At 72.6% G+C, this 43,669-nt stretch carries 35 protein-coding genes and 1 pseudogene; 15 read left to right on the plus strand and 21 right to left on the minus strand.

Translation table 11 applies throughout. The annotated features are described in order from the left end of the window. Positions 1 to 7: 7 nt before the first annotated feature. Together cysC and J7E86_RS20020 are read right to left on the minus strand one after the other, a co-directional pair. Entirely contained in the window at positions 8 to 559 is a 552-nt protein-coding gene (gene cysC, locus J7E86_RS20015) for an adenylyl-sulfate kinase (RefSeq protein ID WP_215083086.1), read from the minus strand. Between the two features lie 14 nt (positions 560 to 573). Next, positions 574 to 1,308 carry a sulfotransferase family protein gene (locus J7E86_RS20020; RefSeq protein ID WP_215083087.1) on the minus strand — a complete coding sequence of 245 codons (735 nt, stop codon included), beginning with the start codon at positions 1,306 to 1,308 and terminating at the stop codon, positions 574 to 576. Positions 1,309 to 1,663: 355 nt separating this feature from the next. Between J7E86_RS20020 and J7E86_RS20025 the strand changes: the two genes are divergently transcribed. From J7E86_RS20025 to J7E86_RS20075, 11 genes are all read left to right on the plus strand, one after another. Further along, positions 1,664 to 1,828, plus strand: coding sequence for a lysine biosynthesis protein LysW (locus tag J7E86_RS20025; RefSeq protein WP_087929928.1), 165 nt, complete (start codon positions 1,664 to 1,666; stop codon positions 1,826 to 1,828). Next, the gene (lysX, locus tag J7E86_RS20030) at positions 1,825 to 2,712 is read left to right on the plus strand and encodes a lysine biosynthesis protein LysX (RefSeq protein ID WP_215083088.1); all 888 of its coding nucleotides are present in this window, start codon (positions 1,825 to 1,827) and stop codon (positions 2,710 to 2,712) included. Before J7E86_RS20025 ends, lysX begins: the two co-directional genes overlap by 4 nt. Continuing rightward, complete coding sequence (gene argC, locus J7E86_RS20035) at positions 2,700 to 3,737, plus strand: N-acetyl-gamma-glutamyl-phosphate reductase (RefSeq protein WP_215083089.1); 1,038 nt, start codon at positions 2,700 to 2,702, stop codon at positions 3,735 to 3,737. Before lysX ends, argC begins: the two co-directional genes overlap by 13 nt. Positions 3,738 to 3,809: 72 nt before the next feature. Further along, positions 3,810 to 4,682 carry a [LysW]-aminoadipate kinase gene (locus tag J7E86_RS20040; RefSeq protein ID WP_215083090.1) on the plus strand — a complete coding sequence of 291 codons (873 nt, stop codon included), beginning with the start codon at positions 3,810 to 3,812 and terminating at the stop codon, positions 4,680 to 4,682. Continuing rightward, positions 4,679 to 5,833, plus strand: a complete 1,155-nt coding sequence (locus J7E86_RS20045; RefSeq protein ID WP_215083091.1) for a M20/M25/M40 family metallo-hydrolase — start codon at positions 4,679 to 4,681, stop codon at positions 5,831 to 5,833. Before J7E86_RS20040 ends, J7E86_RS20045 begins: the two co-directional genes overlap by 4 nt. Next, the gene (locus tag J7E86_RS20050) at positions 5,833 to 6,681 is read left to right on the plus strand and encodes a transketolase (RefSeq protein WP_215083092.1); all 849 of its coding nucleotides are present in this window, start codon (positions 5,833 to 5,835) and stop codon (positions 6,679 to 6,681) included. The genes J7E86_RS20045 and J7E86_RS20050 overlap by 1 nt, the downstream gene beginning before the upstream one ends. After that, positions 6,678 to 7,664 (plus strand): transketolase family protein, encoded by a 987-nt coding sequence (locus J7E86_RS20055; RefSeq protein WP_215083093.1) that lies wholly within the window; start codon positions 6,678 to 6,680, stop codon positions 7,662 to 7,664. Before J7E86_RS20050 ends, J7E86_RS20055 begins: the two co-directional genes overlap by 4 nt. 79 nt (positions 7,665 to 7,743) lie before the next feature. Next, the gene (locus tag J7E86_RS20060; protein WP_215083094.1) at positions 7,744 to 12,144 is read left to right on the plus strand and encodes a non-ribosomal peptide synthetase; all 4,401 of its coding nucleotides are present in this window, start codon (positions 7,744 to 7,746) and stop codon (positions 12,142 to 12,144) included. After that, a complete protein-coding gene (locus J7E86_RS20065; protein WP_215083095.1) occupies positions 12,144 to 12,413 on the plus strand; it encodes an acyl carrier protein in 270 nt (89 codons plus the stop codon). The genes J7E86_RS20060 and J7E86_RS20065 overlap by 1 nt, the downstream gene beginning before the upstream one ends. 8 nt (positions 12,414 to 12,421) lie before the next feature. Continuing rightward, positions 12,422 to 13,198: a thioesterase II family protein gene (locus J7E86_RS20070; RefSeq protein WP_215083096.1), complete on the plus strand. Its 777-nt coding sequence runs from the start codon at positions 12,422 to 12,424 to the stop codon at positions 13,196 to 13,198. Beyond that, positions 13,192 to 13,809, plus strand: coding sequence for a LysE family translocator (locus J7E86_RS20075; protein WP_215083097.1), 618 nt, complete (start codon positions 13,192 to 13,194; stop codon positions 13,807 to 13,809). Before J7E86_RS20070 ends, J7E86_RS20075 begins: the two co-directional genes overlap by 7 nt. 65 nt (positions 13,810 to 13,874) lie before the next feature. Here the strand turns inward: J7E86_RS20075 and J7E86_RS20080 are convergent, their stop codons facing one another. From J7E86_RS20080 to J7E86_RS31650, 4 genes are all read right to left on the minus strand, one after another. After that, complete coding sequence (locus J7E86_RS20080) at positions 13,875 to 14,225, minus strand: VOC family protein (protein WP_215083098.1); 351 nt, start codon at positions 14,223 to 14,225, stop codon at positions 13,875 to 13,877. Positions 14,226 to 14,344: 119 nt separating this feature from the next. Next, positions 14,345 to 15,676 carry an MFS transporter gene (locus J7E86_RS20085; protein ID WP_215083099.1) on the minus strand — a complete coding sequence of 444 codons (1,332 nt, stop codon included), beginning with the start codon at positions 15,674 to 15,676 and terminating at the stop codon, positions 14,345 to 14,347. A 13-nt stretch (positions 15,677 to 15,689) separates the two neighbouring features. Continuing rightward, positions 15,690 to 22,937 carry a non-ribosomal peptide synthetase gene (locus J7E86_RS20090; protein ID WP_215083100.1) on the minus strand — a complete coding sequence of 2,416 codons (7,248 nt, stop codon included), beginning with the start codon at positions 22,935 to 22,937 and terminating at the stop codon, positions 15,690 to 15,692. Further along, positions 22,937 to 26,287, minus strand: a complete 3,351-nt coding sequence (locus J7E86_RS31650; RefSeq protein ID WP_215083101.1) for a non-ribosomal peptide synthetase — start codon at positions 26,285 to 26,287, stop codon at positions 22,937 to 22,939. The genes J7E86_RS20090 and J7E86_RS31650 overlap by 1 nt, the downstream gene beginning before the upstream one ends. 415 nt (positions 26,288 to 26,702) lie before the next feature. Between J7E86_RS31650 and J7E86_RS20100 the strand changes: the two genes are divergently transcribed. Further along, positions 26,703 to 27,674 carry a toll/interleukin-1 receptor domain-containing protein gene (locus tag J7E86_RS20100; protein WP_215083102.1) on the plus strand — a complete coding sequence of 324 codons (972 nt, stop codon included), beginning with the start codon at positions 26,703 to 26,705 and terminating at the stop codon, positions 27,672 to 27,674. Between the two features lie 15 nt (positions 27,675 to 27,689). Here J7E86_RS20100 and J7E86_RS20105 read toward each other — a convergent pair whose 3' ends face one another. The 14 genes from J7E86_RS20105 to J7E86_RS20170 form a co-directional block, all read right to left on the minus strand. Beyond that, entirely contained in the window at positions 27,690 to 27,977 is a 288-nt protein-coding gene (locus tag J7E86_RS20105; protein ID WP_215083103.1) for a dsRBD fold-containing protein, read from the minus strand. 191 nt (positions 27,978 to 28,168) lie between these two features. Next, the gene (locus J7E86_RS20110) at positions 28,169 to 29,413 is read right to left on the minus strand and encodes an acetyl-CoA carboxylase biotin carboxylase subunit family protein (protein ID WP_215083104.1); all 1,245 of its coding nucleotides are present in this window, start codon (positions 29,411 to 29,413) and stop codon (positions 28,169 to 28,171) included. After that, entirely contained in the window at positions 29,406 to 29,726 is a 321-nt protein-coding gene (locus J7E86_RS20115) for an acyl carrier protein (protein WP_215083105.1), read from the minus strand. The genes J7E86_RS20110 and J7E86_RS20115 overlap by 8 nt, the downstream gene beginning before the upstream one ends. After that, a complete protein-coding gene (locus J7E86_RS20120; protein ID WP_308312653.1) occupies positions 29,723 to 31,126 on the minus strand; it encodes a DegT/DnrJ/EryC1/StrS family aminotransferase in 1,404 nt (467 codons plus the stop codon). The genes J7E86_RS20115 and J7E86_RS20120 overlap by 4 nt, the downstream gene beginning before the upstream one ends. Then, the gene (locus J7E86_RS20125; RefSeq protein WP_215083106.1) at positions 31,123 to 32,148 is read right to left on the minus strand and encodes a BtrH N-terminal domain-containing protein; all 1,026 of its coding nucleotides are present in this window, start codon (positions 32,146 to 32,148) and stop codon (positions 31,123 to 31,125) included. Before J7E86_RS20125 ends, J7E86_RS20120 begins: the two co-directional genes overlap by 4 nt. After that, positions 32,145 to 32,753, minus strand: coding sequence for a hypothetical protein (locus tag J7E86_RS20130; RefSeq protein WP_215083107.1), 609 nt, complete (start codon positions 32,751 to 32,753; stop codon positions 32,145 to 32,147). Before J7E86_RS20130 ends, J7E86_RS20125 begins: the two co-directional genes overlap by 4 nt. After that, positions 32,753 to 33,700, minus strand: coding sequence for a GNAT family N-acetyltransferase (locus tag J7E86_RS20135; protein ID WP_215083108.1), 948 nt, complete (start codon positions 33,698 to 33,700; stop codon positions 32,753 to 32,755). The genes J7E86_RS20130 and J7E86_RS20135 overlap by 1 nt, the downstream gene beginning before the upstream one ends. Next, positions 33,693 to 35,039 (minus strand): M20/M25/M40 family metallo-hydrolase, encoded by a 1,347-nt coding sequence (locus J7E86_RS20140; protein WP_215083109.1) that lies wholly within the window; start codon positions 35,037 to 35,039, stop codon positions 33,693 to 33,695. Before J7E86_RS20140 ends, J7E86_RS20135 begins: the two co-directional genes overlap by 8 nt. Then, entirely contained in the window at positions 35,036 to 36,325 is a 1,290-nt protein-coding gene (locus J7E86_RS20145) for a cytochrome P450 (protein WP_215083110.1), read from the minus strand. Before J7E86_RS20145 ends, J7E86_RS20140 begins: the two co-directional genes overlap by 4 nt. After that, complete coding sequence (locus tag J7E86_RS20150; RefSeq protein WP_215083111.1) at positions 36,322 to 38,118, minus strand: non-ribosomal peptide synthetase; 1,797 nt, start codon at positions 38,116 to 38,118, stop codon at positions 36,322 to 36,324. Before J7E86_RS20150 ends, J7E86_RS20145 begins: the two co-directional genes overlap by 4 nt. Positions 38,119 to 38,168: 50 nt before the next feature. Next, positions 38,169 to 38,384, minus strand: coding sequence for an MbtH family NRPS accessory protein (locus J7E86_RS20155; RefSeq protein ID WP_215083112.1), 216 nt, complete (start codon positions 38,382 to 38,384; stop codon positions 38,169 to 38,171). 113 nt (positions 38,385 to 38,497) lie between these two features. Next, a complete protein-coding gene (locus J7E86_RS20160; protein WP_215083113.1) occupies positions 38,498 to 39,271 on the minus strand; it encodes a hypothetical protein in 774 nt (257 codons plus the stop codon). Between the two features lie 71 nt (positions 39,272 to 39,342). Further along, positions 39,343 to 40,014 (minus strand): response regulator transcription factor, encoded by a 672-nt coding sequence (locus J7E86_RS20165; RefSeq protein WP_308312654.1) that lies wholly within the window; start codon positions 40,012 to 40,014, stop codon positions 39,343 to 39,345. 418 nt (positions 40,015 to 40,432) lie between these two features. Further along, positions 40,433 to 40,645, minus strand: coding sequence for a hypothetical protein (locus J7E86_RS20170; protein ID WP_215083114.1), 213 nt, complete (start codon positions 40,643 to 40,645; stop codon positions 40,433 to 40,435). Positions 40,646 to 41,005: 360 nt separating this feature from the next. On the opposite strand from J7E86_RS20170, the gene J7E86_RS20175 reads away from it, so the two are divergent. Then, positions 41,006 to 42,328: a helix-turn-helix domain-containing protein gene (locus J7E86_RS20175; RefSeq protein ID WP_215083115.1), complete on the plus strand. Its 1,323-nt coding sequence runs from the start codon at positions 41,006 to 41,008 to the stop codon at positions 42,326 to 42,328. A 63-nt stretch (positions 42,329 to 42,391) separates the two neighbouring features. After that, a pseudogene (locus J7E86_RS20180) lies at positions 42,392 to 42,613 on the plus strand (Appr-1-p processing protein); the annotation flags it as partial. 26 nt (positions 42,614 to 42,639) lie between these two features. On the opposite strand, the gene J7E86_RS32095 reads toward J7E86_RS20180, so the two are convergent. Beyond that, positions 42,640 to 42,894 (minus strand): DUF6087 family protein, encoded by a 255-nt coding sequence (locus J7E86_RS32095; protein WP_374223830.1) that lies wholly within the window; start codon positions 42,892 to 42,894, stop codon positions 42,640 to 42,642. Between the two features lie 188 nt (positions 42,895 to 43,082). Here J7E86_RS32095 and J7E86_RS20185 point away from each other — a divergent pair, with 188 nt between their 5' ends. Beyond that, positions 43,083 to 43,571, plus strand: a complete 489-nt coding sequence (locus tag J7E86_RS20185; protein WP_215083116.1) for a GNAT family N-acetyltransferase — start codon at positions 43,083 to 43,085, stop codon at positions 43,569 to 43,571. Positions 43,572 to 43,669: the final 98 nt, after the last annotated feature.

Raw genomic sequence — 43,669 nt, forward strand, 5'->3', positions numbered from 1 at the left:
CGAACACTCACAGCAGCCCCCTCTCTCCCAGCAGCGCGTACAGGGCGTCCGCCGAGTCGTCGATGCTCAGTTCGTGCGCCGCGATCCGCGCGTCCGGGTCCACGGGCATCTCGTACGGGTCGTCGACCCCCGTCAGCCCGGAAATCTCCCCCGCCGCCTGCTTGGCGTACAGGCCCTTCACGTCCCGCACCGAGCACACCTCCACCGGCGTCGCCACATGCACCTCCACATAGCCGATGCCCTGCTTCCGGTGGCGCTCGCGCACCGCTTCCCGGGCGTCCGCGTAGGGGGCGATCACCGGGACCAGGACCTTCACACCATGCGCTGCCAGCAGCTGGGCCACGAAGCCGATCCGCTGCACGTTGGTGGACCGGTCCTCGCGGGAGAAGCCCAGACCGGCCGAGAGGAACTCGCGGATCTCGTCCCCGTCCAGCACCTCCACCCGGTGCCCCTCACCGCGCAACCGCTCCGCCAGCGCACGCGCGATCGTCGTCTTCCCGGCGCTCGGCAGGCCCGTCAGCCAGACGGTCGCCCCGCTCGCGCCGTCCGGCGTGCTCATCGCCGCTCCCGTGTTCACACGGCCAGCCGGTGGGCGCGGAGCTTCTCGTAGAACGGCAGGTGGTGCTCCAGGTAGCCGCCGAGGACGGGGTGCGTCGTGACGTCGACGTCGTGCGTGCGCCGCTCCGCGGTGAACCCGCTGCTCGTGCTCACGTCGGAGTGCCAGCGCTCGCTGGGCTGCCATTCCTTGCGGGACTCGGGCTGCCAGTTGAGGGCCTTCTCCAGGTAGGGGATGGAGACGGCGCGCGAGTACGCCTCCACGACGGCTTCCGGCTTCTCGATGAGGTCGTTTCCGTCGATGACCACCGGCACGCGGCCCGTCGCCTCCCAGGCCGCCTGGAAGAGCTCGTACTGGGCCTCGAAGCCGATCTGGTGACGCCGCACGTCCGGGTTGATGGCGTGGTACGAGGCGATGGTCTCGACGGGGTGCCGGATGATGAAGGTGTGCACGGCGTCCTCGGTGAGGAAGCGCCGGTCGTCGAGGACGCCGGCGTAGCGCTCGTCGGTGGTGTCCTTGAAGAACAGCGGTGACCGTGCGGCCATCCCCCGCATGGCGGCGAGGAGTTCCTCCTCGGTGCGGCGCTGCGCGCCGTCGACCTCCACCTGTCCGAATTCGGCGAGGTAGGAGAACGGCTCGTGCAGCACCTGGAAGTCGCCGCGCTCGCACATCATGCGGAAGAACGCGGTGGACCGGCTGCGCGGTGCGCTCCACAGCGCCAGGATCTTCGGTCGGGCTCCGAGGTCGCTCACAAGAATTTCCCTCCACGGATTCCACGGATTCCACGGGCTCCGCAGATCTAGCGGGCCGGCTCGCGGCCGGTGGGCCGCTGCGGGGGCCAGCAACGCACGGCCCGCCGAGCGGTGTAAAGGCCGGAGCGGCCCGGCGCGGCAAAGAGCGACGGGGTGTCGACGTGGCGTCGATCCGGTGGGGACGCGTGTCGACACACGTTGTGCTCGGCGCGGTGGGGGGTCAACGGAGTTCGGGAGCGCATTCATCACCGCGATGGACGCAGCCCTCGTGGTCGGGCGGATCTACTGTCCAGCGATCCAGTGGAGGCCGGAGCCCGGACGACAGGTCCGGGCGGTCTCGGAAGGGAACAGCCAAATGGTCATCTGCCCCGAGTGCGAGAGCTCCGTGGCTCTCGCCGAACCCCCCAAGGTCAACGAGATCATCGAGTGCGGGGACTGCTCCAGCGAGCTGGAGGTCCTCACGGTCGATCCCCTCCAGGTCGCTCTGGCCCCCGACGTCGAAGAGGACTGGGGCGAGTGACCGCCGCCACGCGCCCGGCGCCCGCGGCGCCGTTCGCCGTCGTCGCCTCGCGGCTGCGCGCCGATGAGAAGCGCGTTCTGGAGGCCCTCGAACGCCGCGGGCTGCCGTATGAGTTCGTCGACAGCCGGGCGTTGTGGCGGGTGCTCCAGCAGTCGGGCACGCCCTGGCCGTTCGTGCTGAACCGCGAGATCGGCCAGGCGCGTGCCCTGTACGCGGCGCGGGCGCTGGAGGCGGCCGGTGCGACGGTGGTCAACTCGGCGCGGGCGATCGACGTGTGCGGTGACAAGTACCGCACGTCGGTGGCCCTGCGCGACGCCGGGCTGCCGACGCCCCGTACGGCGCTCGCGCTCACTCCCGAGGCCGCGCTGGACGCGCTGGACGCCATCGGCTATCCGGCGGTGGTGAAGCCGCTGACCGGCTCGTGGGGCCGGCTGGTGTCGAAGCTGCCGGACCGGGAGACGGCGGAGACGGTGATGGAGTACATCGCCGCGCTGCCGTCGCCGGTGTCGCACATCGTCTACGTCCAGGAGCTCATTCCCAAGCCGGACCGGGACATCCGGGTCGTCGTGGTGGGTGACGAAGCGCTGGGCGCCACCTATCGCAGCAGCGCCGACTGGCGCACCAACGTGGCCCGGGGGGCGGAGACGCGGAACTGTCCGCTCACGCCCGAGCTGGCCAAGCTGGCGGTCGCGGCCGCCCAGTGTGTGCACGCCGAGATCGCCGGGGTGGACCTGGTGGAGGACACCGATGGCGGCGTCCTCGTGCTGGAGGTCAACCACGGTGTGGAGTTCTCGGGTTTCCAGCGCGCCGTCGGTCCGGACGTTCCGGTGGCCGACCGCATCGTCGATCATCTTATTGCGAGGTCGCAGTCATGCTTCGAGTAGCGGTCGCGGGGGCTTCGGGGTACATCGGCGGTGAACTGCTGCGGCTGCTCATCGGGCACCCGCGGGTCGAGGTCGCCCTGGCCACGTCGAACACCTTCGCCGGGCGCCGGGTGGACGGTCCGCATCCGAACCTGCGGGGCCGTACGGACCTGTCGTTCGCGGGCCACGACGCGCTGGAGGAGCGCGCGGGCTCGTACGACGTGCTGTTCCTGGCGATGCCGCACAAGCAGACCATGGGGCGGATGGCCCGGTACCTGGAGCTGGCCGGCACGGTCATCGACCTGTCCGGCGACTTCCGGCTGCGGGACGCCGAGGTCTTCGCCGACTACTACGAGACCGGGCACACCGCCCCCGCCCTCCTCGGTTCCTTCACCACCGGGCTGCCGGAGTGGCACCGCGACGAGCTGCGTTCCAGCGACCGGATATCGGTGCCCGGGTGCATGGCGGCGGCGGGGATCCTGACGGTGCGTCCGCTGGCCGAGGCCGGGCTGATCGACGGTTCGGTGGACATCGACGCGCGCACAGGGTCCAGCGGTTCGGGGGTCTCGGCGGGGTCGTCGAACCTGCACGCCGAGCGCAGCGGCGCGATGCGGCTGTTCGCGCCGACCCGGCACCGGCACGAGGCGGAGATCGCCCAGGCGACGGGGCTGCCGGTGCGGATGACGGCGACCGGCGTGGAAGCGGTGCGCGGTGTGCAGGTGCTGTGCCGGGTGCGGCTGGCGGAGGGGACGCGGGAGGCGGACGTGCGGTCGGCCTATCGCAAGGCGTACGCGGACGAGCCGTTCGTCCGCGTCGTGGCGCACAAGCGGGGGGCGTACCGGCTGCCCGAGCCGAAGATCCTCGCCGGTTCGAACTTCTGTGACGTGGGGTTCGCGGTGGACGGGGACGGAACGCGCGCCTCGCTCGTCGGGGCGCTCGACAACCTGGTCAAGGGCGGGTCGGGCAATGCCGTGCAGTGCCTGAACGTGCGCTTCGGCTGGCCGGAGGAGACCGGCCTGGAATTCACCGGTCTGCACCCGAACTGACCACCCGCCGAACCATCCGGCTGACTGACCCCTCACTGACCAAGTCGAGGCCAAGCGAGGCAGGGGACGAGAATGCAAGAGACCATCGTGGTCAAGTGCGGTGGCAATGCCGCCGTCGACCCGCTGGCGGTGTGCGAGGACATCGCCGGGCTGACGCGCGAGCGGCGTCCCGTCGTGCTGGTCCACGGCGGTTCGGCCGACATCGAGAGCCTGGCCGCCCGGATGGGTGTGGCGTCGCACCGCCTGACCGCTCCCGACGGGGTGTCGGCCCGCTACACCGACGAGGCGACCCTCCAGGTCGTGCACCTGGCGCTGGCGGGGCTGGCCAAGCCCCGGCTGCTGACCGCGCTGGCCTCGGCCGGAGTGTCCGCCGTGGGCCTGACGGGCCTGGACGGCGGGTTGCTGCGGGCGCGGCGCAAGACCGCGCACCGGGCGGTCGTGGACGGGCGGCGGATCGTGATCCGCGACGACCACAGCGGCCGGATCACCGAGGTGAACGCCGCGTTGCTGCGGACCCTGCTGGCCGCGGGTCATGTGCCGGTGGTCTCGCCGCCGGCGACGGCCGAGGACGGCCGTCCGGTGAACACCGACGCCGACCGGGCCGCGGCCGCGGTCGCGGCGGGCCTGGGCGCGGCCACGCTGGTCCTGCTCACCGGGGCGCCCGGGGTGCTCGCGGACCCGGCGGACGAGGACTCGGTGCTGCCGGTGTGCGCGGTGGCGCCCTCGGGGACGCCGCCGTTCACGGGCGGCGGGATGGGTCTCAAGCTCGTCGCGGCCCGGGAGGCGTTGCAGGGCGGTGTGGGCCGGGTGCTGATCGCCGACGGGCGGCGCCGCGATCCGGTGCGGGCCGCGCTCGACGGGCGGGCCACCGAGGTGGTGCTGGACGACACGCCGGCCGGATCCGCGCCGGACGCCGCGGGCAGCGCGATCGGAGCCGGGCGATGACGACGGAGACTTCCTACGAGAACGCCGGGTGCTCCGGCGCGCGTTCGGAGCCGTACGCGATCGGGCTGCTGCGCAGCATGCTCCAGATCTCCTCGCCGTCCTACGGTGAGGGCAGGCTCGCCGCTCATCTGGTGGGCGTGATGCGGGAGATGGGCTTCTCGGCGTACGTGGACGAGGCGGGCAACGCGGTCGGGGAGATCTCGCGCGGGGCCGGGCCGACGGTGATGCTGCTGGGCCACATGGACACGGTGCCCGGTGACATTCCGGTGCGCATCGACTGCGGCCGGCTCTACGGCCGGGGCGCGGTGGACGCCAAGGGCCCGCTGGCGGCGATGATCTGCGCGGCGGCCGACGCGGTGGACTTCCGCGGCCGGATCGTGGTGGTCGGCGCGGTGGAGGAGGAGACCCCGCTGTCGCGGGGCGCGGTGCACATCCGCCGTACCCACCAGGCGCCTGACGCGCTGATCATCGGTGAGCCCAGCGGCTGGCAGACGGCCGTCATCGGCTACAAGGGCAAGCTCGACCTGCGCTACCGGGTGGAGTGCGCGCCGACGCATCCCAGCAACCCGGTCCCGAAGGCGTCGGAGCTGGCCTGCGCGGCCTGGCCGGTGCTGCTGGAGCTGCTGGGCCCGCAGGCCGGGCACGGCGGGTTCGACGTGCCGGGGGCGACGCTGGTGTCGATCCGCGGTGATCTGACCGAGGCGGAGGCGGAGTTCGACATCCGTACGCCGCCGGGTTACGACGCGCAGGGGCTGGTGGAGCGGCTGGCCGAGCTGCTCCCGGGCCGGCTGGAGGTGGTCAACTCGGTGGCGGCGTGCCGGGTGAGCCGTACCGACCCGGTGGTGCGGGCGCTGTCCGGTGCCATCCGGGCGCAGCAGGCGCGGCCGGTGATGAAGGTGAAGACCGGTACCTCCGACATGAACACGCTGGCGGAGGAGTGGGACGTCCCGATGGCCACGTACGGCCCCGGTGACAGCCGGCTCGACCACGCCGACGACGAGCACATCGCGCTCAGTGACTTCCTGCGCGGCATCGACGTGCTGACCCACGCGCTCCAGGAGCTGGGCGAGCGCCTGGGCCCCCGGCATCAGCTGTCGCTGGTGCCGTCCCTTCCGGCCCGGCCGGCACCTCGTACGGACGGTGGATCGTGATGACAGTGACGGCGGACGGGCGGACGCTCCCGGAGCACGCCCAGCGGGTCCGGGAACTGATCGTGGACATGTGCGCCAATCCCGAGGGCGGGCATCTGGGCGGGTCGATGTCGCTGGTGGAGATACTGGTGACGCTCTACCACTCGGTGCTGCGCCTCGATCCGGCGGAGCCGGAGGCGCCGGAGCGGGACCTGCTGGTGCTCAGCAAGGGGCACGGGGCGATCGGGCTGTACGCGGCGCTGGCCGAGCGGGGGTTCTTCCCCGAGGAGCGGCTGTCGGCGTACGGCGCGCCGGACAGTGTGCTGACCGCGCACCCCAACCCGGCGGTGCCGGGTGTGGAGATGCCGACGGGGTCGCTGGGGCACGGGTTGCCGCTGGGGGTGGGCTTCGCGCTGGACTTCCGCCTCTCGGGCAGCGATCGCCGGTGCTTCGTGGTGCTGGGCGACGGCGAGCTCCAGGAGGGTTCGGTGTGGGAGGCGGCGATGGCGGCCGCCGCGCACCGGCTGGACCGGCTGGTGGCGGTGGTGGACCGCAACGGGCTGCAGATCACCGGGTCCACGGAGGACACGGTGGGTCTGGAGCCGCTGGCCGACCGCTGGCGCGCCTTCGGGTGGACGGTGCTGGAGGTCGACGGCCACGACACGGAGGCGCTGCGGGCGGCCTTCGAGGGTGCCCCGCAGGTGCCGGGGCGGCCCACGGTCGTCCTCGCGAGCACGGTCAAGGGCAAGGGCCTGCCGTACGTCGAGGGCCAGGCCCGCAGTCATTACGCCCGGCTGGCCGGCCGGCAGCACAAGCGTGCGCTCGCGGTGTTGCGGGCCCAGGGCAGGAGAACGGAGACGACGGCATGACCGTGACGGTTGCCGAGCCGGGGACCCCGGCCGTACCGGCGGAGGTGTCCCCGCGCGCGAACCGGGACGTCTACCGCGACGTCCTGGCCGAGCTGATGCCGGCCGACGAACGGCTGGTGTGCCTGGACAGTGACACGGGCCTGTTCTCGGGCGTGGACTGGGGCACCGCGGCCGGCCGCTACATCAACCTCGGCATCGCCGAGCAGAACCTGATGGGCGTGGCCGCGGGACTGGCGAGGTCGGGGCGCGTCCCGTTCGTCAACACGATGGCCACCTTCGCCTCCAGCCGGGCGGTGGAGGCGGTGAAGCTGGACATCGCGCTCAACAATCTGCCGGTGCGGATCGCCGCCACGCACGGCGGGCTGTCGGCCGGGCACCTGGGGGCGACGCACCACTCGCTGGAGGACCTGGCGGTGATGCGGATGCTGCCCAACATGACCGTGCTGGTGCCGGCGGACGCGGCGTCCGCCGAGGAGCTGGTGCGGGCCTGCGCCGACATCCCCGGCCCGGTGTACCTGCGGCTCGGCCGCGGGGCCACCGAGGACCTCCCGCCCGCCCCGGAGCCGTTGCGGGTCGGGCGGGCGCAGCGGCTGCGCGAGGGCGGCGACGTCACGCTGGTCGCCACCGGCCCCTACCCGGTGCTCGCGGCCCTGGCGGCCGCCGAGGAGCTGGCCGGGGAGGGCGTCGAGGCGGCGGTGCTCAACATGCACACCGTCAAACCGCTGGACGCCGGGGCCCTGACGGAGGCGGCGCGGACGACCCGTGCCGTGGTCACGGTCGAGGAGCACTGGGCGGCGGGCGGTCTGGGCTCGGCCGTCGCCGAGGTCGTCGCCGAGCTGGGCGCGGGCTGCCCGGTGCTGCGGGTGGCGGTGGGTGACACCTTCGCCGCCGGTACGGGCGGGCAGCGGCATCTGCTGGAGCGCAACGGCATCACCGCGGCCGCGGTGGCCGACCGGGCGCGCCGGGCGCTGGCCCGCGGCTGAGACCGCCGGCGCCCGTCGGGCGGCCGGTGGCCGCCCGACAAGAAAGACCGAGTACGCGAGAGAAATGGGAGAGGAACCCGTGACCGATACCGCGCGGGCGGCAGGGCCGTCGGCAGCACGTTTCCAGGAGTTCCCGCTGACGGAGATCCAGTACGCCTACTGGGTCGGCCGGGGGTCCAACTTCGTTCTGGGCAACGTTGCTCCGCATGCCTACTTCGAGCTGGAGGGGCGCCGGGTGGATCCCGAGCGCCTCTCCAGTGCCTGGCGTCAACTGATCGAGCGCCACGACATGCTGCGGGCGGTGGTGGGGCAGGACGGGCAGCAGCGCGTGCTGGCCACCGTCCCGAAGTTCGACGTCCGATGTACCGATGTGCGTTCCGCGTCCGAGGACGAGAGGGAGCGCACGCTGCTGGGCATCCGGGAGGAGATGTCGCACCACGTCTACACGGCGGCCGACTGGCCGCTGTTCGACATCCGCCTGACCCGGCTGCCCGAGCACGACCGGATCCACATCAGCCTCGACCTGCTGATGGTGGACCTGGCCAGCATCACGCTGCTGTTCAGCGAGTGGAGCGCGCTGTGCCAGGACCCCGGGCTGGAACTTCCCCCGGTCGACGTGACCTTCCGTGAGTACGCGCTGGCGCTGGAGCGGGGCTCCGAGGCGCCGCGGCACAAGAAGGCGCTGGAGTACTGGACGTCACGGGCCGAGACGCTCGCGCCGCCGCCCGACCTGCCGCTCGCCAAGTCCCCGGTGAGCGTGTACAAGCCGCGCTTCACGCACCGGGAGTTCCACCTGCCCGAGGCCGAGTGGAAGCGTCTTCAGGCGCGCTGCGAGGAGCGCGGCCTGACGCCCACCGCGGTGCTGGCCACGGTCTTCTCCGAGGTGCTGGCCGCCTGGAGCGGCACGCGGCGCTTCACCCTCAACCTGACGCTGTTCAACCGGCTGCCGCTGCTGCTGACCGAGGACGGCGCCGGCCACCGATCGGTCCACCCCCATCTCCGCCGCGTGGTCGGCGACTTCACCTCGATCTGTCTGCTGGAGGTGGACGCCGCCGGCGGCCGGCCGCTCCTGGAGCGGGTCGAGACCACCCAGCTGCAGCTCCAGCGGGACCTGCGCCACCGTCACGTCAGCGCCCTGCAGACGCTGCGCGAGCGCCGCCGCCGGGGCCTGCAGAGCGGCTTCGAGACGATGCCGGTGGTCTTCACCAGCGGCCTGGGCACCGCGTCCGACGTCTCGGGCGCCATGGACTACTTCGGCGACATCTCCTACCGGGTCAGCCAGACCCCGCAGGTGTGGCTCGACCACCAGGTCGTCGACATCACGGGGTCGCTGGACCTGACGTGGGACTGCGTGGAGGAGCTCTTCCCCGAGGGCCTGCTGGACGACATGTTCGCCACGTACTGCGGCCTGGTCGAGCGGCTCGCCTCCGACGACGCCATGTGGGCCGAGGAGCTGAGCGTCGCGCTGCCCGCCCACCAGCTGACCGGGCGCGAGCGGGCCAACGACACCACCGGCACGCTGCCCGCCGGCCTGCTGCACGAGCCGCTGCTGGACGCGGCCGCCGCGCACCCGGAGCGGACCGCCGTGCTGACCAGCACGGAGAGCGTGACCTACGGTGAGCTGGCCGACCACGCCGAGGCCGTCGCCCGGCTCGTCGGCGAGCACACCGGCCCGGGCGCGCGGGACCGGCTGGTCGGCATCACCCTGCACAAGAGCCCCGCCCAGGTCGCCGCCGCGTACGGCGTGATGATGGCCGGCGGCGCCTACCTGCCCGTCAACGCCGGGCTCCCCGCGCAGCGGCGGGAGCGCATCCTGGCGGATGGCGAGGCCCTGGCCGTCGTCACCGACCGGGAACTGGACGCCGGGCTGGAGTGGCCGCAGGGCGTGCCGCGCGTCCTCGCCGACCGGGTGGGGGGCGCGGTGAGCGGTGCCCGGCACGCGTCCGGCCCCGCCGCGCCGGAGGACCTGGCGTACGTCATCTACACCTCGGGCTCGACCGGCGCCCCCAAGGGCGTGATGATCGAGCACCGGGCGGCGCTCAACACCGTCGTCGACATCAACGAGCGCTTCGGCGTGGGCCCGCAGGACCGTGTCTTCGGCCTCGCCGACCTGGGCTTCGACCTGTCCGTCTACGACCTGTTCGGCACCTTCGCCGCGGGCGCCACGCTGGTGCTGCCCGACCCGGACATGCGCTCGGAGCCCTCTCACTGGGCCAAGCTGATGGGCCAGTACGGGGTGACGGTGTGGAACTCCGTGCCGGCCCAGATGCAGATGCTGGTGGAGCACCTGGAGGCCGGTGGCGAGATACCCGACGCGCTGCGTCTGGTGATGCTCAGCGGCGACTGGATCCCGGTCGACCTGCCCGACCGCATCCGCGCCCTGTGGCCGGACGCGGAGGTCATCAGCCTGGGCGGCGCCACGGAGGCGTCGATCTGGTCGATCTCCCACACGGTGGGCGAGGTCCCGGCGGGCGCCAAGAGCCTGCCGTACGGCACCCCGCTGCGCAATCAGACCTTCCACGTCCTGGACACCCACCTCGACCCGTGCCCGGTGTGGACCGCCGGCGAACTGCACATCGGCGGCACGGGCCTGGCGCGCGGGTACTGGGCCGACGAGGAGCGCACGGCCGCGAGCTTCATCCGGCACCCGCGCACCGGCGAACGGCTCTACCGCACGGGCGACTTCGGCCGGTACCTGCCGGACGGGTCGATCGAGTTCCTGGGCCGGCGGGACGGGCAGGTCAAGATCAACGGCCATCGGGTCGAGCTCGGCGAGATCGAGTCGACCCTCGCCCGCCACCCGGGCGTCGACAGCGCCGTCGTGGTGAAGTCCTCCGACGACCGCGGGGCCGCCCGCCTGCTGGGCTACGTCGTGCCCGTGAAGGAGGACGACACGCTCTTCGTGACCGAGCGCGCCGACTCCGAGGTGAGCGGCGGGCAGTGGCGGGCGCTGTGCGGCACGGCCGGCCGGCCCGCGCAGGGTCCGGGCCCCGACGAGCTGCGGACCGCCTGGGACATGCTCAACGAGGTGTACCTCACCGCCGCGGCCGCGGCCTTCCGGTCCTTCGGGCTGCCGCACTCCCCCGGTGAGCCGTTCGACCCGGCGGCCCTGCGCGGCGCCGGTGTCGCGCCCCGCTACGAGCGCTGGCTCGCCCGGGCCGTGGCCGGCCTGGAGAGCGGCGGATACCTGCGGCGCGTGGAGCCGACGGGCCTCCAGGTGGCACGGGAGCTGCCCGCCGAGCTCCCCGCGGAGCTGGCCGGGCGCGCCCGCACGGTCCTCAAGGACGTCCTGGGCATCGCCGAGGACGTCAGTGACTGGATGCTGTCCCTCGCCGGCGACCTGGCCGGGGTGCTCACCCAGAGCATCCACTCGGCCGAGCTGTACGCCTCGGACCGCACCCCCGGCGTCTACGCACGGCTGTTCGGGCCGACGTACGCGGCCGCGACCGACGCCGTGCGCGCGATGACGGAGCAGTGGCCGGCCGACCGGCCGCTGAACGTCCTGGAGGTCGGCTCCGGCTACGGTTCGCTGACGCAGCACCTGCTGCCGCTGCTGCCGGCCGAGCGCACCGAGTACGTCTTCACGGACATCTCCCGCTACTTCACCGACCGGGCGCAGTCGGCCTTCGACGCCTACCCGTTCGTACGGTACGAGCTGTTCGACCTCGATCTGCCGCCGGAGACCCAGGGGTTCGAGAACCACTCGGCGGACCTGGTGATCGCGGCGAGCGTGCTGCACGACATGCGGCAGATCCGGCGCACCCTGCACAGCCTGCGCTCGGTGCTGGCGCCCGGCGGTGTGCTGCTGCTGGTCGAACAGACCACCTTCCACCCGTGGTTCGATCTGGTCATGGGCCTTCAGCAGGGCTTCGACAACTTCGAGGACACCGATCTGCGCACCGGTCACTGCCTGCTGGACCGTGCCCAGTGGCAGCGGGAGCTGGCGGCCGCCGGGTTCACGGACGCGGAGGTGCTCACCACCTCCGGCGGGCCGGCGTCGGTGGGCTTCGACGTGATCGTCGCCCAGGGTCCGTCCGTACGCCGCCGGTTCGCGCCCGACGAGCTGCGCTCGTTCGCCGCGCAGCACCTGGCCAAGCACATGCTGCCCGCCCAGCTGTTCGCGCTGGACGAGATGCCGCTGAGCGGCACCGGGAAGGTGGACCGCGCGGCGCTGGCCAAGGCGGGGGCGCGCAGCTCGATGCGCGGCCGGCCGGCGAGGCCGCCGCGTACCGACCGGCAGCACAAGCTGGTCGAGCTGTGGCGCGAGGTGCTGGGCCTGAACAAGGTCGATCTGGCCGACGACTTCCTGGAGGCGGGCGGCGACTCCCTGCTCGCCGCGCGCCTGGTGGCCGGCATCCAGTCGGCGTTCGGTGTCGCCGTGCCGGTCGGTACGGTCCTTCAGTACACGACCGTCGAAGCGCTCGACGGATACCTGGAGCAGCTGCTCGGCCCGTCCGAGCTCATGCCGGAGGACAAGTGATGAACAACGTGATACCCCCGCTGACCCAGGAGCGGGTCATGGACTGGCTCGTGGAGTTCCTGGCGGAGATCCTCGACATCGCCCCGCGGGAGATCGACCCGACCACGCCCCTGGACCACCTGGGCGTCGACTCGGCCACCACCCTGGTGATCTGCGCGCGGCTCCGCGAGGACCTGGGCGTCCAGGCCCGCCCCAAGGACGTCCTGGAGCACTTCACCACCGACGCCCTGGCCCGGCACCTGACCGGCGCCCTCCCGGCAGGGGTGTGAGGCTCCCCATGCACACTGTCGCGTCGCCCCGCTGGCTCATCGGCGGGGCGCCGCGTCCGGCCGCCCCCAAGCTCTACTGCTTCGCGCACGGGGGCGGTTCGGCCGCGGAATACTTTCGCTGGGCCCGTGAACTGCCGGGCGCGCACTTCCAGGCCGTCCAGCTGCCCGGGCGGGGTGCCCGGGCCGCCGAGCCGCCGTTCACGTCGATGGACGCGCTGGTCGAGGCGTTCCTCGCCGAGGTGCCGCTCGGCGCGGGCGGTGCCCCGTACGCCTTCTTCGGGCACAGTCTCGGCGCGCTCGTCTCGTACGAGATCGCCCGGGGGCTGCGCGCGGCGGGCCGCCCGCTGCCGTCCCGGCTGGTCGTGTCGGGCTTCCCGGCGCCTCATCTGCCGCGGGCGGTCGAGCCGTTGCACCGGCTGCCCGACGACGAGCTCATCGACGCGGTGGCGCGGGTCCACGGCGGCATCCCGGAGGAGGTCCTGGCCTCGGCGGAGCTGCGGGCGCTGACGGCGACCGCGCTGCGTGCCGACTACCAGGTGCTGGAGACCTACACCTGGCGGGCCGAGGAGCCCCTGGACGTCCCCGTCACCGTCTTCGGCGGACGGGACGACCACGTCACGGCCGAGCAGCTGGAGGCGTGGCGGGAGCTGACGACGGCGGAGGTGAGCGTACGGCGGTTCCCCGGCGGTCACTTCTATCTGCGCGAGCAGCCCGCCGCCGTCCTGCGGGCGCTCGCCGGTGCGCTCCGGCCGGTTCCCGCCGGGGGCGGGGGTGCCCCGTGCTGACGTTCGCCGCGGCTTCCCTGGTCCTGATCATGATCCCGGGCCCGGACCAGGCCCTGATCACCCGTAACGCGCTCTCCGGCGGGCGGGCGGCGGGGCTGCTCACCATGGTGGGCGGGGTGCTGGGGCTGAGCGTGCACGTCGCGGCGGCCTCGCTGGGCATCTCGGCGCTGCTGATCGCCTCGGCGACGGCGTTCACCGTGCTGAAGATCGTGGGCGCCGGGTATCTGGTGTGGATGGGCATCGCGACGCTGCGCAGCGCCCGGCTGACCCGGTCGCGGGCGGCGGAGGACGGCGAGGAGGAGGCGTCGGCGCGGGACCGGAAGTACCTGCGGCACGGCTTCCTGTCCAACTCGCTCAACCCCAAGGTCGCCCTGTTCTTCGTGACGTTCCTGCCGCAGTTCCTGCCGGCCGGGGAGAGCGTGCTGCCCAACGCCCTGCTGCTGTCGCTGGTGTTCGCGGTGATCTATCTGCTCTGGTTCAGCGCCTATGTGATCCTGGTCGACCGGCTCGGCAAGGTGCTGCGGCGCCCGCGGGTGCGGGCCCGGATCGAGCAGGTCACGGGGCTGCTGCTGATCGGCTTCGCGGCGCGGCTGGCGCTCCAGTCGCCCTGATCCGCCCGCGTGCGCACGAAGGGGCCCGGCCGTGATCGGCCGGGCCCCTCGTCGTGGATGCCGGGTCAGTCGCGTTCGCCCGTCACGCAGAACTCGTTGCCCTCCGGGTCCGCGAGGACGGTGTGGCTCTCGTGCTCGGACAGGACGCGGGCGCCGAGGCCGGCCAGCCGCTCGATCTCCCGGCTCGCCGAGCTGTCCTCGCCCGGGCCCAGGTCGAGGTGGACACGGTTCTTGCCGGCCCGCTCCTCCGGGACGCGCATGAAGTACAGGTGCGGTCCGCCGTCGGGGTTGCGGACCACGGCCTCCTCCGCGCTGGACCAGTCGGCCGCCTCCCACCCGGTGGCCGCCGCCCAGAAGCCGGCGAGCTTGCCGGCGTCGGCCGCGTCGATCACGACGTTCTGGAGCTGGATACCCATGATCTTCCGTTCTCTCGGATTGCCTGCGACCACGCCCCCGGGCGCACCGGGGGAACAGGCCGGATATTACGCGCGCGCCGCCCGGCCCCGACGGCGTGGCGCCGGGCGTCGCGCCGTCCTCAGTGGGCCTCGCCCGCCTCCACGGCGGGCGGGACCGGGGCCTGTCCGGTGTTCCCGCGCCCGTCGTCCGGCACCACCTCGGACAGGTCCCGCAGCCGCGGCAGCGGGGAGCGGGCGAGGAAGACCAGGGCGGTGAGCGTGCCCAGGCCGACCACCACCAGCGTGGCCCGCAGCCCGATCAGGCCGCCGAGCCAGCCGCCGAGCAGCGCGCCGAGGGCGGCGGTGCCGGTGACGAGGAAGCGGTAGCCGGCGTTCGCCCGGCCCAGGATCTCCGAGGGAACGGCGGTCTGGCGCAGGCTCATCACCTGGATGTTGCTGATGACCACGCCCATGCCGTTGATGAGCAGGGCCAGCCCGACCACGACGGCGCTGAGGACCCGCCCGCCGCCGGCCGCGGGGATGAGCAGCGGCGCGGCGCAGGCGATCACCATCGTCACCATGATGGTGGGGCCGATGCCCCAGCGGCGCCCCAGCCGTCCGGCGACCAGGCTGCCCAGGAAGGCACCGATGCCGGTCATCGCCATCACCACGCCCAGGACGACCGGGCTGAAGTGCAGTTCGCGCGTCAAGTACAGGATGAGCACGGCCCACAGGCCCTGGTTGAAGAGGTTGTACGTGGCGGCCTCGCCCGCGATGGCCCGCAGGTAGGGGTTGCGGCCCACCAGGCGCAGGCCGGTGCCGATGCGGGAGACCACCGAGCCCTCGGCGGCCGTCGAGGCGGGAGCCGCCTCGGGGCGGCGGATGAACAGCAGGGATATCGCGGAGACGAGGTAGGTACAGGCGTTGATGAGGACCGCGGCGGGCGCGGTGACCAGCCCGACGAGCACACCGCCCAGGCCGGGCCCGCTCGCCTGGGCGAGCGAACGGCTGCCCTCCAGCTTGCCGTTGCCCTCGATCAGGTGGTCGCGGCCGACGAGCGACGGTATGTACGCCTGGTAGGCGAGGTCGAACAGGACGGTGAGCGTGGCGGCGAGGAAGACGATGGCGCTCAGCAGCCCCACGCCCATCACGTCCAGGGCGGTGAGGAGCGGGATGAGCCCGAGGATCACCGCCCGGCCGAAGTTGGCGCCGATCATGATGGGGCGCCGTCTGCTCTGGTCGATCCACACCCCGGCGAGCAGGGTGAACAGCATGTAGGGGGCGAACTGTGCGGCGTTGATGACGCCCATCTCGAACGGTGTGGCGTCCAGGGTGGTGGCGGCCAGCAGCGGGATCGCCAGCAAGGAGATCTGCGCGCCGAACATCGACAGGCTCTCGGCGGACCAGAATTTCAGGAAGTCCGCGTCCCGCCACAGTCCCCGCGGCCGGTCGTCGGCGCGTGCTTCGCCCATGTCGTCCGTGTCCTCACTTCTCGTTGCCCAGGACCCGCCGCAGCGTTCGCGCGAGCGTCGGCAGGTGCGGGTGCTGGAGCATGGTGTGGTGGGTTCCCGGCACCACATGGTGGTCCAGGCCGCCGGTCGCGAAGGCCCGCCACCGGCCGACCTGATCATCCAGCTCCGCACCGGCGCTCAGCAAGGTGATCCGGCCGTCGTACGGGGTGGGCCGATGCGTATGGTAGGCCCGGGAGTTGGCCAGGAACACGGCGACGCGGGTACGGACCTCCTCGCGCACCCCGGCGGGGATCAGCCCGGCGCGCTCCAGCTCCGGCAGGAGGGCGTCGATCCGCTCTCCGGCGGGGAGGGTGCTCAGCCGCTCCACGTCCAGTGCGGGCGGCTCGGCTCCCCGCAGGCCGGCCAGGTCGTGGACGAAGGCCGCCAGCAGCTCGGCCTCGCCGGGTGCCTCGGCGGCCTGCGGCGGGAACCCGGTGTCGAGCAGGGCCACCGTGGCCACCTCCTCGCCCTCGGCCCGCAGCCGGGCGGCCATCTCCAGGGCCACGGCACCGCCCAGCGACCAGCCGCCCAGGTGGTACGGGCCGGCGGGCCGCACCCGGCGCACGGCGGCCAGGTAGGTGTCGGCGAGCGCGCCCAGGTCCGGCGCGTCCCCGGGCCCGGCGCCGTGCAGCCCGGGGTGCTCCAGGGCGTGGACCGGTGTGTTCGCGTCGTCGAGGAGGCGGGCGAGCGGCACGTACGGTACGACCGTGCCGCCCACCGCGTGCACGAGGAAGAGCGGCGGTCCGTCGCCGCCGGCCCGCAGGGTCACCAGCGGTGAGTCACCGGCGCCCGGTGCGGCGGCGTGCTCGTCGATCGCCCGGGCCATCGACTCGACCGTGGGTGCGGCGTAGAGCGCCCGCACGTCGAGGAGGACGCCGAAGGACTCCCGTACCGCGAAGCGCAGGCGGATCAGGTCCAGGGAGCTGCCGCCCAGGTCGAAGAAGCCGTCGAGCGCGCCGACCCGGGCGGCGCCCAGGGTCCGGGCCCAGAGGGGTGCGAGCGCCCGCTCGGTGGGGGTGCGGGGCTCGATGAAGGGGGCACCACTGGCCAGTTCGGGGGCCGGCAGCGCCTTGCGGTCGACCTTGCCGTTGGCCGTCAGGGGTATCCGCTCCAGCGGCACCACCACCGCCGGCACCATGTAGTCGGGCAGTTCGGTGCCCAGGTGCGTGCGGAGCCGCGCGGGCAGGTCGGCGCCGGCCTCCGGGGCGGGCACGACGTAGCCGATCAGGCGTCGCCCGTCGTCGGTGCCGTGCACGGCGGTGAACGCGTCGGTGACCTCCGGGTGCGCGGCCAGCGCCGCGTCGATCTCGCCGGGTTCGATACGGAAGCCGCGGATCTTCACCTGCTGGTCGATGCGGCCCAGGTATTCCAGGGTGCCGTCGGGCAGCCGCCGCGCCAGGTCGCCGGAGCGGTACAGACGGCCCGGACCGCCCGAGAACGGGTCGGGCACGAAGCGCTCCGCGGACAGGTCGGGCCGTCCCAGGTAGCCCCGGGCCACGCCGGGGCCGCCCACCCACATCTCGCCCGGCACACCGGCCGGTGCGAGCTGCCCGGCCCGGTCGACGACCCACACCGACAGGTCACGGATCGGCACACCGATCGGACCGGGCGAGCGGGTGAGGAGTTCCCGGTCGAGCGGGCAGTAGGTGACGTGCACGGTCGTCTCGGTGATGCCGTACATGTTGACCAGCCGGGGCGTGTCCTCGCCGTGCCGGTCGAACCAGCGGAGCACCGAGTCCACGTCCAGCGCGTCACCGCCGAAGACGACCGTGCGCAGTGCCAGGTCCGCGCCGCGCTCCTCGTCCACGGCGACCAGCTGCCGGAAGGCCGCGGGCGTCTGGTTCAGGACGGTCACCCGCTCGCGCTCCAGCAGGTCGTAGAACGCCTCGGGCGAGCGGCTCTCCCAGTACGGCACGACGACGAGCCGGCCGCCGTGGGCGAGGGCGCCCCACAGCTCCCAGACCGAGAAGTCGAAGGCGAAGGAGTGGAAGAGCGTCCACACGTCCCGTTCGTCGAAGCCGAACCAGTCGTGTGTCGAGCGCAGCAACCGGACGACGTTCCCGTGCGGGACCATCACGGCCTTGGGCCGGCCCGTCGATCCGGAGGTGTAGATGAGGTAGGCGAGGTCTTCGCCGCCGGCGGGTACCGGCTCCGGGGCCGGGCCGGCGTCTCCGGGGTGCCCGCCGTCGAGGGGGACACGCTCGTACGGGCCGTCGGGCAGTTCCACCCCGTCCTGGGCGAGCACGACCCCGACGCCGGAGTCCTTGAGCATGTACGCGAGCCGCTCGGCCGGGTAGCCGGGGTCGAGCGGTACGTACGCGGCGCCCGTCCGCAGGATGCCCAGGATGCCGGCGACGAGGTCGGCCGAGCGCTCGCCGCACAGGCCCACGAGGTCGCCGCGGCCCACGCCCCGCGCCCGCAGCCGGGCCGCCAGGGCCCCGGCACGGTCGTCGAGTTCGCGGTAGCCGATCCGTGTCCCGCCGTCGACGACGGCCACCGCGTCGGGCCGCAGCCGCACCTGCTCGGCGAACAGCTCGTACAGCGAGACGTCGGAGGGGAACGTCTCCTGGGCGGCGCTCCAGGCCGCCAGCCGGTCCTGTTCCGGTCCGGTGAGGAGGGTCAGCCCGCCGATGGGCGCGTCGGGGGTGCGCACGGCCTGTTCCAGCACCGTGCGGAAGTGGTCGACCAACCGCTCCACGCGGTCGTGGTCGAACAGCTCGGTGGCGTACTCCAGTTCCAGGGCGACGCCGCCGTCCGCCGTCTCGCTCGCGCTGACCGCGAGGTCGAAGCGGGCCCGGGTGCCGGTGGTCCCGACGTACTCGCCGGGCGTGGAGCCGAGCCGGAAGGGCACGTCGGCCGCGTCGGCGGCCTGGAGGGTGAGGCTGATCTGGAAGAGCGGGTTGCGGCCCGGGACGCGCTCGGGCTTGAGCGCGTCGACGACCATCGTGAACGGCACGTCCTGGTGGTCCAGGGCGCCGAGCACGGTCTCCTTGCAGCGGCCGACCAGCGCACGGAATGTGGGATCGCCCGCTGTGCTGGTGCGCAGGACGAGGGTGTTGGCGAACAGCCCGACGAGGGGCTCGACCTCGGAGTGCGTACGTCCTGAGAACACCGAGCCGATGGCCAGGTCGTCCTGACCGGTGTACCGGGACAGCACGGTCAGCAGGCCCGCCTGGAGGACCGCCAGCAGCGACGCCTGCTCGCTGCGGGCGAGGTCGCGCAGCCCGTTGCCCAGGGAGGCGGGGAGCCGGTGCTCGACGACGGCCCCGGTCTGCCGGGGCGCGGCGGGGCGGGGGCGGTCGGTCGGGAAGTCCAGGACCGGAAGGTCCGCCAGGGTGCGCCGCCAGTAGGACAGCTGGTCCTCCAGGGCGTCGCCGGTCAGCCGGTCGCGCTGCCGGGCGGCGTAGTCGGCGACCTGCACGGGAAGCGGGGGCAGATCGGTGCCGGCGTAGAGCGCGGCGAGCTCCTGGCCGATGATCCCGGTCGACCAGCCGTCGGTGACGATGTGGTGGAGGTTCATCAGGAGGACGTGGTCGGTGTCGGCCAGGCGCAGCAGGCTCGTCCGCAGGAGCGGCCCGGCGGCCAGGTCGAAGGGGCGTACCGCCTCCTCCTGCGCCAGTTGTCGGACGCGCTCCTCCCGTACCGGCTCCGGCTGGGCGGACAGGTCGGTCACCGGCAGCGGCCACGTGGTGGGCGCTTCCTCGACGACCAGGTGCGGCTCCTCGCCCTCACCCGAGAAGCGGGTCCGCAGCGCCTCGTGCCGTACGACCAGCTGCCGAAACGCCTCGCGCAGGGCATCCGCGTCGAGGGGGCCGCGCAGGCGCAGCGCGAACGGCATGTTGTAGACCGGGGATTCCGGGTCGAGCTGGTGCAGGAACCACAGCCCTTCCTGCTGGTACGAGGGTACGAGCCGCCGCCCGTCACGGGGCACGGGGACGATGCGGTCGGCGTCAGCGACGTCCGGGGTGGTGGCACGCTCCTGGTCGATGCGTGCGGCGAGGTCGCGCAGGACGGGATGGACGAAGAGGGTGCGCGGCGCGAGGGACGCGTGGAAGGTGTCGCGGATGCGGGAGATGAGGCGGGTGGCCTGGAGCGAGTTGCCGCCCAGGTCGAAGAAGCTGTCGTGGATACCGATGGAGGCCAGGGGCACGTCCAGCAGGCCGTGCCAGATCCCGGCGAGGCCGCGTTCGGTGGCGGTGCGCGGCGGAACGCCTGGGGACTCCCCCGCCGCCTGCGGGGCCGGGAGCCGGGCCTGGTCGAGCTTGCCGCTGGGGGTCAGCGGCAGCGCGTCGATCACCATGACCTGGGACGGGACCATGTGCAGCGGCAGCCGGTCCATCAGCTCCGCGCGGATCATGTCGGCGTCGACGGCACCGGCCGCGGTCGGCACGACGTAGCCGGTCAGCCGGGCGGCCGGGGTGCCGGCGTCGTGCACGACGACGGTGCCCTGCCGGACTCCTTCACAGCCGGCCAGGGCGTGTTCGATCTCGCCGGGTTCGATGCGCAGTCCCCGGATCTTGATCTGCCGGTCCGCACGGCCCAGGAATTCGAGATTGCCGTCCTCACGCCACCGCACCACATCACCCGTGCGATACATCCGCTCACCGGACGCCGAGAACGGATCCGGCACGAACCGCTCCGCCGTCAGATCCGGACGCCCCAGATAACCCCGCGCCAGACCCACACCGGCGATGAACAACTCACCCGGAACACCGACCGGCACCGGCTCGAACGTGGCGGCATTCAACACGTAGGCACGGTGGTTGGCCATCGCACGACCGATCGGCGGCGACGCCGTCAACCCACCCCGCGGGCAGAGGTAATCCACGCAAGCGACCGTCGCCTCGGTCGGACCATAACCGTTGTGGAATTCACGCCTCTCATTCGACCACCGGTTCACCAACTCCGCCGGAAACGCCTCCAGACCCACGAACAACGCCCGCAAACCCGACAACGACTCCGGATCCAGCAACCGCAACACCGCCGGCGGCACATCCGCCACCGACACCCGCTCCCGTATCAGCAGCTCCTGCAACGCATCCGGATCCAGCAACGTCTCACGACGAGCGCCGACGACCGTCGCACCCGAGCCGAGCGCACCGTAGAAGTCGAAGATCGAAACGTCGAACGCCGGATTGGCGAACTGCAACAACCGGTCACCGGGACGAATACGGAACAAATCCCGCGCATTGAGAACGAAGTTCACCGCCGCCCGGTGCGACACCATCACCCCCTTCGGCGCACCCGTCGAACCCGACGTGTAGATCAGGTAGGCCAGGTTCTCCGGCTTCGCTCCGCTGGAGAGGGGTGTGTCGGGGGTGTCTGCCAGGCGTTGCGCGGTGGCGGGGTCGTCGAGGCACACGCGGGGCATGTCCGTCGGGAGTGCCGTGGACAGTGCCCGGGTGGTCACGACCACGCGCGTGCCCGCGTCTGCCAGCTGGCCGACCAGGCGTTCCGCGGGGTGCTGGGGGTCGAGCGGCAGCCACGCACCGCCCGCCTTGAGCACGGCCAACTGCGCCACCGGCAGCTCCGTGCCACGCTCCAGCAGCACCCCCGCCACCACGTCCGGACCCAGCCCGAAATCCGAACGCAGGACACGGCCCAGCCGATTCGCCTCCGCGTCCAACTGCCCGTACGACAGCTCCGCGCCCTCGAAACGCACCGCCGGCGCCGAACCGTCCGCCGCCACCCACCGCTCCACCACCTCGTGCAGCAGCGACCCGCCCTCATCGCGCGTGACGGGTTCGGGGTTCCATCCGCGCAGCAGCTGGCCGCGCTCCTCCGCGTCCAGGAGGTCCAGCTCGCCCAGCCGGGCGTCCGGGCCGGTCACTGCCTGCTGCAGGACCGTACGGAAATGACCGGCCAGCCGCTCCATCCGGGCCCGGTCGAACAGCTCCGTCGAGTACTCGATGACGAGGTCCAGGCGGCCTTCCGGCGCCTCGATCACCGTGACGCCGAGGTCGAAGCGGGAGCTGATCTCGTGGGAGTCGAGGGCGTCGGCCCCGACTCCCGGCAGCCCGAAGCCGCGGCCGCTGGTGGCGGCGGCCTGGAGGGTGAGGCTGATCTGGAAGAGCGGGTTGCGGCCCGGGACGCGCTCGGGCTTGAGCGCGTCGACGACCATCGTGAACGGCACGTCCTGGTGGTCCAGGGCGCCGAGCACGGTCTCCTTGCAGCGGCCGACCAGCGCACGGAACGTCGGGTCACCGGCCGTGCTGGTGCGCAGGGCGAGGGTGTTGGCGAACAGCCCGACGAGGGGCTCGACCTCGGAGCGCGTACGTCCTGAGAACACCGAGCCGACCGCGAGGTCGTCCTGACCGGTGTACCGGGACAGCACGGTCAGCAGGCCCGCTTGGAGGACCGCCAGCAGCGACGCCTGCTCGCTGCGGGCGAGCTCGCGCAGCCCGTCCCCCAGCGTCGCGGGCAGGCTCGCCTCGAAGGTGGCGCCCGAGGACGTCGGCTCCACCGGGCGGGGGCGGTCGGCCGGGAAGTCCACGACCGGCAGGTCCGCCAGGGTGCGCCGCCAGTAGGACAACTGGCCCTCCAGGGCGTCCCCGGTCAGCCGGTCGCGCTGCCACGCCGCGTAGTCGGCGGCCTGGAGGTCGAGGGCGGGGAGCTGCTGGCCCTCGTAGAGCGCGGCCAGGTCCTGGACGATGATGCCCGTCGACCAGCCGTCGGTGACGATGTGGTGCAGGCTCAGCAGCAGGACGTGGTCGGCGTCGGCCAGCCGCAACAGGCCGGTCCGCAGGAGCGGTCCGGCGGCCAGGTCGAAGGGGCGTACCGCCTCCTCCTGCGCCAGCTGCCGGGCGCGCTCCTCCCGTACCGGCTCCGGCAGGCCGGACAGGTCCGTCACCGGAAGCGGCCAGGTGCCGGGGGGCGCTTCGAGGAGCATGCGCGGTTCCCCGTCCTCGGCGGGGAAGCGGGTCCGCAGCGCCTCGTGCCGTGCGACGAGGCCCCGGAACGCCTCGCCCAGTGCCGCAACGTCCAGCGGGCCGCGCAGCCGCAGCGCGAACGGCACGTTGTAGACGGGGGAACCGGGCTCCAGCTGGTGCAGGAACCACAGCCCTTCCTGCTGGTAGGAGGGTACGAGCCGCCGGCCGTCGCGAGGGACCGGGGTGACCCGGTCGGCTCCGGCCTCCGCCGCGCGCTTCTGCCGCAGCCGCAGGGCCAGCAGCGCGCGCCGCTTCTCCTCGATCGTCGTCTGTCGGGTCACGGAGTCGGTCATCAGGCTTCCTCACTCAGCAGACGGTCCAGCTCCTCCTCGGACAGCCCGGCGATCTCCGCCTCCAGGTCCGTCTCCTCCGTGGCGGCCGCCGCGAGCTCCTCCCCGATGCGGGTGGCGAGGTCCCTGAGCACCGGGTGGACGAAGAGCAGGCGCGGTTCGAGGGAGACGTGGAAGGTGTCGCGGATGCGGGAGATGAGGCGGGTGGCCTGGAGGGAGTTGCCGCCCAGGTCGAAGAAGCTGTCGTGGATACCGATGGAGGCCAGGGGCACGTCCAGCAGGCCGTGCCAGATCCCGGCGAGGTCCCGCTCGGTCGCGTCGCGCGGCGGAATGTGGGTGCGGGCCGTTCCCTCCTGCGGCGCGGGGAGCCTGGCGTGGTCGACCTTCCCGTTGGGGGTCAGCGGCAGCGCGTCGAGGGCGATCAGCTGGGCGGGGACCATGTGCTGGGGCAGCCGGTCCATGAGCCCGGTGCGCAGCTCCTCGACGTCCAGGTCGTGCCCGGCCTCGGCGACGGCGTAGGCGATCAGGCGGGCCTCGGGGGTGCCGGGGCGGTCGACGGTGACGATCGCCTGGGCGATGCCGGGGCTGGTGGTCAGGGCGTGTTCGATCTCGCCGGGTTCGATGCGCAGTCCCCGGATCTTGATCTGCCGGTCCGCGCGGCCCAGGAATTCGAGGTTGCCGTCCTCACGCCACCGCACCACATCACCCGTGCGATACATCCGCTCACCGGACGCCGAGAACGGATCCGGCACGAACCGCTCCGCCGTCAGATCCGGACGCCCCAGATAACCTCGCGCCAGACCCACACCGGCGATGAACAACTCACCCGGAACACCGACCGGCACCGGCTCGAACGTAGCGCCATTCAACACGTAGGCACGGTGGTTGGCCATCGCACGACCGATCGGCGGCGACGCCGTCAACCCACCCCGCGGGCAGAGGTAATCCACGCAGGCAACCGTCGCCTCGGTCGGACCATAACCGTTGTGGAATTCACGCCTCTCATTCGACCACCGGTTCACCAACTCCGCCGGAAACGCCTCCAGACCCACGAACAACGCCCGCAAATCCGACAACGACTCCGGATCCAGCAACCGCAACACCGCCGGCGGCACATCCGCCACCGACACCCGCTCCCGTATCAGCAGCTCCTGCAACGCATCAGGATCCAGCAACGTCTCACGACGAGCGCCGACGACCGTCGCACCCGAGCCGAGCGCACCGTAGAAGTCGAAGATCGAAACGTCGAACGCCGGATTGGCGAACTGCAACAACCGGTCACCAGGACGAATACGGAACAACTCCCGCGCATTGAGAACGAAGTTCACCGCCGCCCGGTGCGACACCATCACCCCCTTCGGCGCACCCGTCGAACCCGACGTGTAGATGATGTACGCGAGGTGATCGGGGTGGGTGTCACCGGCGGGCGGCGCATCCGAGGTCCCGGCCGGCCGGTCGTGCGGCTCCGGGTCGTCCAGGCACAGCCGCGGCACGTCCGGTGGGAGTGCCGACGCCAGCGCGCGGGTGGTCACCACCACGCGCGCCCGGGCGTCGGCGATGTAGGAGGCGAGGCGTTCCGCGGGGTGCTGGGGGTCGAGCGGCAGCCATGCGCCACCAGCCTTCAGCACCGCCAACTGCGCCACAGGCAACTCCGTGCCACGCTCCAGCAGCACCCCCGCCACCACATCCGGACCCAGCCCGAAATCCGAACGCAGGATGCGACCCAGCCGGTTCGCCTCCGCGTCCAGCCGTTCGTACGACACCTCCGCGCCCTCGAAACGCACCGCCGGCGCCGAACCGTCCGCCGCCACCCACCGCTCCACCACCTCGTGCAGCAGCGACCCGCCCTCGTCCCGCGTCACCGGGACCGGGTTCCATCCGCGCAGCAGTTGACCGCGCTCCTCCGCGTCGAGCAGTCCCAGCTCGCCCACCCGCGTGTCCGCGTCCGTCACGGCCTGCTCCAGGACCGTACGGAAGTGGCCGACCAGCCGCTCCATCCGGGCCCGGTCGAACAGCTCCGTCGAGTACTCGATCCAGACGCGCAGTCCGCCGTCCGCGGCCTCGTTGACCTGGAAGGCGAGGTCGAAGCGTGAGGTGCCGTTCTCGACCGGCACCGGCTCGACGACCAGGTCGCCGAGGCCGAACTCGCCGACCATGGCGCCGGTGAGGAGGGTGAAGCTGATCTGGAACAGCGGGTTGCGGCCCGGTGTGCGCTCCGGGCGGAGTTCCTCGACGAGGGTTCCGAAGGGGACGTCCTGGTGTTCCATCGCACCCAGGACGGTGCGCTGGCAGCGGGCGACCAGTTCGCGGAACGTGGGGTCGCCGGCCGTGCTCGTGCGCAGGACGAGGGTGTTGGCGAAGAAGCCGATCAGCGGCTCGACCTCGGAGCGCGTACGGCCGGAGAACACCGAGCCGACGGCGAGGTCGTCCTCTCCGGTGTAGCGGGAGAGGACGGTCAGGAAGGCGGCGTGGAGGACGGCGAGCAGGGAGACGCGTTCGCCGCGCACCCACGCGCGGAGGGCCGCGCCGAGTTCGGCGGGCAGGTCCAGTTCGAGTTCGGCGCCCGTCCAGGTGGGGTGGGTGGGGCGGGGGCGGTCGGTGGGGAAGTCGATGGCGGGTACGCCGTCGAGGGTGGTGCGCCAGTAGTCGATCTGCGTGCGCAGGCCGTCGCCGGAGAGGCGCCGGCGCTGCCAGGCCGCGTGGTCGGCGGGCTGCACGGCGAGTTCGGGGAGGTCGCCGTGGCCGGTGCCGTAGAGGGCGGCGAGTTCCTGGGTGACGATGCCCACCGACCAGCCGTCGGTGACGATGTGGTGCAGGCAGAGCACGAGGATGTGCTCGTCGGCGGCCAGGCGCAGCAGGTGGGTGCGGAAGACCGGGCCGTTCTCCAGGTCGAAGGGGGCGCGGGCGTGGGATTCCACGAGGGCGTGGGCGCGGTCGTCGCGTTCCGCGCCGGGCGGGCCGGAGAGGTCGGTCACCGGCAGGGGCCAGGCGGTGGGCGCGTCGTCGACGATCTGGTAGGGCACGCCGTGTTCGGAGCCGAAGCGGGTGCGGAGCGCCTCGTGGCGGGTGACGAGGCCGCGCAGGGCGTCGGCGAGGGCTTCGGTGTCCAGGGTGCCGCGCAGACGCAGGGCGAAGGGCACGTTGTAGACGGGCTGGTCGGGTGCCAGTTGGTGCAGCAGCCACAGGTGGCGCTGCTGGTCGGAGACCTGGAGCCGGCCGGTGCGGGGCACGGGGGCGATCCGGTTGCGTTCCGCCGCCTCGGCGCGCTGCCGGCTGAGTTTGGCGTCCAGGAGCGCGCGTTTGATGTCGGAAAGACTGGCCGTCCCGGTGGGGTTGTCGCCCGGTCCCGTCATGCTCATTCCTCGATCCCTTCGAACCTTGTCCCGCCGGTCCCGCGAACCGGTCGTGCGATCCGGTGCCGTGGGAGGACGACCCTGGATCCAGACGCTAATGAACCGGCCGGGGACGGCGCGTCCACACGGGTGTGGAGCCTGTGCCCCCGCGTGTGGACACCGTGCTGACTGCGGGCTCGGGCTCGGCTGATCGCGGTGAGGCCGCCGTGCTCGCGGCGCATGAGGCGAGGGAGCGGGCCCTGGCGGGTAGCGCGCGCCTCGTTCCGCGCTCCGCACGCCGACCGGGTGCGCCCCTCCACCTCTCTTCCTGGCCAGATGGATTTCGGACAAGCTGCGCCCTAGCGTTTGCGCGCATGCGCCCTCCGGGTCAGGGGCTCGGTGGGTCAGGCGCCGACTGGACGAAGGTTGGTGGGGGATGCAGGCTCAGACTTCCCGGTACGAACGGCGGGGGATCTTCGTCTCCTATCGGCGCGTGGACTCGAGCCCGTGGACCGGGCGACTCGTCGCCGACCTGCGGAAGTACTTCGGAGATGCCGCCCCGGTCTACTTCGACATCGATTCAAGCCGCCCCGCCCAGGACTTCGTCGCGCAGCTGGAAAAGGCCTTGGCCGCGTCGCGTGTGGTGATCGCGGTCCTCGGGCCGCAGTGGCTCGGCATTGCGGACGGCAGCGGGCGGCGACGGCTGGACGATCCCGCGGACTTGGTGCGCGTGGAGCTGGAGACAGCCCTGAAGGAGGCGATCGCTCTGGTGCCGGTACTCACCGGAGGAGCGACGATGCCGCCCGCACGCGAGCTGCCGCCCACGCTCCGCACGTTGGCCCGCTTGCAGGCCGTCAGGCTCGCGGACGAGGACTGGGCCTACGACTTCGGCCGCCTTCTGGAAACTCTGGAAAACCACGGGGTAATTCCCGCACGCGAGGCGGGCGCGACCACGTCGACCGAACCAGTGCTGACGACGGTCAAGCGCTATCAGCGCACGCTGCCGGCTTCCAGGCGCCGGGCATTCGACGCACTGACCGGAGCCGTTGAGCTGTTGCGGTATTCCGTCGTCGCGACCAGTCCCGAAGCCTCGTCGGTGACCTTCCACGCTCGTCGGGGCGCAGCGGTCACCGCGGAGGTGGTGGATGCGGAGCCGGGTCATTCGACGGTGGTATTGAAGATGCCCTCCCTCAAGACCGGGGCGGTCGCGGGAGGGTCTCTCGCACTCGCGCTGCCCACCAACGGGGCCTCTCTCTTGATCGGGCCCGCTCTGTGGGCATGGCAACGCCGCTTCGCGTCCGGTTTCTTCGACAACGTCCAGAGCGTGTTGGAGGGACGTGGAGTCGGTGAGGACTCCTCGCTCCTGCCCGGAATTCACGCATGGCGCAACAGGAAACGTGAGATATGAACGCCGCCGCGTCGGCTAGAGCGGCCACCCGTACATCGTCGACGTCCTGGGCTCGGGCGCGGCGCCCACCGCCTCGACGTCGTGTTCCGCGATGTGTACGAGCTGCTCGCCGAGGTCACGCAGCGCCCTGCCGGCGGCGAGCTCGTCACCGATCGCCGGGACGTCTCTGTCCTGAGGGGCACACTTGGCGACGCCCCGGCCGGTGGTGGTCGTCGTCCCGGTTTCCAGGGTGGCCTGTGCTTTCGTGGTTCCCTCCTCCTCGGAGAGGTGAAGGCGGACCTGCCAATCCACAGTGTGCGGCATCGTGTGCTCCCCTCGTGCGCCGAACCGTTGGCTGCCGCTCCTCTCAGTCTCCACCACCGGCGCCGAACTCGCCTCCCTCACTGTCCGGGGTCGTTCGCAACACGGTGTGAGCGCCTCCCCGCTGCGCCGGCGTGCCCGTACGGTCTCGGCACAGGCACACAGCGGCGCGCCGCCACTGGTGGACCGTGAGGTCAGGCGTCGTACGTGATCCGCAAGGTGTCATCGAGGGCAGCGAGCGTATCCGCCAGGGCCGTGTGGTCCGGTGCCTCGCCGTAGACGATGGCGGCGAAGCTCTGGGTGCCCTGCCGCCAGTCGACGGGGTCGCCGGGCCGTCGGACGATCTCGACGCGGGCGATGCCGTCGAGGCGGCGGGCCTCCTTGCGGCCGGTGGTGCCGGTCACGGTGGTCGCCCCGACGGGTGGCGGGGCGAACCGCTGGAAGGTGACACGGGCGGCAGGTGCGTCGGCGCGCTCGGGTACGGGCGTGCCCGTGCCCAGGGCGTTCTCCAGGGCGACGCGGAGCATGCTGACGCCCGTGGCGCGGCCGACCAGGTCGTTGACGAAGCCGCCGAGCCGGCCGTTGACCTCGATGAGCCGGGGGCCGTCCGGGGTGAGCTTGAACTCGGTGTGGGTGATCCCGGAGACCACGCCGAGTGCCCGCAGCGCCTCCTCGGTCCGTGCCAGGACGCGGGTGGCGGTCGGCTCGTCGAGGGTGCTGGGGAAGAACACCCCGCTCTCGCGGAACGGTTCGACGAGCGGGAGCTTGCCGGTGATGCCGATGTGGGTGACGCGCGTGCCGTCGACGACCGATTCCACGGAGACGTAGTCACCCCAGCGGGGGCCGGCGACGGCCGGGTCGCCGAGGAGGCGTTCCTCGGCGATGAGCGGGCCCTCGCCGGCCGCCAGCAGGTCGCCCGCGACGCGGTGGAACTCCTGGGCGGAGGCCACGGGAAAGGTACTGCGGCTTCCGGCGCCCTGCCGGGGCTTGAGGACGGCGGGCAGCCCGACGGCCGCCAGCGCCGCCTCGATGCCGGCCGCGTCCGAGAGTTCGGCGAACCGCACCACCGGCGTGCCGGCGGCGGCCAGCCGCGTGCGCTGGCGCAGTTTGTCGCCCAGGGCGCCGGCCACTTCGGGTGTGTGGAAGCGCAGGCCGAGCGCCCGGGCGAGGTGGGCGGTGAGGTCGAGCCGGGCATCGGTGAAGGTGGTGATGCCGGTGATGCCCAGCTCCCCGAGCCGCCGCACCGTGGCGTCCAGCGGGGTGCCGGAGGTGTGGTGCACCAGGCTGCCGGTGTGTTCCAGTACGGGCAGTGAGGCGGCCACCGCCGGTGAGGCCGGGTCGACGACCAGCACGATGTCGCACAGGCCGGTCGCGGCGTGCGCGATCTCCACGGGGCTGACGGCCCCGTTGTCGTAGACGACCGCCAGCCGCTCAGGCATCGCGCGCGGCCCGCTCGGTCTCCTCCTGGAGCATGCGCAGCGCCTCCTCCTCGGACAGCTCGCCGAGGGAGGCGAGCAGCCCTTCCTCGATCAGTTCGGCGAGCCGGTCGACGCTGCCTTCGGCGAAGACGACGGGCAGCGGGATCTGGACGCCGAAGGTCTCCTCGATGCGCGTCATCAGCTGGACGGCCTGGAGGGAGGTGCCGCCGGCCTCGAAGAGGCTCTCCTCGCTGTCGAACTCGTCGTCGGGGACGGCGAAGATGTCCTTCCAGAGGTGCGTGAGCTCCTGCCGGAGCTGGTCCCCGCCGCTCATGACGTGCCGTCCGGCGCGCCGAACGCGGCGTCCCACTCGGCTTCCGCGATCTTCGCGGCCTGGTCCCAGGGGTGGGTGTAGGGCAGGGACGCGGCGATGCCGGCGAGCTTGTCGCGGTGCTCCCAGACCTTCTCGAAGGCGTCGGCGTACCGCTGGAGCAGGGGGCCGGCGTCCGGGTGGAGGTGGGCCTTCTGGAGGGCGAAGGAGTCGTCGATGACGCGGTGGGTGACGGGGAAGTCCTCCTCGCGGTAGGGCCGTTCGGGCACGCCGGGCAGGGCCCAGGGGTAGCCGCCGAGACCGATCCGCTCGCGGAAGACGCGCTGGGCGGGCAGGGGCATCAGCTGGTACGGGGCAGCGGGGACGCCCTCGGCGCGCAGGGCGCGCTGGACGGTGGCGCGCAGCGGTCCGGCGAGGTGGTCGTCCAGGCCGAAGGCGGCCGGGTCGACGCGGAAGCGCAGGATGTGCCAGGCGTGCGTGCGGTCGTCCGGTACGAGCGGCTGCAGGAAGCCGGGCAGGGGGGCGACCCGGTCGAGGAGCCGCCGTACGTTCTCGTCGCGCCGCTTGGACTCCTCGGGCAGGCGCGTGAGCTGGCTGCGGGTGAAGGCGGCCTGGAGGGCGCTGGGCTTGTTGTTCCAGCCGAGCAGGTGGGCGACGTAGGAGCGTTCCCCGCGCTCGGGTATCAGCTCGCCGAACTGGCGCAGCATGGTGGCGCGGGTGGCGAGCCGCTCGTCGTCGGTGGTGATCAGGCCGCCTTCGCCGCAGGTGGCGAGGTTCTTGCTGACGTTGAGGCTGAAGGTGTTGATCGCGCCGATGGAGCCGGCCCGGCGGCCGCGGTACTCCGCGCCGTGCGCCTGGGCGGCGTCCTCGACGACGGCGATACCGTGGCGGTCGGCGAGCGCGGTGATCTCGTCCATCTCGGCGGGCAGGCCGTGCAGGTGGACGACGACGATCGCCCTGGTGCGCGGGGTGATCGCGGCCTCGATGGCCTCGGGGGTCATGTTGTACGTGCGCGGGTCGATGTCGACGAACACCGGCACGGCCAGCAGGTGCAGGGGCGCGGCGGCGGTGGCGATGAAGCTCAGCGCGGGCACGATCACCTCGTCGCCGGGCTCGATGCCCAGGGCGCCGAGGGCGACGGTGATCGCGGCGGTGCCGTTGCTGACGGCGACGGCGTGGCGGGTGCCGGTGTAGCGCGCCCATTCCTCTTCCAGGCCGGGGATCTCCCGTTCGCCGGAGGAGGCGGTGGTGTACCGGCCGGACGCCAGGGCCAGTCGTACGGCCTCCTCGTCCTGTTCCATGACCCGCGGCCAGGCGGCGATGCGCAGGTCCTTGGGGACGGCCCGGGCACCGCCGAGCATCGCGAGTCTGTTCGCGGGGTCGGTCGGCCGCTGTGCTGTCACAGTTCTGCCCTCTCGTTGTCGAGTCCGGTCAGGACGCTCTCGTGGTCCTTCAGGAGTGTGTGGACGCGGCGGGCCAGGCGCCGGGGGGTGAGCCCGCCGTCCCGGGTGAGCGCCGCCATGATGCGGACGGCCGACCAGTGGTGGGCGACGCGCTCCGCCGACCGGGCCTGCTCCACGAGGCCGGGGAGGCCGAGGGTGCGTCCGGCGAGGGCCAGCCAGTCGGCGTGGACGGCGGTGCAGGCGAGGGCGGCGCCCGCGACGACGAACAGTTCGTCGCGGATGTCCTCGCCGGCGGTCAGGCGCTTGACGGTGTCCTCCAGGAACGCCTGCTGGCCGCCCAGGCCGGTGTAGGCGTCGCCGCCGGGCGGCGCGGCGAAGTGCGCGAGGTTGAGGTCGAGGACCCGGGCGACCTCGGCGCGGTCGAGGGCGGGGAAGTCCTCGGGGGCGGCGTCGAGTTCGAGGGAGAGCCAGCGGTTGTCGATGTGGACGCCGGTGAAGAACATGTCGCGCTCGTGGACCAGCTCGTTGCCCGAGTCGCGGGAGGCGGTGAGCTCGGCGAGGGTGATGTCGCCGTGGAAGGCCGGTGGCACGGCGTCCAGGACGCGGACGGTGCCGCGTTCCTCGTCGAATCCGTGGACGACCACCAGGTGGTTGGAGTGGACGTCCCGGTAGGCGGGTCGGAACGGCAGGTGGTAGTTGTCGACGGCGACGGCGACGGGCGTGCCCGCGGCCACCGCGTCCCTGACCTGCTGCCAGCCGTCCGCCGCGTCGGCGGGCTCGTGCCAGCGGGAGCGTACGGGGTGGTGGGGGGCGAGCGCGGCCAGCAGCGATTCGCCGCTCGCGCACGGGTAGTAGTACTCCTCGCGGCGGACGCCGCCGGGGAAGTGGCGGAAGGTCCAGGCGGCGCCGAGGACGGGGAGCGCGGGGATGCCGCGGTGCTCCAGGAGGGTGCCCAGGCAGCCGTGCAGGCAGCCGCCCAGGTCGTGGCGCCAGGGGCGGACGTTCTCCAGCAGGACGCTCATGCCGCCACCTCCAGCGGGGCGCCGGTCAGCAGGGTCATCGCGAAGACGTGGACGGCGGGGTTGTCGGGCAGCCGCAGGGCGCGCAGGTCGCTCTCGCGGGGCACGGGCACCCGGTGGCGCCAGATGACCGGGCCCATCTTGTGCTCGACGTGGCGCGGGTAGTGCATGCGCGTGCAGGTGAAGGCGGGGCTGCCGCCGACGCGGGAGCCGGTCTCCGGCCAGAAGTCGGGGACGCGCAGCCACTCGGGGTCGACGGAGCCGTCGGCGTAGTGCAGCAGCACCTGGTCCTCGGTGCGGCGTTCGGCGGCGGCGAGCAGCTGGATCCAGTCGTAGCGCCCGGCGGGCACCTCGATCAGCTGGCCGGCGCAGCGTACGTTGTCGGGCCGTCCGGGGGCGGCCTCCGGGAACAGGAAGGGCACGCCGTCCACCACGACGGGGCCGCCGGCGGGCAGTTCCTCGGCGGGGAAGGTGTTGCCCCAGATGTTGAAGGCGCCCTCGGACAGGGCGTCGGCGCGGGTGATCCCGGTGTTGTCGGCGTGTCCCGCGAGGTCGACCGGGACGGCCTCCGCCTGTCGGCGGTCGGCCCGGGCAGGGAGTCGATCCATCAAGTGCACCTGACTGCGGCAGTAGGGACGGCGGAAGGGGCCCGCAGGGGGAGCTCCGCGCCGGGCGGGAGCCGGCACCAGGCGTGCAGGCGTGGCTCCACCGTGCGGGGCATGAGGTGGGCGCGCGTCGCGGCGCGTGCGGACGGGAAGGCGATCACCGTGTCGCCGACGGGGCGGCCGAGCGCCGCGAGCCGGGCGGTGAGCGCGGCGCGCTCGTACGGGGCCGCGCCGTGCCACACGTCGATTCCGGCGAGGCGGGCGCCGGGGTAGGCGGCCGTGCCGTCGCCGACGACGGCGATGAGGGCGGCCGGGGTCGTCAGCCACCGGACGCACAGGTCGTCCGGGCCCGGCGCCGCCCAGGGCGGTGTGCCCGGGTCCACGGCCGCGCCGGGGCGGCGTTCCATGGTGACCTCGGTGAGCGGCTTGTCGTCGCTGGGCCAGTGGCGTACGGGCGTGAAGCCCAGGCGCGCGTAGAGCGAGGGCAGGCACCGCTCGACGACCGCGTCCAGCCGGAGCACCGGCACGCCGAGCGCGGCGGCGGTGGTCTCGACGGCGCGCAGGAGGATCCGGGCCACTCCCCTGCCGCGGGCGGCCGGGCCGACGGAGACCCGGCCGATCTCCCAGGCGCCGTCGGGCCGGGCGTGGACGCGCAGGGTCCCGGCGGGCTCGCCCGCGGGGTCCTGGGCGAGCCACACGGTGGCGCCGCGGGCCACGTCGGCGCGGACGCCCGCCTCGGTCTCGGTGGCCCCGTCGGGGATGGGGAGGCCGGGCAGCGGGTCGGAGCCGTGGTAGGCGGCCCTGGTGAGGGCGGCGATACGGGCGGGGCGGCCGTCGGCGAGGGCCTGCCCGGTGGTCAGGGCGACCACGCGCATGCCCGCCCGGCCCGGACCGGGCACCGTGGCCCGCAGCCCGGTCGCAGCGTCCGGCCGCAGGGTCCGTTCAGTCATGGCCGATCAGCAATTCGTGGAAGCAGTCCGCCCCGAACTCCAGGGCGCCGGCGGCGATGCGCTCGTCCGGACAGTGCAGCCGGACGCGGTAGGACCTGTCGAGGTCGTGCAGCAGGGGCAGCCATCCGTAGCACTGGATGCCGAGCCGGGGGAAGAGCCGGGCGTCGGTGGAGGCGGTCGTCACCATGGGGAAGGGGACGCCCTCGGGGTCCTTGGCCTTGAGGATGCCGGCGAGCCGCTCGTAGAAGCCGTCGAGCCGTGGCGCGGGCATCTTGTCGCCCTCGACGAGGACGTCCAGGTCCATGTCGCAGCCGACGCGGTCGCGCAGCTGACCGAGGAAGTCCTCGCGGCCGAAGTCGCCGGGCAGCAGCCGGCCGTCGAGCTCGACGGAGATCTGCGCGGGCAGGACGTTGGTGGCCGTGCCGCCGTGGATGACGGTGGCGTTGACGGTGTGCTGGACGAGGGAGCGCAGGTAGCGGGCGTCGGTCTCCTCCATGCCGTCGAGGGCCGTGGGGTCGTCGGGGTCGGCCCGGAAGGCGGCGACGCGGCCGCCGTAGGGCTGGGGCAGGGCCGCCGCCAGCTCCTGGAGCATGCGGTCGACGGCGGGGGTCATGAGGGTGCCCAGGCCGCCACCGTCGATGGCGGTGAGCAGCCGCTGGAGTTTGTGCGCGGCGCCGGTGGGGCCGGCGGCGCGGGAGGCGTGCCCGGGGACCCCGTGCAGGGTCGCGCGGACCCATACGGCGCGCTTCTCGGCGACCACGATGGGGTGCAGCCGCACCTGCCGGCCCAGGCCCAGCTCGGCGCCGCCGTCCTCGCCGATGGCGTACTTCACGCCCGCGAAGAGTTCGGGGTGTTCCTCCACGAGGAAGCGGGCGCCGGTGGCGCTGCCCGCCTCCTCGTCGGCGACGACCGCGAGGATGACGTCCCCGGCGGGCGGGGTTCCGGCGGCGGCGAGCCGCAGGAGGGCGGCCAGCATCATGGCCAGGTGGCCCTTCATGTCGACCGCGCCGCGCCCCCAGAGCTCGCCGTCGACGAGTTCGCCGCCGAAGGGATCCCTGGTCCACTCCTGTCCGGCCACCGGGACGACGTCCACGTGGGCGTGGAGCAGCAGCGGTGGCAGCAGCCCCCGGCCGGGCAGCCGGGCGATCAGGTTGGGCCGGGCGGGGTCCTTGGCGAGCAGCCGGGTGTCGAGTCCGGCGGCGTCGAGGAGGTCGCGTACCCAGTGGACGCAGGCGGCCTCGGCGCCGGGCGGGTTGACGGTCTCGAACCGGATGAGCCGCTGGGCGATGCCGACCGGGTCCGAGGGGAAGGCGGTCGGTTGCTTCGGGTCGGTGCTCATGCCTCGACGAGTCCGTCCCGGGCCGCGTCCTTCAGCAGCTCCTCCGCTCCGTCGCGCAGCCGGGCGGTCAGCGGCAGGTGCTTGATGCCGGCCACGAAGTTCGACTCCAGGTGCTCGATGGGGCCCGCGACCTCGAACTCCTCGACCACGCGCACGATCTCCTCGAAGAGGAGGTTGAGGGCGATCTTCGCCAGGGGCGCGCCGATGCAGTAGTGCGGGCCGAAGCCGAACGCGACGTGGCGGTTGGGGCGGCGGGTGATGTCGAAGCGGTACGGGTCGGGGAAGACGTCCTCGTCGCGGTTGGCCGAGCCGAGCCAGGTGACGAGCGCGTCGCCCTGCTTGATGGACACGCCGCGCAGTTCGAGGTCGTGGACGGCGTAGCGCATGAAGTGGTTCGCGGGTGAGGACCAGCGCAGGCCCTCGTCGACGGCGCCGGGCACCAGGGAGGGATCGGCGAGCAGCCGCCGGTACTCCTCCGGGTGCTCGATCAGGGCGAGGACGGTGGAGGCGATGGCGTGCGGGGTGGTGACGTTGGCGCCGAGGAGCAGGCTGTAGCAGTTGTAGACGATCTCGTCGTGGCGCAGCCGGCGGCCGCCGGCCTCCATGCCGATGAGGAAGCCCACGAGGTCGTCGTCGCCACCGGGGTGGCGGCGCACGAACCGGGAGAAGTAGTCGAAGAGCTCGTGGTGGGCGGCGACCAGGGTGCCGTGGCCGCTGCCCTCCTGGAACTCGGAGTCGGTGGGGGCGACGGCCATCGTGGTGAGCTTGGTCAGCCGGGGCCAGTCGCGTTCGGGCAGGCCCATGAGGGAGCCGGTGAACGCCATCGGGAAGTCGGCGGCCGTGGTGGCGATGTCCCAGACGCCGCCGTCCAGCAGGTGCGCGAGCATCCGCCGGTGCACGATCCGGCGGATCTGCGGCTGCCGGTCCTTCAGGGCCCGGTGGGACATGACCTTCATCAGCGGCTCGCGCATCGCGGTGTGCGTGGGCGGGTCGCTGGCGGCCATCATCTTGCCGCCGGCCGGGTCCTGCGCGCCGAGGATGCTCAGCAGGGTGCCCTTGGTGGAGGTGAAGCGGGTGTGGTCCCGCAGCACGTCGTTGACGTCGTGGTATTTCGTCACCGACCAGAACGACCGCCCGTCGGGCAGGGTCTGCCGGTGGATGGGGGCCCGCTGCCGCAGCGCGTGCCAGACGGGATGCGGGTCGCCGGTGGCGTAGAGCTGGGGGTCGAACAGGTCGACCGTGTCCAGGTCGATCTCCCGCCCCTCGACTGGAACGCTGATTCTCACCGCTTCAGCCCCTCGATGACCTGGGCCAGTTCGGCCACGGTGGGATTTTCGTAGAAAGCGCGCGGCGGGACCTCCACGTCCCACAGCGTGGCGATGTCCGACGTGATCTGGGTGGCCATCAGGGAGTGGCCGCCCAGCTCGAAGAAGTCGTCGTCGGCGCCGATCTCGTCGATCTCCATGAGGTCGCCCCACATCAGCGCGAGGGCCTCCTCCACCTCGCCCTCGGGCGCGCGGTAGTCGCTGCCGAGGTCGGGGCGGTCGCGGTTGATCTCCTTGCGCAGCTCGGCGCGGTCCACCTTGCCGTTGAGGGTCAGCGGCAGGGCCATGAGCCGGACGAAGGCCGCGGGGACCATGTAGGGCGGCAGGGTCCCGGCCAGGCCGCGGCGCAGTTCGGGTACGGACATGCCGTGGTCGGCGACGTAGAAGGCGACGAGCCGGCGGCCCATGCGGTCGTGCTCCTGGGTGACCACGGCCGCGTCGGTGATCTCCGGCCGGGCCAGCAGGGCGGCCTCGATCTCGCCCGGCTCGATGCGGAAGCCGCGGATCTTGACCTGGTTGTCGACGCGGCCGAGGAACTCCAGCGTTCCGTCGGCGCGGCGGCGTACGAGGTCGCCGGTGCGGTAGAGCAGGCCGCCGGGGGCGGACGGGTCGGGGAGGAAGCGCTCGGCGGTCTGCTCGGGGCGGCCGAGGTAGCCGAGGGCGACGCCGTCGCCGCCCGCGTGGAGCTCGCCGGGCTCCTCGCCGGTGACCGGCTGCCCCTGGTCGTCGAGGATGTGGACGGTGGTGCCGGTGACGGGCACCCCGATCGGCACGGTGTCGGAGTCGAGCTGCTCGGTCATCACGTGGCAGCACGTGAAGGTGGTGTTCTCGGTGGGCCCGTAGCCGTTGATGATCCGGACGCCGGGGAGCATGGCCAGCGCCTTGTTCACATGGGCGACGGAGAGCACGTCGCCGCCGGCCAGGAGCTGGCGGACGCCGGAGAGCCGGTGCAGGGGGCCGTCGACCATCTGGTGGAACAGCCCGGCCGTCAGCCACAGGATGGTGACGCCCTCGTTCTCGACCGTTTCGGCGAGCTGGTCGAGGCTGGGCTCCTGCGACGGGCACACCGCGAGGCGGGCGCCGTTGAGGAGCGGGGCCCAGATCTCCAGGGTGGAGGCGTCGAAGGCGACGGGCGCGAACTGCAGCACCGCGTCCTCGGGGCCGACGGTGAGGAAGTTCGGCTCGGTGACCAGGCGGAGCACCGCGCGGTGCGGGACCACCACGCCCTTGGGGGTGCCGGTCGAACCGGAGGTGTAGGCGATGTAGGCGGGGCTCTCGGGGTCGCCGGGCAGCGCGGGGTCGGTGGCGGGCAGGGCCGCGAGTGCCGGGTCGGGGCGGTCGAGGAGCACGAGGTGCTCGGCCAGCCCGTCGAGCCCGGCCAGGAGGCGCTCCTGGGTGAGCAGGACGGTGGCGCCGGCGTCGGTGAGGAGGGTGCGGTGCCGCTCGTGCGGCTGCTTGGGGTCGAGGGCGACATAGGCGCCGCCGGCCTTGAGCACGGCGAGCAGCGCGACGATCACCTCGGGCGAGCGCTCCGCGCAGACGGCGACATTGCTGCCCCGGCCGACGCCGCGCTCGCGCAGCAGGTGCGCGAGCCGGTTGGCCCTGGCGTTGAGTTCGGCGTAGCCGATCCGCTCGGCGCCGTGGCTGACCGCGGTGGCGTCCGGGGTCAGCGCGACCCGGCGTTCGAAGAGCTCATGGACGGACTGGGCGTTCCCGCTGCGGGCGGGTGCGCCGGCGTCTGCGGTGGTGGTCATCGGGGAATCCTTCTCCGCGGGAATTCGGATACCGGGTGCCGAGTGCCCGGTCAGGCGGCGTCGGCGGACGCCCGGCGCAGGCTCAGGGGGCGCATGTCGAGCCAGACCTCTGCCACGTGGGCGAGGCATTCGGCATTTCCGCCCCGGAATCCGGTCGCGCGCCAGCCGGCGGGAACCGGATTCCCGGCGGGCCAAATGGAGTACTGCTCCTCGTCGTTGACGACGACGGCGCAGGTGGTGGAATCTGCTTCTTCGGCTGTTGTCATCGCGATTCCCTCTCTGCCGCGGGTATCCGCTGCCACGGCGTCCACGTTTCGCGGAAAAGCTATGCGCCGGGGCTGCGGTACCGCGTCCACGCGGTGATGGATTCCGGGAGGGCTCAGCTGTGGACGCGCAACGCACCGGGGGTAGTCGTGTCGTTGACGGCGGCCCACACCGCGGAGGCGTGGGCGAGCAGCCGTCCGTCCCCGGTGTACAGGGCGGTGGCGTTGACGGCGGTGCGGCCGGTGCGCCGCACCCGCCGCCCGACGACGACGTACGGGTGGCCCAGGCGCGGCCGTTCGGTGATCCGCGCGGTCATCCGGCTGAGGACCATGGGTTCCTTGGCGGGGTCGTCCGTCCATCCGCCGGGGCAGTCCAGCGCGCCCCAGACGACGGGGAGTTCGGCGAGCCCCTCACTGTCGGTGACGGAGTGGTCCGGGGTCCATGCACAGGCCACGGTGCCGGGCAGGCCGGGCACCGGGCCGGGGGCGAGCAGCAGCCCGTCCCCTTCCGCCCGGTCGACGCCGCAGACGAAACAGGTGCGGAAGGGGTGGCCCGGCTCGCCGGCGAATCCCAGGGACGCCTCGGCCGCCGCCGCGCCGGACACCGGGTCGAGTACGGTGAGGTCGCCGGTGTCCGCGGTGATCGTGGCGATCAGCCGGTCGCCGTGGCGGATCTGGGAACGGCGCCCTCCGGGATGGAACTCCAGGGCCGTCTCCAGCGGCGGCGGGGCGAGCAGTGTGACGGCGGCGTCGGGGCCGTGCCGGGCCGCCCCCAGCCGGGCGAACAGCCCGCAGGCGTAGCCGCCGTTCGCGGAGTCCGCCGGGCCGTTGAAGCGGGAGGGGACGGTGAAGGTGACGACCTGGTCGTCACCGGCGGGCGCGACGGGCATGTACGTGCTCTCCTGGGGCGGGTAGGGGCGGGGGGCAGGCCGCTTCACGCTTGGGTCGGGTACGGGGAGGGTCAGGCCGCTTCTCGCATGAGGCCGGTCTGGTAGGCGAAGGCGACGAGCTGGGCGCGGTCCTTCAGGTCGAGCTTGTGGCGGATGCGGTGCAGGTGGGTGCGTACGGTGCTGATGCCGATGTACAGCTCCCCCGCCACGTCGTCGATCGACATGCCCCGGCCGATGAGCTGGAGCACCTCGCGCTCGCGCCGGGTGAGCCCGCCGACCTCGGGCCGCTCCTCGGCGCGCGGCGCGCTGCCGCGCTCCCGGAACCAGTCGACGAGGCGGTCGACGATCTCGGGGCCGAGCACGGTGCGGCCGCGGGCGGCCGTACGGGTCGCGGCGACCACCTCGTCGCTGGTGGCGTCCCGGTTGACCAGTCCCTTGGCGCCGGCGCAGAGCAGGTCGGCCACCATGGCGTCGGTGTAGTCGGAGTGGAAGACGACGGCGTGCGGCGGGTTGTCGCGCGGGCGCTCCTCCGCGCCGAGCCGGCGGATCAGGTCCAGGCCGGGTTCGAGTTCGGCGAAGCCGATCAGTACGACGTCGGGGCGGTGGGTGCGGGTCAGCACCACGGTCTGCATGGCGCTGTCGGTCGTCGCGACCACGTCGATGTCGGGCAGGGAGCCGAGCAGGGTGCGCAATCCGTCGCGCATGAGGGGGAGCTGGTCACAGATCAGGACTTTGATGGGCACGGGGTTCGATGCTCCTCGCGAATGCCGGCCCGGTGGGGACCGGCGAAGAAAGGTCAGTCAAAGTCGAAGAAAGGGGCGACGGGCGGGCGCGGCTTGGTCGATGCCGCGGCTGCCGTCGGCGCGGTGGGGCGGGCACCGGACGGGTGCCCCACAAGAGGCCCTGCGCGTGCTTCACGGGCCCCATGTGCCCATGGGCGCCGTGCCGTTGTCACCGGAGGCCACTGCTCCCGGCCCCCGCCGACGCCGGCCGTCGCACTGTTCCGGCCCGGAGGACTACACGGGCACGGGCACGGTGGCGGGACGGGCTCCGTGGGCCGGCCGGAACGGCGCGGCACACGGAGGCGTCACGTTGTCGAAGCCCCGGACCGCCCCGGCCGAGTGGTCAGGAGAAAAGGGCGGTGGGCGACCGGTCCGCTGGTCAGGCGGTGACCGGCGGGTGCGTGACGAGCTGTCCGGGCCGCTGCCCGGAGTCGGTCACCGGCCAGTCGATGGCCGTCGTGGACTTCCCCGGACCGGGCCAGTCGATGCCCGGACCGACGGGCCCGGTGAGGGCGGCGGCAGCGAGAACGGCCGCCCCCGCGGCCACGGACACGGCGACGGACACGCGGGCATACCGCAGGAACTTCTTCACTGCTTCCCCCTGAGAGTGTGGAGCATCGCGAGGCGACCCCGGGATTGCCAGGCCGTCGCCTCCAACCGCCCAGCAAACTAACGGATCGTTTCCTCAGTAGGCAAGATCTTGCCAAACCCTTGGCAAGCAATGTTGAATGACCTCTCACAACCAGTCTCGCCATCCCCGCGAGAGCATTCACCAACCCCCCGCACCGCCAGGCCCATCCGCCCCGTGAACCATGCGCTGACCAGGCAGACGCTCCCGAGTCGACAACTGGCAATGTTTTGTCAAATGTCAGCCGTGGGCTAGCCTGCGATCTCAACGATCGCCGCGAGCCGGGGCCGCGGCCGGTCCGGACCACCGCTGGGGATTGATCACATGCTCGAACAGCCGTCCTTCGGACGACGGCTCAGGCAACTGAGAACCGAGCGCGGCCTCTCCCAGGCCGCGCTCGTCGGTGACGGGATGTCCACCGGCTATCTGTCCCGCCTGGAGTCCGGCGCCCGGCAGCCGACCGAACGGGCCGTCGCCTTCCTCTCCGAACGGCTCGGCGTGAAGCCCTCCGACTTCACCGAGCCGAGGGCCGGTTCCCTGGCCCAGGCCCTCACCGTCGCGACGTCCGCGGAGACGGACGACGCCATCCTGGCCCTGGCCGGCACCCTGGGACGGGGCCGCGAGGAGGACCGGGCGCTGCGCTGGCAGGCCCTGTGGCTGCTGGCCCGGACGAAGCGCAAGCACGGCGAACGCGCGGAGGAGCTCGGCCACCTGGAGGAGCTGGTCGAGCTCGGCGACGAGCTCGGCCTCCCCGAACTGCGCGCCCGCGCTTGCACCCAGCTCGCCCAGTGCCTGCGCTCGATGGGCGACATCGCCCGCGCTGCCGAGATCGCGGCGGCCGCGTACCGCATCGCCCGCGACAGCGCGTCGTCCGTGCGCGACACGGCGGGCGCCCTGCTGGCACTGGTGTCCGTGGAAGCCGAGGCCGGCCGGCTGCCGGACGCCCGGGCGCACGCGGACGAACTGTGCGAGCTGACACGCGAGCTGACCGGTCCGCTCCCCATCGAGGCCATGTGGACCGCCTCGACCGTGCGCTTCCGCCAGGGCGACCACGCGGCGGCCCGGGAACTGCTCGAACTGGCCCTGGAGCGCATGAGCAGCCACGACGGCCTGCTGCTGTGGATGCGCCTGCGGCTGGCCGCGGCCTCCCTCTATCTCCAGCTCTCGCCACCCGCCACGGAGGCCGCGCGCGGCCGGCTGGAGGAGGTCGAGCCCGTCCTCGGCCTGATCGGCACCGCCCTGCACTGCCAGGAACTGGTCACCCTCCAGGCCCATCTCGCCTTCCACGAAGGCCGTTTCGAGGACGCGCGCTCTCTGCACGACAGCCTGCAGAGCACGAAGGTGCGCCTGACGTTCCGCGACCGCGTCAGACTCGCCGTCCTGTACAACCGGCTCCTCGCCCACGAGGGCCGCATCGACGAGGCCACGGACAACCTCCGGACCCTGGGCGACCAGACCCACCTGGGCTCGAACATCGACCTGGCGGCGGAGATCTGGCGCGTCCTGGCGGAAATCCTCTCCGCGGACCGACTGCCGGCCCGGGCCACGCCGACCGCGGACGGGACGAGGGTGGAAGAGGCGAGGAAGGACGAGGCGACCGGGACGGTCCCGGGAACGACGACGACCGCGCCCAGCGGCGTGACCTGAAACCGGCCACCGGTCCGGGGCCGTACCGGGCGGCATTGTCAGACCCTCCGCTAGCGTCCGTATGTGACTTCAGAGATCGCATACGCGCACGGCGACGCGACCCGGCCCTCCGGACCGGGCAACAAGATCATTGCCCATGTCTGCAACGACATCGGCGGATGGGGTGCGGGGTTCGTCGTGGCCGTGTCCCGGCGGTGGCCACAGCCCGAGGCCGCCTACCGCCGCTGGTACCGCGAACGCGCCACGAGCGGCTTCGCCTTGGGAGCGGTCCAGCTCGTCCAGGTCGAGAGCGGCCTGTGACGGCCGGCTGATCACACAGCTCGCCGGTGTCGACCCCCACCGGCCCGCGGTTCCGCAGGGCTGTGGCCAGGCACTGGTACGGCGGCGGCCGTGGCCATGGAGTCGAGAAGACGGCAGGCCGCCGCGTAGTTGTCGACAAGGGCCGCGGCGGTCCACTGCGTTCCGTCCCACTCAGCGATCAGCCGGGGTAGCTCGGGGAACAGGCGCGCGGCCCTCTGCCTGCGAATGGCGCAATGTGAACGCCCGCCACCCCGATGTACTCGCAGCTCAGCGCCGCGAACGCGCTCGGATCCGCAGCGAAAAGGGCATCCGCTGGGGCGGCAGACCAGCCCTCGCCTCACGATCGAACAACTCGGCGAATTGTCGCGCTTGACGGAGCGACGAGAGGACAACGTGCGGGACCGGGCGTGATCATGGTGGACCTACCCGGTCGCACGGCGAAAGACTCGCGGGCATGGTGACTCTGCGGGTTCTCACGACAGACGACTGGCCGTTGTGGCGAACACTCCGCCTTGCGGCGCTGACGGATGCACCGAGCGCATTCAAAGTCCGGCTCGCCGCCTGGGACAAAGGCGAAGAAGGACGCTGGCATGCCCGTCTGGAGCTTCCCGGCGCCTACCACGTTGCCGCACTGGTGAACGGGCGCGCCGTTGGCATGGCCAGCGGCCTTCCCGGCGCCGCTGACATCAGGGAGTTGAGGTCCGTCTGGGTCAGCAGTGAGGCGCGAGGCCGTGGAATCGGTAACCGGCTGATTACGGCAATTGAGACCTGGGCTCTGGGATCGGGCGGAGCAGCCTTGAAGCTCGCCGTGCTCCCGGGCAACGAGCCCGCCATCGCCTTCTACCGGCGCAACGGGTTCATAGCCACGGGAGAGCCCGGCGACGTGCTGCCCGATGGGACGACCAGGGAACAGGTAATGGTGAAGCCACTTCCCCGGGCCTGATCTGCAGGCTTGATCCACTCCAGGGAAACCGTCCGGGGCCGGCCACCGCCCTTCCGGCGAAGCTTCCCAGTCAGAGCACTAAATGATGTCCCGTAAGC

This window comes from Streptomyces sp. ISL-11, assembly GCF_018614525.1.
Classification (GTDB): domain Bacteria; phylum Actinomycetota; class Actinomycetes; order Streptomycetales; family Streptomycetaceae; genus Streptomyces.

Bases quoted from the DNA above. Each gene is read 5' to 3' on its own strand.
- cysC (WP_215083086.1), bottom strand. From the start codon at position 559: ATGAGCACGCCGGACGGCGCGAGCGGGGCGACCGTCTGGCTGACGGGC.
- J7E86_RS20025 (WP_087929928.1), top strand. From the start codon at position 1,664: ATGGTCATCTGCCCCGAGTGCGAGAGCTCCGTGGCTCTCGCCGAACCC.
- argC (WP_215083089.1), top strand. From the start codon at position 2,700: ATGCTTCGAGTAGCGGTCGCGGGGGCTTCGGGGTACATCGGCGGTGAA.
- J7E86_RS20040 (WP_215083090.1), top strand. From the start codon at position 3,810: ATGCAAGAGACCATCGTGGTCAAGTGCGGTGGCAATGCCGCCGTCGAC.
- J7E86_RS20045 (WP_215083091.1), top strand. From the start codon at position 4,679: ATGACGACGGAGACTTCCTACGAGAACGCCGGGTGCTCCGGCGCGCGT.
- J7E86_RS20050 (WP_215083092.1), top strand. From the start codon at position 5,833: ATGACAGTGACGGCGGACGGGCGGACGCTCCCGGAGCACGCCCAGCGG.
- J7E86_RS20055 (WP_215083093.1), top strand. From the start codon at position 6,678: ATGACCGTGACGGTTGCCGAGCCGGGGACCCCGGCCGTACCGGCGGAG.
- J7E86_RS20065 (WP_215083095.1), top strand. From the start codon at position 12,144: ATGAACAACGTGATACCCCCGCTGACCCAGGAGCGGGTCATGGACTGG.
- J7E86_RS20070 (WP_215083096.1), top strand. From the start codon at position 12,422: ATGCACACTGTCGCGTCGCCCCGCTGGCTCATCGGCGGGGCGCCGCGT.
- J7E86_RS20080 (WP_215083098.1), bottom strand. From the start codon at position 14,225: ATGGGTATCCAGCTCCAGAACGTCGTGATCGACGCGGCCGACGCCGGC.
- J7E86_RS20085 (WP_215083099.1), bottom strand. From the start codon at position 15,676: ATGGGCGAAGCACGCGCCGACGACCGGCCGCGGGGACTGTGGCGGGAC.
- J7E86_RS20090 (WP_215083100.1), bottom strand. From the start codon at position 22,937: ATGACCGACTCCGTGACCCGACAGACGACGATCGAGGAGAAGCGGCGC.
- J7E86_RS31650 (WP_215083101.1), bottom strand. From the start codon at position 26,287: ATGACGGGACCGGGCGACAACCCCACCGGGACGGCCAGTCTTTCCGAC.
- J7E86_RS20100 (WP_215083102.1), top strand. From the start codon at position 26,703: ATGCAGGCTCAGACTTCCCGGTACGAACGGCGGGGGATCTTCGTCTCC.
- J7E86_RS20105 (WP_215083103.1), bottom strand. From the start codon at position 27,977: ATGCCGCACACTGTGGATTGGCAGGTCCGCCTTCACCTCTCCGAGGAG.
- J7E86_RS20110 (WP_215083104.1), bottom strand. From the start codon at position 29,413: ATGCCTGAGCGGCTGGCGGTCGTCTACGACAACGGGGCCGTCAGCCCC.
- J7E86_RS20115 (WP_215083105.1), bottom strand. From the start codon at position 29,726: ATGAGCGGCGGGGACCAGCTCCGGCAGGAGCTCACGCACCTCTGGAAG.
- J7E86_RS20125 (WP_215083106.1), bottom strand. From the start codon at position 32,148: ATGAGCGTCCTGCTGGAGAACGTCCGCCCCTGGCGCCACGACCTGGGC.
- J7E86_RS20130 (WP_215083107.1), bottom strand. From the start codon at position 32,753: ATGGATCGACTCCCTGCCCGGGCCGACCGCCGACAGGCGGAGGCCGTC.
- J7E86_RS20135 (WP_215083108.1), bottom strand. From the start codon at position 33,700: ATGACTGAACGGACCCTGCGGCCGGACGCTGCGACCGGGCTGCGGGCC.
- J7E86_RS20140 (WP_215083109.1), bottom strand. From the start codon at position 35,039: ATGAGCACCGACCCGAAGCAACCGACCGCCTTCCCCTCGGACCCGGTC.
- J7E86_RS20150 (WP_215083111.1), bottom strand. From the start codon at position 38,118: ATGACCACCACCGCAGACGCCGGCGCACCCGCCCGCAGCGGGAACGCC.
- J7E86_RS20155 (WP_215083112.1), bottom strand. From the start codon at position 38,384: ATGACAACAGCCGAAGAAGCAGATTCCACCACCTGCGCCGTCGTCGTC.
- J7E86_RS20160 (WP_215083113.1), bottom strand. From the start codon at position 39,271: ATGCCCGTCGCGCCCGCCGGTGACGACCAGGTCGTCACCTTCACCGTC.
- J7E86_RS20175 (WP_215083115.1), top strand. From the start codon at position 41,006: ATGCTCGAACAGCCGTCCTTCGGACGACGGCTCAGGCAACTGAGAACC.
- J7E86_RS20185 (WP_215083116.1), top strand. From the start codon at position 43,083: ATGGTGACTCTGCGGGTTCTCACGACAGACGACTGGCCGTTGTGGCGA.